Annotated in this window: 49 protein-coding genes and 1 pseudogene (2 of these 50 cut by a window edge); 37 read left to right on the top strand and 13 right to left on the bottom strand. The window is 74.7% G+C overall.

Going from position 1 to position 57056, the window contains the following annotated elements:
* Together HCN08_RS34895 and HCN08_RS29515 are read left to right on the top strand one after the other, a co-directional pair.
* On the top strand, nucleotides 1-981 hold the 3' portion of the coding sequence (locus HCN08_RS34895; RefSeq protein ID WP_206319385.1) for a hypothetical protein. The gene continues 324 nt to the left of window position 1, outside the view; only the last 981 of its 1305 coding nucleotides appear in the window; the start codon falls outside the window, past its left edge; it ends in the stop codon at nucleotides 979-981.
* Complete coding sequence (locus tag HCN08_RS29515; RefSeq protein ID WP_322974765.1) at nucleotides 966-1919, top strand: hypothetical protein; 954 nt, start codon at nucleotides 966-968, stop codon at nucleotides 1917-1919. Before HCN08_RS34895 ends, HCN08_RS29515 begins: the two co-directional genes overlap by 16 nt.
* Before the next feature lie 78 nt (nucleotides 1920-1997).
* On the opposite strand, the gene HCN08_RS29510 is transcribed toward HCN08_RS29515, so the two are convergent.
* Nucleotides 1998-3311, bottom strand: a complete 1314-nt coding sequence (locus tag HCN08_RS29510; RefSeq protein ID WP_167986344.1) for a DUF1015 domain-containing protein — start codon at nucleotides 3309-3311, stop codon at nucleotides 1998-2000.
* Between the two features lie 189 nt (nucleotides 3312-3500).
* Between HCN08_RS29510 and HCN08_RS29505 the strand changes: the two genes are divergently transcribed.
* Entirely contained in the window at nucleotides 3501-4541 is a 1041-nt protein-coding gene (locus HCN08_RS29505; RefSeq protein WP_167986343.1) for an HAD-IIA family hydrolase, read from the top strand.
* A gap of 129 nt (nucleotides 4542-4670) precedes the next feature.
* Here HCN08_RS29505 and HCN08_RS29500 read toward each other — a convergent pair whose 3' ends face one another.
* Together HCN08_RS29500 and HCN08_RS29495 are read right to left on the bottom strand one after the other, a co-directional pair.
* On the bottom strand, nucleotides 4671-5495 hold the full coding sequence (locus HCN08_RS29500; RefSeq protein ID WP_322974759.1) for a siderophore-interacting protein: 825 nt from the start codon (nucleotides 5493-5495) through the stop codon (nucleotides 4671-4673).
* Between the two features lie 4 nt (nucleotides 5496-5499).
* A complete protein-coding gene (locus tag HCN08_RS29495; protein WP_167986342.1) occupies nucleotides 5500-6585 on the bottom strand; it encodes an ABC transporter substrate-binding protein in 1086 nt (361 codons plus the stop codon).
* Nucleotides 6586-6654: 69 nt separating this feature from the next.
* Between HCN08_RS29495 and HCN08_RS29490 the strand changes: the two genes are divergently transcribed.
* The 3 genes from HCN08_RS29490 (at nucleotide 6655) to HCN08_RS29480 (ending at nucleotide 9771) form a co-directional block, all read left to right on the top strand.
* Nucleotides 6655-7710: a FecCD family ABC transporter permease gene (locus HCN08_RS29490; RefSeq protein WP_167986341.1), complete on the top strand. Its 1056-nt coding sequence runs from the start codon at nucleotides 6655-6657 to the stop codon at nucleotides 7708-7710.
* A complete protein-coding gene (locus HCN08_RS29485; RefSeq protein WP_322974758.1) occupies nucleotides 7707-8765 on the top strand; it encodes a FecCD family ABC transporter permease in 1059 nt (352 codons plus the stop codon). Before HCN08_RS29490 ends, HCN08_RS29485 begins: the two co-directional genes overlap by 4 nt.
* 115 nt (nucleotides 8766-8880) lie before the next feature.
* Complete coding sequence (locus HCN08_RS29480; protein WP_167986340.1) at nucleotides 8881-9771, top strand: ABC transporter ATP-binding protein; 891 nt, start codon at nucleotides 8881-8883, stop codon at nucleotides 9769-9771.
* Here the strand turns inward: HCN08_RS29480 and HCN08_RS29475 are convergent.
* The gene (locus HCN08_RS29475) at nucleotides 9719-10066 is read right to left on the bottom strand and encodes an alkyl sulfatase C-terminal domain-containing protein (RefSeq protein WP_167986339.1); all 348 of its coding nucleotides are present in this window, start codon (nucleotides 10064-10066) and stop codon (nucleotides 9719-9721) included. The two genes, HCN08_RS29480 and HCN08_RS29475, sit on opposite strands and share 53 nt — an antisense overlap.
* Nucleotides 10067-10315: 249 nt before the next feature.
* Between HCN08_RS29475 and HCN08_RS29470 the strand changes: the two genes are divergently transcribed.
* The 5 genes from HCN08_RS29470 to HCN08_RS29445 all read left to right on the top strand — a co-directional run bounded on the left by HCN08_RS29470 (nucleotide 10316) and on the right by HCN08_RS29445 (nucleotide 17621).
* Nucleotides 10316-11446 carry a histone gene (locus HCN08_RS29470; RefSeq protein WP_167986338.1) on the top strand — a complete coding sequence of 377 codons (1131 nt, stop codon included), beginning with the start codon at nucleotides 10316-10318 and terminating at the stop codon, nucleotides 11444-11446.
* Between the two features lie 623 nt (nucleotides 11447-12069).
* On the top strand, nucleotides 12070-12879 hold the full coding sequence (locus HCN08_RS29460) for a TlyA family RNA methyltransferase (protein WP_322974763.1): 810 nt from the start codon (nucleotides 12070-12072) through the stop codon (nucleotides 12877-12879).
* Entirely contained in the window at nucleotides 12876-13790 is a 915-nt protein-coding gene (locus HCN08_RS29455) for an NAD kinase (RefSeq protein ID WP_167986336.1), read from the top strand. The genes HCN08_RS29460 and HCN08_RS29455 overlap by 4 nt, the downstream gene beginning before the upstream one ends.
* Nucleotides 13791-13857: 67 nt before the next feature.
* The gene (recN, locus tag HCN08_RS29450; protein WP_167986335.1) at nucleotides 13858-15609 is read left to right on the top strand and encodes a DNA repair protein RecN; all 1752 of its coding nucleotides are present in this window, start codon (nucleotides 13858-13860) and stop codon (nucleotides 15607-15609) included.
* Between the two features lie 875 nt (nucleotides 15610-16484).
* On the top strand, nucleotides 16485-17621 hold the full coding sequence (locus HCN08_RS29445) for a glycosyltransferase family 4 protein (RefSeq protein ID WP_167986334.1): 1137 nt from the start codon (nucleotides 16485-16487) through the stop codon (nucleotides 17619-17621).
* Nucleotides 17622-17648: 27 nt separating this feature from the next.
* Here HCN08_RS29445 and HCN08_RS29440 read toward each other — a convergent pair whose 3' ends face one another.
* Nucleotides 17649-19460 (bottom strand): glycoside hydrolase family 15 protein, encoded by a 1812-nt coding sequence (locus HCN08_RS29440; protein ID WP_322974757.1) that lies wholly within the window; start codon nucleotides 19458-19460, stop codon nucleotides 17649-17651.
* A gap of 508 nt (nucleotides 19461-19968) precedes the next feature.
* Between HCN08_RS29440 and HCN08_RS29435 the strand changes: the two genes are divergently transcribed.
* The 9 genes and pseudogenes from HCN08_RS29435 (at nucleotide 19969) to HCN08_RS29395 (ending at nucleotide 31681) form a co-directional block, all read left to right on the top strand.
* On the top strand, nucleotides 19969-21618 hold the full coding sequence (locus HCN08_RS29435) for a CTP synthase (protein ID WP_322974756.1): 1650 nt from the start codon (nucleotides 19969-19971) through the stop codon (nucleotides 21616-21618).
* Nucleotides 21619-21695: 77 nt separating this feature from the next.
* A complete protein-coding gene (locus HCN08_RS29430; RefSeq protein ID WP_167986333.1) occupies nucleotides 21696-22313 on the top strand; it encodes an NUDIX domain-containing protein in 618 nt (205 codons plus the stop codon).
* 831 nt (nucleotides 22314-23144) lie between these two features.
* Entirely contained in the window at nucleotides 23145-25256 is a 2112-nt protein-coding gene (locus tag HCN08_RS36775) for a tetratricopeptide repeat protein (protein ID WP_167986332.1), read from the top strand.
* 271 nt (nucleotides 25257-25527) lie between these two features.
* Nucleotides 25528-26643: an alanine dehydrogenase gene (gene ald / locus HCN08_RS29420; RefSeq protein ID WP_167986357.1), complete on the top strand. Its 1116-nt coding sequence runs from the start codon at nucleotides 25528-25530 to the stop codon at nucleotides 26641-26643.
* Nucleotides 26644-27078: 435 nt separating this feature from the next.
* Nucleotides 27079-28008, top strand: a pseudogene (locus HCN08_RS29415) (ParA family protein); the annotation flags it as partial.
* Nucleotides 27993-28679 carry a hypothetical protein gene (locus HCN08_RS29410; protein ID WP_167986331.1) on the top strand — a complete coding sequence of 229 codons (687 nt, stop codon included), beginning with the start codon at nucleotides 27993-27995 and terminating at the stop codon, nucleotides 28677-28679. The pseudogene HCN08_RS29415 and the gene HCN08_RS29410, both read left to right, overlap by 16 nt.
* A gap of 64 nt (nucleotides 28680-28743) precedes the next feature.
* A complete protein-coding gene (locus tag HCN08_RS29405) occupies nucleotides 28744-29850 on the top strand; it encodes a segregation and condensation protein A (protein ID WP_167986330.1) in 1107 nt (368 codons plus the stop codon).
* Nucleotides 29847-30539 (top strand): SMC-Scp complex subunit ScpB, encoded by a 693-nt coding sequence (gene scpB, locus HCN08_RS29400; protein WP_167986329.1) that lies wholly within the window; start codon nucleotides 29847-29849, stop codon nucleotides 30537-30539. Before HCN08_RS29405 ends, scpB begins: the two co-directional genes overlap by 4 nt.
* Entirely contained in the window at nucleotides 30539-31681 is a 1143-nt protein-coding gene (locus tag HCN08_RS29395) for a pseudouridine synthase (RefSeq protein WP_167986328.1), read from the top strand. The genes scpB and HCN08_RS29395 overlap by 1 nt, the downstream gene beginning before the upstream one ends.
* A gap of 7 nt (nucleotides 31682-31688) precedes the next feature.
* Here the strand turns inward: HCN08_RS29395 and HCN08_RS29390 are convergent, their stop codons facing one another.
* Nucleotides 31689-32399 carry a nucleotidyltransferase domain-containing protein gene (locus HCN08_RS29390; protein ID WP_167986327.1) on the bottom strand — a complete coding sequence of 237 codons (711 nt, stop codon included), beginning with the start codon at nucleotides 32397-32399 and terminating at the stop codon, nucleotides 31689-31691.
* A gap of 211 nt (nucleotides 32400-32610) precedes the next feature.
* Here HCN08_RS29390 and HCN08_RS29385 point away from each other — a divergent pair, with 211 nt between their 5' ends.
* The 4 genes from HCN08_RS29385 (at nucleotide 32611) to der (ending at nucleotide 36684) form a co-directional block, all read left to right on the top strand.
* Nucleotides 32611-33696: a prephenate dehydrogenase gene (locus HCN08_RS29385; protein WP_167986326.1), complete on the top strand. Its 1086-nt coding sequence runs from the start codon at nucleotides 32611-32613 to the stop codon at nucleotides 33694-33696.
* A 124-nt stretch (nucleotides 33697-33820) separates the two neighbouring features.
* Nucleotides 33821-34501 carry a (d)CMP kinase gene (gene cmk, locus HCN08_RS29380; protein WP_322974755.1) on the top strand — a complete coding sequence of 227 codons (681 nt, stop codon included), beginning with the start codon at nucleotides 33821-33823 and terminating at the stop codon, nucleotides 34499-34501.
* A 62-nt stretch (nucleotides 34502-34563) separates the two neighbouring features.
* A complete protein-coding gene (locus HCN08_RS29375; protein ID WP_206319393.1) occupies nucleotides 34564-35151 on the top strand; it encodes a lysophospholipid acyltransferase family protein in 588 nt (195 codons plus the stop codon).
* 75 nt (nucleotides 35152-35226) lie between these two features.
* Nucleotides 35227-36684: a ribosome biogenesis GTPase Der gene (gene der / locus HCN08_RS29370; RefSeq protein WP_167986324.1), complete on the top strand. Its 1458-nt coding sequence runs from the start codon at nucleotides 35227-35229 to the stop codon at nucleotides 36682-36684.
* A gap of 31 nt (nucleotides 36685-36715) precedes the next feature.
* On the opposite strand, the gene HCN08_RS29365 is transcribed toward der, so the two are convergent.
* Both HCN08_RS29365 and HCN08_RS29360 read right to left on the bottom strand, forming a co-directional pair.
* On the bottom strand, nucleotides 36716-37036 hold the full coding sequence (locus HCN08_RS29365) for a hypothetical protein (protein WP_206319382.1): 321 nt from the start codon (nucleotides 37034-37036) through the stop codon (nucleotides 36716-36718).
* An 82-nt stretch (nucleotides 37037-37118) separates the two neighbouring features.
* Nucleotides 37119-38093, bottom strand: a complete 975-nt coding sequence (locus HCN08_RS29360; RefSeq protein WP_167986323.1) for a hypothetical protein — start codon at nucleotides 38091-38093, stop codon at nucleotides 37119-37121.
* 221 nt (nucleotides 38094-38314) lie between these two features.
* Between HCN08_RS29360 and HCN08_RS29355 the strand changes: the two genes are divergently transcribed.
* Nucleotides 38315-38938 carry a LysM peptidoglycan-binding domain-containing protein gene (locus HCN08_RS29355; RefSeq protein WP_240970542.1) on the top strand — a complete coding sequence of 208 codons (624 nt, stop codon included), beginning with the start codon at nucleotides 38315-38317 and terminating at the stop codon, nucleotides 38936-38938.
* A 316-nt stretch (nucleotides 38939-39254) separates the two neighbouring features.
* On the top strand, nucleotides 39255-39524 hold the full coding sequence (locus HCN08_RS36770) for an I78 family peptidase inhibitor (protein WP_322974754.1): 270 nt from the start codon (nucleotides 39255-39257) through the stop codon (nucleotides 39522-39524).
* Nucleotides 39525-39545: 21 nt separating this feature from the next.
* On the opposite strand, the gene HCN08_RS29345 is transcribed toward HCN08_RS36770, so the two are convergent.
* Nucleotides 39546-40592, bottom strand: a complete 1047-nt coding sequence (locus tag HCN08_RS29345; protein ID WP_322974753.1) for a phosphatase PAP2 family protein — start codon at nucleotides 40590-40592, stop codon at nucleotides 39546-39548.
* Nucleotides 40593-40958: 366 nt separating this feature from the next.
* Between HCN08_RS29345 and HCN08_RS29340 the strand changes: the two genes are divergently transcribed.
* Nucleotides 40959-42149, top strand: a complete 1191-nt coding sequence (locus HCN08_RS29340) for an acyl-CoA dehydrogenase family protein (protein ID WP_167986320.1) — start codon at nucleotides 40959-40961, stop codon at nucleotides 42147-42149.
* Nucleotides 42150-42205: 56 nt separating this feature from the next.
* Here HCN08_RS29340 and HCN08_RS29335 read toward each other — a convergent pair whose 3' ends face one another.
* Nucleotides 42206-42649: a cell division protein SepF gene (locus tag HCN08_RS29335; RefSeq protein ID WP_167986319.1), complete on the bottom strand. Its 444-nt coding sequence runs from the start codon at nucleotides 42647-42649 to the stop codon at nucleotides 42206-42208.
* Nucleotides 42650-43027: 378 nt separating this feature from the next.
* Here HCN08_RS29335 and HCN08_RS29330 point away from each other — a divergent pair, with 378 nt between their 5' ends.
* The 4 genes from HCN08_RS29330 to HCN08_RS29315 all read left to right on the top strand — a co-directional run bounded on the left by HCN08_RS29330 (nucleotide 43028) and on the right by HCN08_RS29315 (nucleotide 48201).
* Nucleotides 43028-44287 (top strand): DUF5685 family protein, encoded by a 1260-nt coding sequence (locus HCN08_RS29330; protein WP_167986318.1) that lies wholly within the window; start codon nucleotides 43028-43030, stop codon nucleotides 44285-44287.
* A gap of 435 nt (nucleotides 44288-44722) precedes the next feature.
* On the top strand, nucleotides 44723-45772 hold the full coding sequence (locus HCN08_RS29325) for an LLM class flavin-dependent oxidoreductase (RefSeq protein ID WP_167986317.1): 1050 nt from the start codon (nucleotides 44723-44725) through the stop codon (nucleotides 45770-45772).
* 272 nt (nucleotides 45773-46044) lie between these two features.
* A complete protein-coding gene (locus tag HCN08_RS29320; RefSeq protein WP_167986352.1) occupies nucleotides 46045-47037 on the top strand; it encodes a S1 family peptidase in 993 nt (330 codons plus the stop codon).
* Between the two features lie 201 nt (nucleotides 47038-47238).
* Nucleotides 47239-48201: a helix-turn-helix transcriptional regulator gene (locus HCN08_RS29315; RefSeq protein ID WP_167986316.1), complete on the top strand. Its 963-nt coding sequence runs from the start codon at nucleotides 47239-47241 to the stop codon at nucleotides 48199-48201.
* A 38-nt stretch (nucleotides 48202-48239) separates the two neighbouring features.
* On the opposite strand, the gene HCN08_RS29310 is transcribed toward HCN08_RS29315, so the two are convergent.
* Nucleotides 48240-48704, bottom strand: coding sequence for a PPOX class F420-dependent oxidoreductase (locus HCN08_RS29310; protein ID WP_167986315.1), 465 nt, complete (start codon nucleotides 48702-48704; stop codon nucleotides 48240-48242).
* Nucleotides 48701-49324, bottom strand: a complete 624-nt coding sequence (locus tag HCN08_RS29305; protein WP_167986314.1) for an ArsR/SmtB family transcription factor — start codon at nucleotides 49322-49324, stop codon at nucleotides 48701-48703. The genes HCN08_RS29310 and HCN08_RS29305 overlap by 4 nt, the downstream gene beginning before the upstream one ends.
* A 73-nt stretch (nucleotides 49325-49397) precedes the next feature.
* Here HCN08_RS29305 and HCN08_RS29300 point away from each other — a divergent pair, with 73 nt between their 5' ends.
* From HCN08_RS29300 to HCN08_RS29290, 3 genes are all read left to right on the top strand, one after another.
* Entirely contained in the window at nucleotides 49398-50657 is a 1260-nt protein-coding gene (locus HCN08_RS29300; RefSeq protein WP_167986313.1) for an MFS transporter, read from the top strand.
* 184 nt (nucleotides 50658-50841) lie between these two features.
* Complete coding sequence (locus tag HCN08_RS29295) at nucleotides 50842-54330, top strand: DNA polymerase III subunit alpha (RefSeq protein ID WP_167986312.1); 3489 nt, start codon at nucleotides 50842-50844, stop codon at nucleotides 54328-54330.
* Nucleotides 54327-55337, top strand: a complete 1011-nt coding sequence (locus HCN08_RS29290; protein WP_167986311.1) for a DNA polymerase Y family protein — start codon at nucleotides 54327-54329, stop codon at nucleotides 55335-55337. Before HCN08_RS29295 ends, HCN08_RS29290 begins: the two co-directional genes overlap by 4 nt.
* A gap of 19 nt (nucleotides 55338-55356) precedes the next feature.
* On the opposite strand, the gene HCN08_RS29285 is transcribed toward HCN08_RS29290, so the two are convergent.
* Nucleotides 55357-55731, bottom strand: a complete 375-nt coding sequence (locus tag HCN08_RS29285; protein ID WP_167986310.1) for a cupin domain-containing protein — start codon at nucleotides 55729-55731, stop codon at nucleotides 55357-55359.
* Between the two features lie 151 nt (nucleotides 55732-55882).
* On the opposite strand from HCN08_RS29285, the gene HCN08_RS29280 reads away from it, so the two are divergent.
* The 3 genes from HCN08_RS29280 to HCN08_RS29270 all read left to right on the top strand — a co-directional run.
* On the top strand, nucleotides 55883-56329 hold the full coding sequence (locus HCN08_RS29280) for a MarR family winged helix-turn-helix transcriptional regulator (RefSeq protein WP_167986309.1): 447 nt from the start codon (nucleotides 55883-55885) through the stop codon (nucleotides 56327-56329).
* 25 nt (nucleotides 56330-56354) lie between these two features.
* A complete protein-coding gene (locus tag HCN08_RS29275) occupies nucleotides 56355-56726 on the top strand; it encodes a GntR family transcriptional regulator (RefSeq protein ID WP_167986308.1) in 372 nt (123 codons plus the stop codon).
* 238 nt (nucleotides 56727-56964) lie between these two features.
* Nucleotides 56965-57056 carry the start of a glycoside hydrolase family 27 protein gene (locus tag HCN08_RS29270; RefSeq protein WP_167986307.1) on the top strand. It continues 1564 nt past the right edge of the window, so the window shows 92 of its 1656 coding nt (coding positions 1-92); it begins with the start codon at nucleotides 56965-56967; its stop codon lies off the right edge, out of view.

Genomic DNA, 57056 nt, shown 5'->3' with positions numbered 1-57056 from the left:
ACCGTTCCGGTGGCGGTGGCGGTGGATACCGTCGCGATGACCGGCCGTCCGGTGGTGGTGGGTTCCGGCGGGATGACCGGCGTGACGATCGGCCGCGTTATGACCGTCCTCGTGACGACCGTCCGCGCTTCGACGACCGCCGTGACGACCGTCCGCGTGGTCCGCGCCGGGACGGCGACCGTCCCACCGGTGGTGGCGGCTACCGGCGTGACGACCGGCCGGGTGGCGGTGGCGGTGGCGGTGGTTTCCGTCGCGATGACCGGCCTGGTGGTGGCGGTGGTGGGTATCGCCGTGATGATCGGCCGTCCGGTGGTGGTGGGTTCCGGCGGGATGACCGGCGTGACGATCGGCCGCGTTATGACCGTCCTCGTGACGACCGTCCGCGCTTCGACGACCGCCGCGATGACCGTCCGCGTGGTCCGCGCCGGGACGGCGACCGTCCCACCGGCGGTGGCGGCGGCTTCCGCCGTGACGACCGGCGTGACGACCGTCCGCGCTACGACCGGCCCCGTGACGACCGCGGTGGTTTTGACCGCCCGCGCGACGACCGGCCCAGGTACGACCGCCCGCGGGACGACCGGCCCCGCGAGGACCGCCCCCGCTTCGAGCGGCGTGACGACCGGCCGCGCTACGACGACCGGCGCGACGACCGGCCCCGTGGGCCGCGGCGGGAGGACGACCGCGGTGGCTTCCGGCGTGACGACCGGCGGGACGACCGTCCCAGGTACGACCGGCCGCGCGAGGACCGGCCGCGTGACGACCGGCGCGACGAGCGGCCCCGTGACGACCGTCCGCGCGGGCCGCGGCGGGATGACGACCGAGGCTACGGGCGCAGGCCCGTGGTCGAGCGGCGCGGCAGGTTCGAGAACCGCGGCGGTGGCCGGGACGATCGGCGTGACGAGCGCGAGCCGGTGCGCCGGCTGCCGATCCCGGACGAGGTCACCGGGCAGGAGATCGACCCGAGCGTGCGGCAGGAGCTGATGAGCCTGCCCAAGACGCTCGCCGACGACGTCGCCCGCAACCTCGTCATGGTGGCGCAGCTGCTCGACGAGGACCCCGAGCGGGCCTACGCCTACTCGCGGGTCGCGCTGCGGCTGGCCGCGCGTGTCGCCGCGGTACGGGAGGCGGCCGGCTTCGCGTCGTACGCGAGCGAGCGGTACGCCGAGGCGCTGGCCGAGTTCCGCGCCACCCGGCGGATGACCGGCACGGTCGACCTGTGGCCGGTGATGGCCGACTGCGAGCGTGGTCTGGGCCGTCCGGAGCGGGCGCTGGAGATGGCGGGTGCGCCGGAGGTGCACAAGCTCGACAAGGCGGGGCAGGTCGAGATGCGGCTGGTGGCCGCGGGCGCCCGGCAGGACATGGGGCAGGCCGAGGCCGCCGTCGTGACCCTGCAGAGCCCCGAGCTCGCCTCGCACGCGATCCACCCGTGGACCGCGCGGCTGCGGTACGCGTACGCCGAGGCGCTGCTGGCCGTGGGCCGGGAGTCCGAGGCACGCGAGTGGTTCGCCAAGGCGGTGGAGGCCGACCACAACGGCACCACGGACGCCTCCGACCGCCTCGCGCAGCTCGACGGCGTGGAGTTCGTCGACGCCTTCGACGACACGGAGGACGCCGAGGACGCCGTTGACACCGCCGAGCGCGACGCCGACGATGCCGACGACGACGATGCCGAGGACGGCTTCGAGGACGACGAGGACGCCGACGTCGAGGACGAGGACGAGGACGAAGAAGACGACGCGGACGACGAGGAGAACGACGACACGGACGACGGCGACAGCGTCGGCGACCGCGCCGCCGACCGTGCCGAGGCCGCCTCGGCCCCCGCTCCCGCCGACGACGACCTCACCGACGAGGCCGACCCCTCGTCGTTCCTGGACTCGCCCTTCCGCGCCCCCGCGCCCGGCGACCGGGACGCGTAACGGCAGGCGGGACACCGCATAGCGCATCCGGCGGCGGGGAGGCGGGCTTCGGCCGGCCTCCCCGCCGCCGGCGTCGTGTCAGGCCAGGTCGAGGGCGCGCATGACCAGGCCGCTCGCCGGCTTTGGCCCGAAGGACGTGGACTTGCGCGGCATCATCACGCCCCGCCGCGCCAGGTCCAGCACCACCGACTCGCGCACCGGGTGCATCAGCACCGCCGTGCCGGAGTGCCGCTCGGCCTGCTCCACCGCGGCGTCGGCGGCGTGCAGGTAGCCGATGTGCTCGGGCGTGTCGGGGACGTCCCAGACGTGGTCCAGCAGCACGGAGTGCAGCACGCTCGCGTCCAGCCGCCGCCACGGCTCCGGCCGGCCGGCGGGCACCCAGCGGGCGAGCGGCGCCGGGTCGGGCCGGTCCAGCAGGTGGTAGCCGCCGCTCCCGGCGAGTACGAAGGCGTTGCCGCCGGCCGCGGCGGCTGCGAGGGCGGCGAGCGCGGTGTCGAGGGTGTGGCCGGGCAGGTCGCGGACCCGGAAGTACGGGCGGGCCGCGGCGAGGGCCCGGTCGAGGGGGAGGCGGTGCAGCACCCGGTGGATCGCCCGGACCCGCAAGGGGTGGCGGGCGGTGTCGACCAGCAGGACCAGGCCGTAGTCCCAGGGCGTGCCCGGCGGATGGTCGGCCTGGAGGCGGCGGTAGGTGGCCCAGCGGTGGTGGCCGTCGGCGATGAGGGCCTGCCGCTGCGCGAGGTCGGCCTGGACGGCGGCGATCTCGGCCGGGTCGGTGAGCGCCCACAGGCGGTGCCGTACGCCGTCCTCCGTCGTCGTGGCCAGCAGCGGCTCACGGGCCGCGGCGGTGTGCTCGACGGTGGCGGCGGTGGCGTCGCCGTCGCGGTAGGCGAGCAGCAGCGGTTCGAGGTTGGCGCGGGTCGCGCGCATCAGGGCGGCGCGGTCGGCGACCGGGCCGGGCATGACGTCCTCGTGCGGCAGTACGACCCCGGCCTCGGGCGGGGTGAGCCGCAGGGCGCCGATGACGCCGCGTTGCAGGTGCCCGGCGTCGCGCTGCTCGTAGACGTAGAGCGCGGGCCGCGGGTCGGCGGCGAGCACGCCGGCCGCGCGCCACGCGGCGAGGGTGCGGGCGGCCTTGCGGTGCCGCTCGGCCTCGGTCGGGGCGTCGGGGAGGATGAGCCGGACGACGTTGTACGGGTCGGCCGTCTCCAGGTGGCGCTGCCCGTCGGGGCGCACGACGACGTCGTACGGCGGCGAGGTGACCGCCGCGAGGCTGCCGACGCGCGCGGCGACGTACCGCAGGCCGCGGAAGGGGGCCAGGCGCAGCCCCTGCTCGGGGTCGGGACCGGGGTGGGGTCCGTGGGCGGGTCCGGGGTGGGGACCGGGGATGCTCATCCGCGCATGCTACGTCCGCGGTGGGCATGAGGGATGATCGTTGACGACACCGGACGGCGCAGTTGACCACCCCGGGAGAACGGTGGGCCGCGGCCCGGCCGCCATAGGACGGGCGTGCGGGGTCAGACGGCACACAGACGGCGCCGGACCCCACCGGACGCCGCCGGACGACGAGGAGCGAGCCCGCCCATGACCGACGACCGGACCGACCGGACCGAGGACCGGACCGAGGACCGGACCAGCCCGAGCGGCAGCGACCGGCCGCTGGACCGCGCGTACGACACGGCGCTGCTGGACCTCGACGGTGTCGTGTACGCCGGCGGTGACGCCATCGCGCACGCCGTGGAGTCGCTGACGCGGGCCGCCGCGCACGGGATGCGGCTGGCGTACGTCACCAACAACGCCGCCCGCACCCCGGAGACGGTCGCCGAGCACCTGACGCGGCTCGGTGTGCCGGCGGACGCGCAGGACGTCATCACCTCGGCGCAGGCGGTCGCGCGGCTCATCGCCGACGAGGTGCCGGCGGGCGCGAAGGTGCTCGCGGTCGGCGGGGAAGGGCTGGTCGAGGCGCTGCGCGAGCGCGGGCTCGTGCCGGTGGAGTCGGCGCAGGACGGGCCGGTCGCGGCGGTGCAGGGCTACGGGCCCGAGCTGCGCTGGTCGCAGCTGGCGGAGATGGCGTACGCGGTCAACGCCGGCGTGCCGTGGTTCGCCTCGAACACCGACCTGACGATCCCGAGCGCCCGCGGCATCGCGCCGGGGAACGGCGCGGCGGTGGAGGTGGTGCGGATCGCGACCGGCGGGTCGCCGCGGGTCGCGGGCAAGCCGCTGCCGCCGATGCACCGCGAGACGGTGATCAGGACCGGGGCGAAGCGGCCGTTGGTGGTGGGGGACCGGCTCGACACCGACATCGAGGGCGCGTACGCGGGCGGCGTGGACTCGCTGCTGGTGCTGACCGGCGTCACCGACCCGGCGGCGCTGCTCGGCGCCGGGCCGAAGCACCGGCCGACGTATGTGGCCCGCGACCTGCGCGGCCTGCTCACCGCGCACCCCGAGGTCACCGGCGACGGCGACCGGGCGGAGTGCGGGGGCTGGACGGCTGCCGTCGCCGGCCAGGCGCTCACCCTCAGCGGCGACGGTGACCCGGTGGACGGCCTGCGGGCGCTGTGCCGGGCGGCGTGGTCGCACCCGGAGGCCGACCCGGCGAAGGCGCTGGCCGGCCTGGACCTCTGAACCGGCCGGCCCGGACCTCCGAGCGTCACGGCGGGCGCGGAGAGCCGGCCCGCGCACGACCCCCGGCCCCGGACCCTCGGCCCCCGACTCCGGGCCCCGGCCCGCGCTTGCCCCCGCCGCCCTCCGGCGTCAGTCCTCCTGGACCGCCGCCACCGCCTCCTCCAGCAGCGTGTCCTCCGTGGCCCCCCGCCGCCAGTAGCCGGTGAAGGTCACCGCCCGGCGGTCGAAGCCGCGCTCCCCGACCAGGTGCCGGCGCACGTCGCGGACGGCGGCGGCCTCGCCGGCGAGCCAGGCGTACGGGCTGCCGGCGGGCGGCAGTTCGGCCTCGGCGACGGCGGCGGCGAGGGAGGCGGGCCGGATCAGCCAGCGGATGTCCGCCGCGCACGCGGTCTCCAGCGCGATCCGGTCGGCCGGGCCCGCGACGGAAATCCACGCCGTGACGGGTGTGCCGGCCGGCAGCCACTCCAGGATGCCGGCCACCGCGGGCAGCGCCGTCTCGTCCGCGCACAGCAGCACCCGGTCGGTGCCCTCGGGCGGCCGGAAGTCGACGCCGCCGTTGTCGTGGCAGTTCGGCGCGAGCAGGGTGAGCCGGTCGCCGGGCGCCGCGGCGGCGGCCCAGCGGGAGGCGGGGCCGAGGTCGCCGTGCAGGGCGAAGTCGATGTCCACCTCGGCGGGTTCGCGGCGCACATTGCGGACGGTGTAGGTGCGCATGATGCCCCGCACGCCCGGGTCGAGGGCGCGCCAGCGCGGGTACCAGTCGATGTCGAGGACGTCGGGCAGCACGGGCGCGTCCTGGCCGTCCTGGGGCAGGAAGAGCTTGAGCCGCTGGTCCCGGCCGCCGCTGACGACGGCGTCCAGGCCGGGGCCGCCGAGCACCACCCGCTGCATGGTGGGGGAGAGCCGGTGGGTGCGCAGCACCGTCACGTCGAAGAAGCCGTAGGTGGGAGTGGGCACGGCGTCAGCTCACCTTCTTCGCTGCGGAGATGGCCTTGGTGAGCGCCTCGATCTGGTCGGCGCACTTGGCGTAGGAGAAGATCGGCTCGCTCGGCCAGGGGTGGATCTGGCCGGCCTTGACGGCGGGCATCTGCTGCCAGGTGGGGCGGCCGATGAGGTCCTTGGGCTGGAGGGTGGCGGTGCGGTCGTCGAGCATGAGGACGTCCGCCTTGTACTTGTCGGCGTTCTCCCAGCTGAGCGTCTCGAAGAAGCCGCCCTCGACCTTGTTCGGCACGACGAAGTCCACCCCGAGGCTCTTGTAGTACGTCAGGTCGGCGGCCGAGGACGGCGTGGAGACGTAGAAGGAGTCGGCGCTGGCGGAGCAGGCCAGCACGGTGATGCCGCCGGCTGCCTTGGCGGCGGCGCGCAGGTTCGCCGAGGCGGTCTCGAAGCGGGTCTTGGCGGCGGCGTTGGCGCCCGAGGCGAGATCGGCGCCGAGCGCGGCGGCGAGGTCGGCGTAGCGCTGGAGCGGGGTGGTGAGGGGGACGCCGGTGACGTTGACGGCGATGCTCGGGGCGAGGGCGAGGATCTTCGCGGCGCTCTGCTCGGGCACATACCACAGCGCCTTGCCGTCGTAGGTGTGGCTGACGATCAGGCCGGGGCTGAGGGCGGCGTACTTCTCGATGTTGAACTCGCCCCAGACGTTGCCGATCACCGTGACCTTCGCGACGTCCAGGTCGCCGGCCTGCGCGTCGGGCGAGCCGTCCTTGAGGGTCGTCGGGCCGAAGACGCCGGCGCACTCGATGCCGTAGTCGTGCAGCGCGGCGGCCGTACCGACGTAGGCGACCAGGTTCTTCGGGGTGCTGCCGAGCGTGACGGTCTTCTTGCGGTCGTCGGTGTACGTGAACGGGCCGGCCGCCTTCTTCCCGTTCCCGCCGGTGGCGCCGGACCCCGCGGAGGACTTGCCGGAGCCGGAGCCGGAACCGGAGCCGGAGTCAGCGTCCGAGCCGCCGCACGCGGCCAGCAGGGCGCCTGCGCCCAAGGCGCCGCCGGCCGCGAGGACCCCGCGGCGGGATATTCCGGACAAGCTGGGGAAACGGGAAGTGCTCATGGTTCGCGTGCCGCTCTGCTCGGAGGTGGAACGTAAGAGGTCAAGCGAGGTTAGGCTAACCTAAGGCCCGTGTTGGTCGACCAGGACTCCCCGCCGAGGGCCGCCGCCGCGCCCCGCGCCGAAACCGCCGCCCGCTCGAACGCCGCGCGCGGCGCCGGGCTGCTGGTGGCGCTCGCCGTGCTGCTCGCGGTCGCCGCGGCCAGCATCGCGATCGGCGCCAAGGACATCCCGCCGCACGAGGTCTGGCACGGGCTGTTCCACTACGCCGGCAGCGACGACGACGTGGTCGTCCGCAAACTGCGGCTGCCCCGCACCCTGCTCGGCCTGCTCGTCGGCGCCGCCCTCGGTGTCGCGGGCGCGGCCATGCAGGCGCTGACCCGCAACCCGCTCGCCGACCCCGGGCTCCTCGGCGTCAACGCCGGCGCCGCGGCGGCCGTCGTCACCGCCATCAGCTTCCTCGGCGTTACCTCGCCCACCGCCTACGTGTGGTGCGCGCTCGCCGGCGCCGCCGCCGTCTCCGTCCTGGTCTACGCGATCGGCGGCAGCAGGTCCGCGACCCCGGTCCGGCTCGCGCTCGCCGGCACCGCCGTCACCGCGCTGCTCCAGGGCTGGAGCAGCGCGGTGCAGCTCACCGACAGCGTCGCCCTGGACCGTATGCGCTTCTGGCAGGTCGGCTCGCTCGCCTCCGCCGACATGGCGACCGTCCGCAGGATCGCGCCCTTCCTGCTGGTCGGCGCGGTCCTGGCGTTCGCCGCCGCCCGGCCGCTCAACGCGATCGCGCTCGGCGACGACACCGCGCGCGGCCTCGGCGCCCGGCTCACCTCGACCCGGGTGACGGTCATGGCCGCGATCACCCTGCTGTGCGGGGCGGCCACCGCCGCCTGCGGGCCGATCGTCTTCGTCGGCCTGATGGTCCCGCACGTCGTGCGCGGCATCACCGGCCCCGACATGCGCTGGATCCTCCCGTACGCGGCCGTGCTCTCGCCCGTGCTGCTGCTCGGCTCCGACGTGCTGGGCCGGCTGCTCACCCGCCCCGCAGAACTCCAGGTCGGCATCGTCACCGCGGTCCTCGGCGGCCCGGTCTTCATCGCGCTCGTGCGCCGCAGGAAGACGGCGGAGCTGTGAGCGCCGGGAGCCGGGAGGCGAAGCTCACCACCGTGCGCACCGCGCGCGGCGGCCTGTCGCTGCGGCTCGACGCCCGGGCCGCGCTCGTCGGGGCGGCCCTGCTGCTCGTCGCGCTCGCCGCCGGCGTCGTCCTGGTCGGCACCGGCGACTACGCCATCGCGCCCGGTGACGTGCTGCGTACGCTGCTCGGACACGGCAACCCCGGCCAGGACTTCATCATCCGTCAGCTGCGGCTGCCCCGGGTGCTGGTGGCGCTGCTGGTCGGCGCCGCGCTCGGGATGGCCGGCGCCGCCTTCCAGACCGTCGCCCGCAACCCGCTGGGCAGCCCCGACGTCATCGGCTTTGGCCAGGGCTCGGCGGCCGGCGCGCTCTTCGTCATCGTCGTCCTGCACGGCTCGTCGCTCGCGGTCTCCGCCGGCGCCGTCACCGGCGGCCTGCTCACCGGGCTCGCCGTCTACCTGCTGGCCTGGCAGCGCGGCGTCCAGGGCTACCGGCTGGTGCTCGTCGGCATCGGCGGCTCCGCGATTCTCGCCGCCGTCAACAGCTACCTCCTGGTCAAGGCGAACTTCGTCGACGTAGCCAGGGCCGTCATCTGGATCAGCGGCTCGCTCGACGGCCGCGACTGGGCCCAGGTGTGGCCGCTGCTGGGCGTCTGCGCCGTCCTCATGCCGCTGCTGCTCGCGCAGGGCCGGGACCTGCGGATCACCGAAATGGGTGATGACGCGGCCCGCGCGCTGGGCGTCCGGGTCGAACGCGTCCGGTTCACCGCCGTGCTGTGCGCGGTGCTGCTCACCGCCGCCGCGACCGCCGCGGCCGGGCCCATCGCCTTCGTCGCCCTCACCGCCCCGCAGCTCGCCCGCCGGCTCACCCGCAGCCCCGGCGTCGGCCTGCTGCCGTCCGCGCTGATGGGCGCCGCGCTGCTGGTGCTCGCCGACCTCGCCGCGCAGCGCGCCTTCGGCGCCGGGCAGGTGCCGGTGGGCGTCGCGACCGGCGTCCTCGGCGGCGGCTACCTGCTGTGGCTGCTGGTCCAGGAGCGCCGGGCGGGCCGGATATGACACCGCGGCCGGCACCGGTACGCCCGGGGGCCCGTACCGCACCCGCCGCAAGGCGGCATGTCGACCCGTCGACCGGGCGGCACCGGAACCGAACCACCCGCACGGGAGCCGACGTATGACCACCCGCCCTGCCGACACATCGACTCCCGGACCCCGGCTGCGGGCCGAGAAGGTGACCCTCGGATACGACCAGCGGGTCATCACCGAGGGGCTGAGTGTCGACATACCCGACCACTCGTTCACCGTCGTGGTCGGACCCAACGCGTGCGGCAAGTCGACATTGCTGCGTGCGCTGGCCCGGCTGCTCAAGCCCGCGCAGGGCCGGGTGCTGCTCGACGGGCGCGCCATCGGGACCCGGCCGGCCAAGGAGGTCGCCCGGACCCTCGGGCTGCTGCCGCAGTCGTCCGTGGCGCCCGACGGCATCACCGTCTCCGCGCTCGTCGCTCGCGGGCGCTACCCGCACCAGGGGCTGCTGCGGCAGTGGTCGGCCGAGGACGAGCGGATCGTCGAGGAGTCCATGGCCGCGACCGGCGTCGCGCCGCTCGCCGGCCGCCGGGTCGACGAACTGTCCGGCGGGCAGCGGCAGCGGGTCTGGATCGCGATGGCGCTCGCCCAGCAGACGCCGCTGCTGCTGCTCGACGAGCCCACCACGTACCTCGACATCCAGCACCAGCTCGACGTCCTCGACCTGTGCGCGCACCTGCACGAGGAGGGCGGGCGCACGCTCGTCGCCGTCCTGCACGACCTCAACCAGGCCGCGCGCTACGCCACGCACCTCGTCGCGATGCGCGACGGCCGCATAGAGGCGCAGGGGCCGCCGCGCGAGGTCATCACCGCGGAGCTGGTGGAGCGGGTCTTCGGGGTGCGGTGCCGGATCATCGAGGACCCGGAGAGCGGTACGCCGCTCGTCGTCCCCGCGGACCGCCGGCGGCGCGGTGCGGGCGCCGGTGGCCTCACAGGAGGGAGCGCAGCCGCAGCACGTCCCGCAGCGACGCCTGCACCTTGACGCGTCCGCTGCCCCACGCTTTGGCGAAGCTCAACTCGCCGCCGACCATGGCGACCAGGTCGTCGCCGGTCATCGTGAGCCGGATCTGCGCCTTGTCGGCCGGCACGCCCGGCACGGCGACCACGCCGGTGATGGCGCCGCCGGCGAGCCGGCCCACGAACGTGGTGTCCAGATCGGTGATCCGGCAGCTCAGCGAGCGGTCCAGGGCGGCGGCAGCGGCCACGTCCCCGTCCGCCTTCGCCATGTTCCGCGACAGCTGGTCGAGTGCGGTGCGGCACTCTTCGAGGGTGGCCATCGGCGCGGTGTCCTCCGGTCGGCGGTACGTCCGCCACGACGGTACCGCAGGGCACCGTCACGGGTCCGGGCGGCCGAAGGCGGTAGCGTCATGACCACGGGAGTCCGTACGGCGCGGTGCGCGCCGGCCGGACGGACCGGACCGGTGGGACGACGAACCGGTGAACGACGGACCGACGAACGCGGAACCGCCGACGTGCTGGGGCGTTGAGGTGGTGACGTGCCAAAGGCGAGGCGAGGAGTGAGAGCGATGCGGGACGCGCTGCGTACCTGTCTGCAGATCGCGGGCGGTCTGACCGAAGCCACCCGCCGCCGAACGGTCGACGCGGCCAAGGATCTGATCGACCAGAGCGGTATCGACGTCGACGCCGTGCAGCGCAGGATCGGCGCGGCGATCCCGGCGGAGGTGCAGACCCTCGCCGATGAACTGATGGCCACCGGACGGGCCAACCGCGACCTGCTGGTCGGGCTGATCCGCGAGGAGGTCGACAAGGGGATGCACCGGGTCGCCCGGCTCGCCGACGAGGTGACGAAGGTCGGCGTCGTCCTGGAGACGCTGGAGCGGCGGATCCGCAACCTGGAGTCGGTCGGCGAGGAGCCGGCGCCCGGCGGCACCGCTGCCGCACCGGCGCGGCCCGCGCCGCCCGCGCGGCCTGCGCCGACCGTGGAGCATGTGCCGGTGGACACGGAGGCGCCCGCGCCGCCGGCGAAGAAGGCTCCGCCGGCGAAGAAGGCGACGGCGGCACGTAAGAGCGCGGCGGCGAAGAAGGCCACGACGACGAAGGCCGCCGCCAGCCACCAGGCCGCTGCCGCGAAGAAGGCCACGGCCAAGAAGACCGCGGCGAAGTCCTCGGCAGGGGCGGCGAAGAAGGTCGCCACGACCCCCCGGACGACGGCGAACCCGCGCCGTACGACCGCGTCCGGCGCGAGGCCGACGACCGCCGCCGCGAAAACGGCCCAGAGCGGCACGAGCGCGACTCCGGGCGTGACCAGGTCCGCCGCGGGCGCCACGCCGGCCCGCAAGACGGCGGAGCCGCCGGCGGGCGCCGCGAAGAAGACGACGGCGAAGAAGACAGCCCCGAGCAAGACGGCCGCGTCGGGCGGTGCGGCCAAGAAGACGGCCCCGAGCAAAACCGCCGCGTCGGGCGGTGCGGCCAAGAAGACGGCGGGCAAGAAAGCGGCGGCGAGCAAGTCGGCTGCCGCCGGGACCGCGGCGAAGAAGACGGCGGCTGACAAGTCCGCGGCGAAGAAGACGGCCGCGAAGAAGACCGCGGCCAAGAAGACGCCCGGCGCGGACAAGGCGCCGGCCGGCAACTGGACGGCGGCCCGCTCGACCGCCGCGAAGAAGGCCGCCCCGCCCGCCGGAGGCACCGATGAGTGAGCCCACCGCACAGTCGGCCCGCCCGGTCCCGGGCCAGGCCGCGTCGCCGATGCCCCGGCCCATACCGGGGCCGGGCGGGCAGGGGGCGCCGCGCCCGGCGCCCGGGCCCGCTGGCCAGGCGCGGCCAGGTCCGGTACCGGCATCGCAGTCCGTCCAGCACCCGGCGTCGCACGACGGGCCGCGGCCCGCGGCGCAGTCCCTGCCGCACCCGGCGGCGGACGGGCCGCGTCCCGCGGCGCCGTCCTTGCCGCAGCCGACGCCGCGTCAGGAGGCGCCGGACGGGGCGCGCCCCATGGCGCCGCCCGCCGCGCGGGCCGTACCGCATCCGGCGGAGCCGGACGGGGCGCGGCCCCCCGCGGTGTCCGTGCCCCGGCCGGCGGCGGGGTCCGAAACGTACCCCGCGCCGCAAGCCCCGCAAGGGGGCGAGGGTGGGTCGGCGGCGCCGTTGGGGGTCGTGGTCGGAGGGACGGGGAATGGGGTGGTGGATGCCGCGCTCGCGCGGTTGGGGGACGCTGACCGCATGCCGACGCAGGCGCACATCGAGGTGTACGAGGATGTACACCGCGGGCTGCGGGACGCGCTCGCCGCGTTGGACGACGACAGGAGCTGATAGCCCCGTGGCAGTGGCACGACGCCGACTCGACGCCGAGCTGGTGCGTCGCAAGCTCGCCCGCTCGCGCGAGCACGCGAGCCAGCTCATCGCGGCGGGGCGGGTGACGGTGGGCGGGACCACCGCGACCAAACCCGCCACGCAGGTGGAGACGGCCGCCGCCGTCGTGGTCGCCGAGGGCGGCGACGAGCCCGACTACGTCTCGCGCGGCGGCCACAAACTCGCCGGCGCGCTCGCCGCCTTCCAGCCGCTCGGCCTGACCGTCGCCGGCCGCCGGGCGCTGGACGCCGGCGCGTCCACCGGCGGCTTCACCGACGTGCTGCTGCGGGCCGGCGCCGCCCAGGTGGTCGCCGTCGACGTCGGCTACGGCCAGCTCGCCTGGTCGCTGCGGAGCGACCCCCGTGTCGTGGTCAAGGACCGCACCAACGTACGGGAGCTGACGCTGGAGCACATCGACGGCGAGCCCGTCGGCCTGGTCGTCGGCGACCTGTCCTTCATCCCGCTCGGCCTCGTCCTGCCCGCCCTGGTGCGGTGCGCCACGCCCGACGCCGACCTCGTGCTGATGGTCAAGCCGCAGTTCGAGGTCGGCCGGGAGCGGCTGGGCAGCGGCGGAGTGGTGCGCAGCCCGCAGTTGCGCGCCGAGACCGTACGGGCCGTCGCCGGGCAGGCGGCCGAACTCGGCCTCGGCGTGCTGGGCGTCACAGCGAGCCCCCTGCCCGGGCCGTCGGGGAACGTGGAATATTTCTTGTGGCTGCGCGCCGGTGCGCCCGCGCTGGACCCGGCCGATGTCGACCGTGCCGTGGCGGAGGGGCCGAACCGGTGACCATCAAGAGCGAGGCGCAGAACCGTACCGTCTTCCTGCTGACGCACACCGGCAGGGCCGCGGCCATCCGCAGCGCCGAGCGCGTGGTGCAGGGCCTGCTGCGCTGCGGCATCGGCGTGCGGCTGCTCGCCGACGAGGCGGCGGACCTGCCGCTGCCCGACGTCGTGGAGCAGGTCGAGACCGCCGGGCCCGAGGCCGTCGAGGGCTGCGAGCTGATCATCGTGCTGGGCGGCGACGGCACGCTGCTGCGCGGCGCGGAGTTCGCCCGCGCCTCGGGCGTACCGCTGCTGGGCGTCAACCTCGGGCGGGTCGGCTTCCTCGCCGAGGCCGAGCGCGACGACCTCGACAAGGTCGTGGACCGGGTCGTCACCAAGGAGTACGAGGTCGAGGAGCGGATGACCCTCGACGTCCTGGTGCGCAACGACGGCAGCGTCGTCCACATCGACTGGGCGCTGAACGAGGCGTCGGTGGAGAAGGCGTCCCGGGAGCGGCTGCTGGAGGTCGTCACCGAGGTCGACGGCCGGCCGGTGTCGCGCTTCGGCGGCGACGGCGTCGTCTGCGCCACCCCCACCGGCTCCACCGCGTACGCCTTCTCCGCCGGCGGGCCCGTGGTGTGGCCCGAGGTCGAGGCGCTGCTCATGGTGCCGATCAGCGCGCACGCGCTGTTCGCCAAGCCGCTGGTGACCTCGCCGCGGTCGGTGCTGGCCGTCGAGGTGCAGCCCGAGACGCCCAACGGGGTGCTGTGGTGCGACGGGCGGCGCACCGTCGAACTGCCCGCGGGCGCGCGGGTGGAGGTACGGCGCGGCGCGGTGCCGGTACGGCTGGCCCGGCTGCACCACGCGTCCTTCACCGACCGGCTGGTGGCGAAGTTCGCGCTGCCCGTCGCCGGGTGGCGCGGCGCGCCCTCCTGAGGCCCGCGCCGCCCTCCCGGGTGTGACGGGCGGCGGCGGGCGTCGCGCGGGGGACGGGAAACCTCGTATGGTCGTATCCGTGTTGGAGGAAATGCGGATCCGGTCGCTGGGAGTCATCGAGGACGCCGTGGTGGAGCTGTCACCCGGCTTCACCGCGGTGACCGGCGAGACCGGCGCGGGCAAGACCATGGTCGTGACCAGCCTCGGCCTGCTGCTCGGCGGGCGGGCCGACCCCGCCCTGGTGCGGATCGGCGCGGCCTCCGCGGTGGTCGAGGGCCGGATAACGATGGCCCCCGGCGACCGCGCGGCGGTCCGCGCCCAGGAGGCGGGCGCCGAACTCGACGACGGCGCGCTGCTCATCAGCCGTACGGTGTCGGCCGAGGGCCGCTCCCGGGCGCATGTCGGCGGGCGTACGGTGCCGGTCGGGCTGCTCGGCGAGCTCGCCGACGACCTCGTGGCCGTGCACGGCCAGACCGACCAGCAGGGCCTGCTGCGGCCCGCCCGGCAGCGCGAGGCGCTCGACCGGTACGCGGGGGCCGCGCTCGGGGCGGCGCTGGAGAAGTACGGGGCCGCCTACCGGCGGCTGCGGGACGTCGCGGCGGAGCTGGCCGAGCTGACGACCAGGGCGAAGGAGCGGGCGCAGGAGGCGGATCTGCTGCGCTTCGGGGTCGAGGAGATCTCCGCGGCCGAGCCGCAGCCCGGCGAGGACGCGGAGCTGGCCGCGGAGGCGGAACGGCTCGGGCACGCCGAGGCGCTCGCCTCCGCCGCGACGCTCGCGCATGCCGCACTGGCCGGCAACCCCGAGGACCCGGAGAGCGTCGAGGCGGGCAGCCTGGTGGCCGGGGCGCAGCGCGCGCTGGACTCCGTCGCCGCGCACGACCCGGCGCTGGCCGGGCTCGCCGGGCGGCTCGGCGAGGTCGGCATCCTGCTCGCCGACGTCGCCGGCGAACTCGCCGGGTACGCGGACAACCTGGACGCCGATCCGCTGCGGCTCGCCGCGGTGGAGGAGCGGCGGGCGGTGCTCGGGCACTTGGTGCGCAAGTACGGTACGGACATCGACGACGTCCTGGCGTGGGCCGGGCAGAGCGCGGCGCGGCTCGCCGAACTCGACGGCGACGACGACCGGATCGGTGAGCTCACCGCCGAGCGGGACAGCCTGCGGGCCGAGCTGAGCGGGCTCGCGCAGCACCTCACCGATCTGCGGACGGAGGCGGCCGAGCGGTTCGCGACCGCGGTCACCGCGGAGCTCGCGGAGCTGGCGATGCCGCATGCGCGGGTGAGCGTGGCGATCCGGCAGAGCGAGGTCGCCGACGCGGAGTCCGGGGTCGAGGTCGGCGGGCGGGCCGTCGCGTACGGTCCCTCCGGCGCGGACGAGGTCGAGCTGCTGCTCGCCCCGCACCCCGGGAGCCCCGCGCGGCCCATCGCCAAGGGTGCATCCGGCGGTGAGCTCTCGCGCGTCATGCTCGCCGTCGAGGTCGTCTTCGCCGGGTCCGACCCGGTGCCGACGTATCTCTTCGACGAGGTCGACGCGGGTGTCGGCGGCAAGGCGGCGGTCGAGGTGGGCCGCCGCCTGGCGCGCCTGGCGCGCAGCGCGCAGGTCATCGTCGTGACCCACCTCCCCCAGGTCGCCGCGTTCGCCGACTGCCAACTCCTGGTCGAGAAAACCCACGACGGCTCCGTCACCCGCTCCGGCGTCACCGCCCTCACCGGCGAGGCCCGCATCCGCGAGCTGTCCCGCATGCTCGCGGGCCAATCCGACTCCGAATCGGCCCGGGCCCACGCGGAAGAACTCCTCTCCACCGCCAAATCCTCCCTCTAACCGCCGGGTGCCCACGGCTCCGCCGCAGGGCGGCCCCCGGGCCGCGGCTGCGCTGCGGGGTGCTTTTCAGGGGTGCGGGGCTGTGTTTGTTGTGCGGCTGGCGCCGCGCGGGCGCGATCCGCGCCGCGGGGTGCTTTTCAGGGGCGCGGGGAACTGCGCGGCCAGCCAGTGACCGGCGTGCAGGTCGTCACCGTCCCAAAGGGGCTGTTCGGTCCGATCCGGACCACCGGCCGGTGGCCGGTTGCTCGCGCAGTTCCCCGCGCCCCTGGTGGTTGGCGTCCTGCGCCAAGTGAGCTCACCCCGGCCGACCTGCGGTTTGCGCCGCGCGGCAGCAAACCAGGGGCGCGGGGAACTGCGCGACCAGCCAGGAACCGGCGTGCACGTCGTCACCGTCCGAAAGGGGCTGTTCGGTTCTCCCCCAGAGCTTCGCCTGGGAGGTACCCCCAGGACCACCGGCCGGTGGTGGGTTGCTCGCGCAGTTCCCCGCGCCCCTGGTGGTTGGCGTCCTGCGCCAAGTGAGCTCACCCCGGCGGGGCTGCGGTTTGCGCCGCGCGGCAGCAAACCAGGGGCGCGGGGAACTGCGCGACCAGCCAGGAACCGGCGTGCACGTCGTCACCGTCCGAAAGGGGCTGTTCGGGGCGATCCGGACCACCGGCCGGTGGTGGGCTGAGCGCGCAGTTCCCCGCGCCCCTGAAAAAGCACCCCGCGGCGCGGATCGCGCCCATGTGGCGCAGGTGGGGGGGGGCACTCGTAGGGGTGGATGGAGAGGGGAGGGTGGGGAGGGAAAAGGGGGCTCGGGGGGCGGGGGGTGGGGAGGGCTGGCATGCTGGGGGGCACAAAAATTTCGGGTCGGGGAGACGGGAGCAGGGCAGCGCGTGAGCAGTAACGCCCTCTTTGCCGGTCAGCTGCACGCAGTGCATGTGCTGGGGGCGACCGCCGGCGCGCATGTGAGCTCGCTGGTCGGGGGGCTCGTGGCGCGCGGGGTGGAGGTCACGGTGTGCGGGCCGGCCGCCGCGGAGGGGGATTACGCGTTCGGCGCGACCGGCGCGCGGTTCGTCGCGGTGGACCTGGGGCGGCGCAGGGCGCGGGCGGACGCGCCCGTCGTGGGGGCGCTGCGCGCGGCCTTCCACGGCGCCGGCGTCGTGCACGCGCACGGCCTGTGGGCCGGCTTCCTGTCCGCCGTCGCGCTGGGCCGCGGCGGCGAGAAGGGCGTACCGCTCGTCGTCACCTGGCACGGCGGCGCCCCGGCCACCGGCAGCCGCGGTGTGCTGCTGCGCTGGCTGGAGCGGCGGGCGGTGCGCGCCGCGACCGTCGTGCTCGGGGTGTCCTCAGACCTGGTGGACCGCGCCCGCGCGCTCGGCGCCCGGGACGTACGCCTCGCGCCGGCCGCGGTGCCGCGCCCGCAGGGCCGCCCGCCCCGGCCGCCGGACGAGGGCGAGCGGCTGCGGCAGAAGACCCGCGCCGACCACGGCGCCGTGGACCGCCCGCTGCTGCTCGCCGTCGGCCGGCTGGAGCCGCGGCAGGGCTACGACCTGCTGCTGGACGCCGCCGCGCACTGGGCTCGGGCGGAGGTGCCGCCCCTGGTGGCCATCGCCGGCGAGGGCGGCCGGCGCGCCGCCCTGGAGCGCCGGATCACCGCCGAGGCCCTGCCCGTACTGCTGCTGGGCTGCCGCGACGACATCCCCGACCTGCTGGCGGCAGCCGACCTCGTGGTGCTGCCCAGCCGCTGGGAGGCCCGCGCCCTCATCGCCCAGGAGGCGCTGCACGCGGGCGTGCCGCTGGTCGCCACCGATGTCGGCGGCATGCGCGAACTGGTCGGCGAGGCCGCCGTACTGGTCCCGTACGGCGACCCGGCCGCCTTCGCCCGTGCGGTCACCGACCTGCTCGCCGACGCCAAGCGCCGTACCGCCCTGTCCATCGCGGGCCGTGCCCAGGCCGCGACCTGGCCCACCGAGGACGACACGGTGGCCCAGGTGCTCAGCGTCTACGACGAGCTGACGCAGCGCGAATAGCGCGACGCCCGCCGCGGGGAGGCGGGGTCAGCCCCGGAACGCCCCCACCGCGGTGAGCCGCAGCGCGGTGTCGATCATCGGGACATGGCTGAAGGCCTGCGGGAAGTTGCCGACCTGGCGCTGGCGGCGCGGGTCCCACTCCTCCGCGAGCAGCCCCAGGTCGTTGCGCAGCGCCAGCAGCTTCTCGAACAGCCGCCGCGCCTCCTCCACCCGGCCGATCATCGCCAGGTCGTCGGCGAGCCAGAACGAGCACGCCAGGAACGCGCCCTCGTCGCCGGGCAGCCCGTCGAGGTTGTCGTCGCCGCTGGTGTCGGAGCCGGACGTCGGATAGCGCAGCACGAAGCCGTCGGAGGTCGACAGCTCCCGCTGGATCGCCTCGATCGTGCCGATGACCCGCTTGTCGTCCGGCGGCAGGAAGCCCATCTGCGGGATGAGCAGCAGCGACGCGTCCAGCTCCCGCGAGCCGTAGGACTGCGTGAAGGTGTTGCGCTCCTTGTCGTACCCCTTCTCGCACACGTCGTAGTGGATCTCGTCGCGCAGGTCCTTCAGCCGCTCCAGCGGCCCGTCGACCTCACCGGACTCGATGAGCTTGACCGTGCGGTCCACCGCGACCCACGCCATGACCTTGGAGTGCACGAAGTGCCGGCGCGGCCCCCGCACCTCCCAGATGCCCTCGTCCGGCTCGTTCCAGTGCTTCTCCAGGTACCGGATGAGCTTGAGCTGCAGGATGCTGGCGTAGTCGTTGCGCGCCAGGCCCGTCATATGGCCCAGGTGCAGCGCCTCGGTGACCTCGCCGTACACGTCGAGCTGGAGCTGGTGCGCCGCGCCGTTGCCGATCCGCACCGGCGTGGAGCCCTCGTAGCCGGGCAGCCAGTGCAGCTCGTTCTCGCCGAGCTCGCGCTCACCGGCGATGCCGTACATGATCTGCAGGTTCTCCGGGTCGCCGGCGACCGCCCGCAGCAGCCACTCGCGCCACGCCTGCGCCTCCTCGCGGTAGCCGGTGCGCAGCAGCGACGACAGCGTGATCGCCGCGTCCCGCAGCCACGTGAAGCGGTAGTCCCAGTTGCGCACGCCCCCGATGTCCTCCGGCAGCGAGGTCGTCGGCGCGGCGACGATGCCGCCGGTGGGGCCGTAGGTCAGCGCCTTGAGCGTGATCAGCGACCGGACCACCGCCTCGCGGTAGGGCCCGGTGTACGTACACTGCGCGACCCAGTCCCGCCAGAAGTCCTCGGTCGCGACCAGCGAGCCCTCGGGGTCGGGCAGCGACGGCTGCGGCTTGTGCGACGGCTCCCAGCTGACGGTGAAGGCGACCCGGTCGCCGGGGCCGACGGTGAACTCGGAGTACGTCGTCAGGTCCTTGCCGTACGTGTCGACCTCGGTGTCGTACCAGACCGAGTCCGGCCCGGCGACGGCCACCGTACGGTCGCCGACCTTGTGCACCCACGGCACGACCTGCCCGTAGGCGAACCGCATCCGCAGCGAGGACTGCATCGGCACCCGGCCGCTGACGCCCTCCACGATCCGGATCAGCTGCGGCGCGCCGTCCCGCGGCGGCATGAAGTCGATGACGCGGACCGTGCCCCGCCCGGTGTCCCACTCGGACTCCAGTACGAGCGAGTCGCCGCGGTAACGGCGGCGTGTCGCGTCCGGCGGCGGCGTGCCGTGATGGGCAGGGCCGAGCCGCCAGAAACCGTGCTGCTCGGTGCCCAGCAGCCCGGCGAAGACCGCGGGCGAGTCGAAGCGGGGCAGGCACAGCCAGTCGACTGTGCCGTCCCGGCAGACCAGTGCCGCGGTCTGCATGTCTCCGATGAGTGCGTAGTCCTCGATACGCCCGGCCACGTGCCACTCCAGTCGAAACGACGGCGCCGCCCCACCTTGCGGGGACGGTCTTGCGGTCTGGGGATATTCGACGAGCTCTTGAACCGGGTGCGGGCGGGAGTGTGCCGTGCCGGGGGGCTCGCACAATTGCGTCCGTGCAGAATACGTCGTCGCGGGGCGCCGGTGTGCGTCTCCGGCGATCTTCGGTGGGCCGCGGCAGGGCAGCGCGGCGGCACCTGCGGATATGCCCTTTCGGCCGCTGGAAAATGACACCGACATAGCGTCCCGGGGACCGCCCGGTATACGAGACGGCGTCCCACGGACGGCCGCCGGGCACCCCGCGCGGCCCCCCGGAACCTCCCGCACACACGTCCCGTACGAGGCCACGCGGTGCCGCGGACCGACGACGCCCGGCACCGCTGATACCCTGGTAGCCCGTGGGCCGGTGGGCTGAACCACTGAACCGCCCGGCGGCGCTCCCGCAAGCGAGCACCGCCCCGACCTCACCTCGCGACCACGGGAGCCCCCTTTGGCTATTGCGCCGAAATCCACGCTGACCAAGCACATCTTCGTCACCGGCGGTGTGGCCTCCTCGCTCGGCAAGGGGCTCACCGCCTCCAGTCTCGGCGCGCTGCTCAAGGCCCGGGGGCTGCGGGTCACGATGCAGAAGCTCGACCCGTACCTGAACGTCGACCCGGGCACGATGAACCCGTTCCAGCACGGTGAGGTCTTCGTCACCGACGACGGCGCCGAGACCGATCTCGACATCGGCCACTACGAGCGCTTCCTGGACGTCAACCTCGCCGGCTCGGCGAACGTCACCACCGGGCAGGTGTACTCCACCGTCATCGCCAAGGAGCGGCGCGGCGAGTACCTGGGCGACACCGTGCAGGTCATCCCGCACATCACCAACGAGATCAAGTCCCGGATCCGCCGGATGGCCACCGACGACGTGGACGTGGTGATCACCGAGGTCGGCGGCACCGTCGGCGACATCGAGTCGCTGCCGTTCCTGGAGTCGGTGCGCCAGGTCCGCCACGAGGTCGGCCGGGACAACGTCTTCGTCGTGCACATCTCGCTGCTGCCCTACATCGGCCCCTCCGGTGAGCTGAAGACCAAGCCCACCCAGCACTCGGTCGCCGCGCTGCGCAACATCGGCATCCAGCCCGACGCGATCGTGCTGCGCGCCGACCGCGAGGTGCCCACCGCCATCAAGCGCAAGGTGTCGCTGATGTGCGACGTCGACGAGGACGCGGTCGTCGCCGCGATCGACGCGCCGTCCATCTACGACATCCCCAAGGTGCTGCACACCGAGGGCCTGGACGCGTATGTCGTGCGCCGCCTCGACCTGCCCTTCCGGGACGTGGACTGGACGCAGTGGGACGACCTGCTGCGCCGCGTCCACGAGCCCGCGCACGAGGTCACCGTCGCGCTGGTCGGCAAGTACATCGACCTGCCCGACGCCTATCTGTCGGTGACCGAGGCGCTGCGGGCCGGCGGCTTCGCCAATAACGCGAAGGTCCACATCAAGTGGGTGCTGTCCGACACGTGCAAGAGCCCGGCGGGCGCCGCCGAGCAACTGGCCGACGTCGACGCGATCTGCGTGCCCGGCGGCTTCGGCGAGCGCGGGGTCGAGGGCAAGGTCGCCGCGATCACCTACGCCAGGGAGAACCGGGTCCCGCTGCTCGGGCTGTGCCTGGGCCTGCAGTGCGTCGTCATCGAGGCCGCCCGCAACCTCGTCGGCATCACCGAGGCCAACTCCACCGAGTTCGACCCGGCGACCGCGCATCCGGTGATCTCCACGATGGCCGAGCAGCTCGACATCGTCGGCGGCAAGGGGGATCTGGGCGGCACGATGCGGCTGGGCACGTACCCGGCGAAGCTCGCCGAGGGCTCCATCGTGCGCGAGGTCTACGGCGACCAGCCGTACGTCGAGGAGCGGCACCGGCACCGCTACGAGGTCAACAACGCGTACCGGGCCGACCTGGAGAAGGCGGGTATCTCCTTCTCCGGCACGTCGCCGGACAACAAGCTCGTGGAGTACGTCGAATACCCGCGCGACGTCCACCCGTACCTGGTGGCGACCCAGGCCCACCCGGAGCTGAAGTCCCGGCCGACCCGGCCGCACCCGCTGTTCGCCGGGCTCGTCAAGGCGGCGGTGGCACGCAGGACCGCGTGACGGGCCCGGCCCGCCGTCCGCTTTGATGTCCTGTGACGTCCGGTGAAGGCCGGTCCCGTTCTCGGAAGGCGCGCAGCATGCTCAAGGACACCCCGGAGGAGTGGCGGACCACCGCGACCGCCACGCCCTTCACCGGCAAGAAGACCAGCGTCCGCAGCGACCAGGTCGTCATGCCCGACGGCGGCACGGCCACCCGCGACTACCAGGTCCACCCCGGGTCGGTGGCCGTCCTCGCCCTCGACGAGGACGGCCGGGTGCTGGTGCTGCGCCAGTACCGCCACCCGGTGCGCCACAAGCTGTGGGAGATCCCGGCGGGGCTGCTCGACGTCCCCGGGGAGAATCCGCTGCACGCGGCGCAGCGTGAGCTGTACGAGGAGGCGCACGTCAAGGCGGAGGAGTGGCACGTACTGGTCGACGTGTACACGTCGCCGGGCGGCTCGGACGAGGCGGTCCGCATCTTCCTGGCCCGGGAGATCTCCGAGGCGGAGGGCGAGCGGTTCGCCGTCTCCGAGGAAGAGTCCGACATGGAGCTCGCCCGCGTCCCCCTCCCCGACCTCCTCACCGCCGCCCTGACGGGCGCCCTCCACAACACCTGCCTCATCACCGGCACGCTCGCCGCCCACGCCGCCTTGACGATGGCCACCCCCCTCCGCCCGGCCAACGCCCCTTGGCCGGCCCGGCCCTTCCCCGCGTAGCGGCTCCGCCGCGGGTGCTTTTCCGGGGGCTGCGTCTGCGCCGGACGCCAACCCCCGGGGGCGCGGGGCTGTGTTTGCTGTGCGGCTGCCGCCGCGTGGGCGCGGTCTGGCGTTGCGTTTGCGCCGGACGTCAACCGCCAGGGGCGCGGGGAACTGCGCGCGCAACCGGCCACCGGTCGGTGGTCCGGATCGGTCCGGACAGCCCCTTTGGGTCGGTGGCGACGTGCACGCCGGTTCCTGGTTTGTCGCGCAGTTCCCCGCGCCCCTGAAGAACAGGCCCGGCGCCATGTCGACGCCCACCACGCTGACGCTGCGGCTGCGCCGCGGGGCAACAAACCAGGGGCGCGGGGAACTGCGCGCGCAACCGGCCACCGGTCGGTGGTCCGGTTCGGACCGAAGAGCCCCTTTGGGTCGGTGGCGACGTGTACGCCGGTTCCTGGCTTGTCGCGCAGTTCCTCGCGCCCCTGAAAAGCAACGCCCGGCGCAGCCGTAACCCCCCCCACTGGCTGGGCGACCTTGACGTCGGACGTCAACCGCCAGGGGCGCGGGGAACTGCGCGCGCAACCGGCCACCGGTCGGTGGTCCGGTTCGGACCGAAGAGCCCCTTTGGGTCGGTGGCGACATGCACGCCGGTCACTGGCTTGGCGCGCGGTTCCCCGCGCCCCTGGTGTGCTGGCCCATGGCGCAGCCGTGCTCTCCGGCTGGTCGCGCCCGTGCGCGGGAGCCGCGGGGTTGTTCGGGGAGGCCACGCAGGGGAGGGCGCGGGGGTGGGGGGAGTGAATTACGCTCGGGGCCACAGTGGGCCGCCCGTAGGGCGAGGAGTGTGGGGTCGTGGCGGAGAAGGTCGCAGCGCCGGCGGGGTGGGGCACGCCGCTTCCGAGGCCGCCGGAGGCGTTCGTGGGGCGGGAGCGGGAGCTCGCGGAGCTCGTGGGGGAGATCGACCGGCCGGGCCTCGGCGCGGGGAAGCCGCGGAGCGCAAGGGTGCTGCTCGTGGCGGGGCGGGCCGGCACGGGCCGCACTGCGCTCGCGCTGAAGCTCGCCTCGCAGGTCGCGCCGCGCTACCCCGACGGAGCCTTCTTCCTCGCGATGGCCGACGCCGACGGCGCCCCCGTACCGCCCGGCGCGGCAGCGCAAGCGCTGGGGCCGGCGCTCGGGCCGGACAAGCGCGTACTGCTCGTCCTGGACGACGTCACGCAGGCCGCGCAGCTCACCGCGCTGCTGCCCGCCTCGCCCGGCAGCCTGGTCGTGGCGACCTCGGGCGGCCCGCTGCCGGGCGTGACGGACATACGCCCATGCACCCTCGGCGGCCTCGACACCCCCGCCGGAGTCGAACTGCTCGCCCGGATCGTCGGCCCCGTCCGGGTCAGCGTCGACCCGCGCGGCGCGGAGACCCTCGTGCACGAGCTGGCCGGCCACCCCACCGCCCTGCGGCTCGTCGCCGCCTGGCTCGCGAGCCGCCCCGACCTGCCCGTCGCCGCCGCGACCCCGCGCCTGCGGGACCTGCCGGACACGCCCTCCGCGGCGCCCGCCGAGCTCGTCCGGGCCTTCCGGCTCGGCTACGAGGCGCTGCCCGGCGCCGCGGCGCGCATGCTGCGGCTGCTGGTGCTCGTACCCGCCGGCGACGTCGACGCGCACGCGGCGTCCGCGCTGGCCGGCTGCCCGCTGGAGGTCGCGCAGACCACGCTGGAGGACTTCGCCCGCGGCGGCCTGCTCGCGGGCGCGGCCCCGCAGTACCGCGTACCGCCGTGCCTGAAGCCGCTGCTCACCGCGCTGGTCGCGCAGACCGACCGCCCGGCGGACGTACGCCTCGCGCGGGCGCGGATGCTGGAGCGTACGGTGCGGCTGCTGCTGGCCTGCCGCGCGGCACTCGCCGCGGAGCCGGTCGACGAGGCGCAGCCCCAGGCGCTGCGTTTCGGCTCGGCCCCGGCGGCAGCCGACTGGCTGCGGTCACGGCTGCCCGCGCTGATGGCCGCCGCCCGCTCCGCGGTGGCCGACGGCGAGCTGGACACCCTGGCCCGCCGCCTGGTCGCCGCGCTGGTACGGGCGCTCGCCGCCTTCCCCGGCGGCGACGCCATGGCCGCCGAGCGCTATGAGCTGCACTCCCTCGTGCTGGGCGTCGCCGAGCGGCGCGGGCTGCGCCGCGAGCAGGCCGCCGCGCTGATCAACCTCGGCGACCTGGACGCGCTGGCCGGCCGTACCGACCGCGCGCTGGACCGCTACCGGGTCGCCCTGGACGCCGCCCGCGCCGCCGACGACCGGCAGGCCGAGGGCCGGGTCCTGGAGGGGCTGGGCGGCACGTACCTGGAGCGCCGGGACCCGGGCCGCGCCCTGGACTGGTACGGCCGCGCGCTGGCGCTGCGCCAGTCCACCGGCGAGGTCGCCGACCAGGCCCGGCTACGGGGCAGGATCGGCACGCTGCTGGCCCGCGGCGGGCGCTTCGGGCCCGCGCTGAAGGAGTGGCGCAAGGCGGCGGGGCTGTACAAACGGCTGGGCGACCTCCCGGCGCAGGCCCGCGCGCTCGCCGAGGCCGCCAGGGTCCAGGAGGCCGCGGGCCGCCCCGAGGACGCGATGCGCAGCTGCCGCGACGCCCTCTACTGGGCCCGGCAGGCGGGGGACCGCCACCTGGAGGCGGCCCTGCTGCTGCGCCTGGCCGACCTCCTCGACCTCCTCGGCGACCCCGAGGGCGCCCGACTCCAGCGCGAGGGCGTCCACAAAACCGCCGCCCGCCTCGCCGAACGCCTCGCCGCCCGCCGCCCGCCCGGCACCCCGGCCGGCGACGCGCCGGAACCCCCGCCGGGACGTGCCGGCGTCAGCCCGGGCGCCGGCGCAGGTGCCGCCCCCGCGGCAGCGGAGGCCGTGGGCCCGGCAGCAAGCCCGGCGGGGGAGCCCGCCGCAGATCCGGCCGAAGGCCCGGCGCGGGGTTCTGCTCCGCGCACGCGGTGAATTCGTCCCGGCGTGACATCGCCGCAACGTCCGGTTGATCACCCCATGGTGTGCTCCTGCCCAGGCACAACGCGTCACCAGCCTACGAAAATGCCAATGCCGCCCGGCAAACCAGCCACTTTGTAAGGCTGGACAGCGGCTGCTCCTTCACTAGACTGGCCACAGCCGCACACAACGCGGTCAGGTCCGACGTGTCGTGCCATCCTGCACCATGTCAGGACGAACTCTCCCCGCAACCTGGGCAACCCTGAGCGCAAGGACCGTGATCGACGTGAAGGTGGGCATCCCCCGCGAGGTCAAGAACAACGAGTTCCGCGTGGCCATCACCCCGGCCGGCGTGCACGAACTCGTCCGAGGCGGACACACCGTCGTCGTCGAGGAGGGCGCGGGCGCCGGCTCCTCGATCCCCGACGCCGAGTACGTGGCGGCCGGCGCCGGCATCCTCGGCAGCGCCGACGACGTGTGGGCGCAGGCCGATCTGCTGCTCAAGGTCAAGGAGCCGGTCGCCGAGGAGTACCACCGGCTGCGCAAGGGCCAGACGCTCTTCACCTATCTGCACCTCGCCGCCTCCCGCGCCTGCACCGACGCGCTGCTGGAGTCCGGCACGACCGCGATCGCGTACGAGACGGTCGAGACCGCCGACCGCCGGCTGCCGCTGCTGGCCCCGATGTCCGAGGTGGCCGGCCGGCTCGCCCCGCAGGTCGGCGCGTACCACCTGATGCGCTCGGCCGGCGGCCGGGGCGTGCTGCCCGGCGGCGTGCCCGGCGTGCAGTCCGGCCGCGCCGTCGTCATCGGCGCCGGCGTCTCCGGCTGGCACGCCACCACCATCGCGCTGGGCCTCGGCTTCCACGTCACCCTGCTCGACAAGGACGTGAACAAGCTGCGCGAGGCCGACAAGGTCTTCGGCAACCGCGTGCAGACCGTCGCCTCCAACGCGCTCGCGCTGGAGCAGGCCGTGCGGGAGGCCGACCTGGTGATCGGCGCGGTCCTCATCCCCGGCGCCAAGGCGCCCAAGCTGGTCACCAACGAGCTGGTCTCGCGCATGAAGCAGGGCTCGGTGCTGGTCGACATCGCCATCGACCAGGGCGGCTGCTTCGAGGACTCCCGCCCCACCACGCACGCCGAACCCACCTTCCCTGTCCACGACTCGGTGTTCTACTGCGTCGCCAACATGCCCGGCGCGGTCCCCAACACCTCCACCTACGCGCTCACCAATGCCACGCTGCCGTACGTGCTCGAACTCGCCGGCCGCGGCTGGCGGGAGGCGCTGCGCCGCGACCCGGCGCTCGCGCTCGGCCTCAACACCCATGAGGGACAGGTCGTTTACGGACCGGTGGCCGACGCTCACGGACTGGATTCGGTCGAACTCCACAATCTCCTGGGCTGAGTTGGGGCACCAGGTGTCACGGCCGGTCCGCCCGCCGCCGACCCCTGGAAGTGCCAACAGTGCACCTGCGGCCGGGACTTGCCATGTGCAAGTCCCGGCCGTTCAACTGCTTACGCCCTTGACAGCGGGGTGTTCGGTTGCCGACACATCGTGCCGTGTCCGGCGGATTGTGTTGCTGCGAACCCTCGACACGCCATAGAGTCGCGAAACGTCGGCTGTAGTCACGCTGACCTGTTGAGAAGTTTCCTGGTCACCAAGGAGGTAAGACGACTTGTGAATGAGTCGACATTTGCTCCCGGGGGTGGTCAACCAGGAATGACCGTCGGTTCCGTCGCGGTCCACACCTTCGAGTCGCGCAGAACCGAGACCGCCGGGGAAGCCCCACCCGTCTACGCCATGGGCGCCTACGGCGACGACAACGACGATTTGCAGGACGGTCAGTTCTACGACCCCGACGCGGAGTACGAGCCCGACCCCGAGTACGCCGCGACGCTCGCCCCCGACGCCGCCCGGCAGCGCCGCGAGCGCGTCGGACCCACCGGCCGCCCCCTGCCGTACTTCCCGATCCCCAACCCGCTCACCGACCACGGGCCGGCGAAGATCGTCGCGATGTGCAACCAGAAGGGCGGGGTCGGCAAGACCACCTCGACCATCAACCTGGGCGCCGCGCTCGCCGAGTACGGCCGCCGGGTGCTGCTGGTGGACTTCGACCCGCAGGGCGCGCTGTCCGTCGGCCTCGGCGTCAACCCGATGGAACTGGACATCACGGTCTACAATCTGCTGATGGAACGCGGACTCGCCGCCGACGAGGTGCTGCTGAAGACCGCCGTGCCCGGCATGGACCTGCTGCCCAGCAACATCGACCTGTCCGCCGCCGAGGTGCAGCTGGTCAGCGAGGTGGCCCGGGAGTCGGCGCTCGCGCGGGCCCTGAAGCCGCTGCTGCCCGACTACGACTACATCGTGATCGACTGCCAGCCCTCGCTCGGCCTGCTCACCGTCAACGCGCTCACCGCCGCGCACTCGGTCATCGTGCCGCTGGAGTGCGAGTTCTTCGCGCTGCGCGGGGTCGCGCTGCTCACCGAGACCATCGAGAAGGTCCGCGAGCGGCTCAACCCCGAGCTGGAGCTCGACGGCATCCTCGCCACCATGTACGACTCCAGGACCGTGCACAGCCGCGAGGTCCTCGCGCGCGTCGTCGAGGCGTTCGACGAGCACGTCTTCCACACCGTCATCGGCCGTACCGTGCGTTTCCCGGAGACCACCGTCGCCGGTGAGCCGATCACCACCTACGCCTCCAACTCCGTCGGCGCCGCCGCCTACCGCCAACTCGCCAGGGAGGTGCTCGCCCGGTGCCACGCCGAGTGACCCTGCCGGGCGCGGACGAGCTGTTCCGGACGACCGGGGGTGCGGCGCTCCAGGCACCGCAGCCCCGGCAGCAGCCGCAGCAGCACAGCGGCGGCGAGCCACAGGGCGACACCCGGCCCCGGCCGGCCCAGGAGGGCGACGCGGCCGGTGGGCAGGAGGCGGCCGAGGAGGGCCGGGAGCGCGCGGGCGGCGACCGGGCCCCCGCGGAACACGCCGGACGGGACATCCCGGCCGGCCGCAGACCGCTCGGCGGCGCCGCAACCCCCGCGGCGGCCCCCGGCGCGGCCACGGGCACCGTCAACGGCAGCGCGCCGGCGGCCCCGCAACCGCAGGTGCCCGCCCAGCAGGCGCCCGTACCGGCGCAGCACCCCGTGCCGCCGCCGATCACCGCGCAGCCCGGCCCCGCACAGCCCGCGGCCGGCGCCCGCCGCAAGGCGCCGCGGCAGAACCGCAGGCCCAGCGGTCGCGAGCGGCACGACGAGAAGATCACCGTCTACGTGTCGGCCGAGGAGCTGATGGACCTGGAGCACGCCCGCCTGGTCCTGCGCGGCGAGCACGGCCTGGCCATCGACCGCGGCCGGATCGTCCGGGAGGCCGTTGCCGTGGTGCTGGCCGACCTGGAGTCGCGCGGCGACGCCAGCATCCTCGTACGCCGGCTGCGCGGGCGCTGAGCCCCGCGGCGGCGCTCCGGGGGGAGGTAACCTGCCATTTCCGCCCCCCGCACACTGGACCCCCATGCCGACCACCACCGACTCCGCCGACCGCCCCCGCCGCCGCCTCGGCCGCGGGGTCCCGACATGGCAGGAGCCGCCCGCGCCCGCACCGGCGGCGGAGCCCGTGGCGGAACCGGAGCCGGCGGCCGAGGACGGGACCGAAGACGTATCCGCGGCCGGCGACGTACCCGAGCACGTGACGGACGACGTACCCGAAGGACCGGAGCCCGCGCCCGGCGAGGAGCAGGGCGAGGAGGCCGACGACGGGCGGTTCACCGTACGGCTGCACAATTTCGAGGGGCCCTTCGACCTGCTGCTCCAGCTGATCTCCAAGCACAAGCTGGATGTCACCGAGGTCGCGCTGTCCAAGGTCACCAACGAGTTCATGGCGTACCTCAACGCCATGGGGCCGGACTGGGACCTCGACCAGACCACCGAGTTCCTGGTCGTCGCCGCGACGCTGCTGGACCTCAAGGCCGCCCGGCTGCTGCCCGCCGCCGAGGTCGAGGACGAGGCGGACCTCGCGCTGCTCGAAGCCCGTGACCTGCTCTTCGCCCGGCTGCTGCAATACCGCGCCTACAAGCAGATCGCCGCGATCTTCGCCGAGCGCCTGGAGGCCGAGGCGCTGCGCCGGCCGCGTACCGTGGGCCTGGAGCCGCAGCACGCCGAGCTGCTGCCCGAGGTCGTGCTCAGCATCGGCCCCGAGGGCTTCGCGCGGCTCGCGGTCAAGGCCATGCAGCCGCGGCCCAAGCCCCAGGTGTACGTCGACCACATCCACGCCCCGCTGGTCAGCGTGCGCGAGCAGGCCGAGCGGGTGATCGCCCTGCTGCGCGAGCGCGGCCAGGCGAGCTTCGCCGAGCTGACCGCGGACGCGCCCGACACGCTCACCGTCGTCGCCCGCTTCCTGGCGCTGCTGGAGCTCTACCGCGAGAAGGCGGTCGGCCTCGACCAGCCCGAGGCGCTGGGCGACCTGCAGATCCGCTGGACCGGCGGCGAGCAGCCGCCCGACGCGCCGCTGGTGACCGACGAGTTCGACCAGGAAGCCAAGCCGGCCGGAAGCAACAAGAACGACAAGAACGACAAGAACGTCAAGAGCGCCGGGAACGCCGGGAACGGAGAACAGCGATGACCGAGGTGACGGATCTCACCGCCGGCCTCGACCTGCCCGAGCAGCAGGCCGAACCGGCCGGGCTGCTCAGCGACGCCATCGCCGGGCTGGAGCTCAAGCCCGCCCTGGAGGCGGTGCTGATGGTGGTCGACGAACCCGCCACCGAGGAGCAGCTGGCGAAGGTGCTGGACCGCCCGCGGCGGGCGGTCGGCAAGGCGCTGCGCGAGCTGTCCGACGACTACACCCGTGAGGGCCGCGGCTTTGACCTGCGGCTGGTCGCCGGCGGCTGGCGCTTCTACACCCGCCCGGACTTCGCGCCCGCGGTGGAGAAGTTCGTGCTGGACGGCCAGCACGCCCGGCTCACCCAGGCCGCCCTGGAGACGCTCGCGGTCGTCGCCTACCGGCAACCGGTCAGCCGCTCACGGGTCTCGGCGGTGCGCGGCGTCAACTGCGACGGCGTCATGCGCACACTCCTCCAGCGCGGGCTGGTCGTCGAAGGTGGGACGGAACCCGAGACAGGTGCGATCCTGTACAGGACGACGAACTACTTCCTGGAACGCATGGGCCTGCGCAGCCTCGACGAGCTGCCCGAGCTCGCCCCGTTCCTGCCGGACGCGGAAGCGGTCGAGGCGGAGTCCCAGGAAGGGATCCCGTCCTTCGATCCGGACGCCCCGGACGAACCCTCCACCCTTGCGAAGACGGACGATTGATGCCAAGCAGCGACAGGAACAGCGGCGACCGGAACCCCAGGGGCGGCTCCGACCGCGGCGGCGGCGCCTCCCGCGGCACCTCCCGTGGCGGCGGCACGCCCCGCCGCGGTGACGCCCCCCGCCGGGGTGACGCCCCGCGCCGCGGCGACGCGCCCCGCCGCGCGGACGGCGCCCCGCAGCGCCCGCGCAAGCCCCGCCCCGAGGAGCGCCGCTACGACGTCGGCGGCACCGGCCAGTCCGGCGCCAACAAGCCCGGCGGCATGCCCCGCACCAAGCCCGGCGGCGCCGGCCCCGCGGGCAACCGCGGGCGCACCGCCCCGGCCCGCCCCCGCGAGCTGGACGCGCAGATCGAGGAGCGCAACCGCGAGCGGCACAGCAAGCCCAAGCTCGACCTGCCCAAGACCTTCCCCGGCGCCGAGCAGGAGGGCGAGCGGCTGCAGAAGGTGCTGGCGAGGGCCGGCATGGGCTCGCGGCGGGCGTGCGAGGAGCTGATCGAGCAGCACCGCGTCGAGGTCAACGGCAAGATCGTCACCGAGCAGGGCCTGCGGGTCGACACCGACCGCGACGAGGTCAAGGTCGACGGCCTGACGGTCGCCACCCAGTCCTTCCTGTTCTTCGCGCTCAACAAGCCCGCCGGTGTCGTCTCGACGATGGAGGACCCCGACGGGCGGCAGTGCCTCGGCGACTACGTCACCAACCGGGAGACCCGGCTCTTCCACGTCGGCCGGCTGGACACCGAGACCGAGGGCCTGATCCTGCTCACCAACCACGGCGAGCTGGCCCACCGGCTGACCCACCCCCGCTACGGCGTGCGCAAGACGTATCTGGCCGCGATCCAGGGCCCGCTGCCGCGCGACCTCGGCAAGCAGCTCAAGAACGGCATCGAGCTGGAGGACGGCTGGGCCCGCGCCGACCACTTCCGCATCGTGCAGAACACCGGCAAGAACTACCTGGTCGAGGTCACCCTGCACGAGGGCCGCAAGCACATCGTGCGGCGGATGCTCGCCGAGGCCGGCTTCCCCGTCGACAAGCTGGTCCGCACCGGCTTTGGCCCGATCCCGCTGGGCGACCAGAAGTCCGGCTGGCTGCGCCGGCTGACCAACACCGAGGTCGGCATGCTGATGCGCGAGGTGGACCTGTAGGGCGGCGTCAGGCCGCCGGCGCCTGCGCGGACGCCCGCCGGACCCGTACCAGGAAGTCCTCCACCCGGGCCCGGTCGGGCTCCGCGGGCAGCGGGCTGCGGGCGGCTGCGGCGTCGACCTCGTCGAACAGCGTCCGCGCCCGGCCGCGTACGTCCTCCCAGCCCAGCTCGCCGCGCCGCACCGCGAGCAGCGCCTCGCGCCGCTCGCCCACCTCGACGGTCAGGGTGCCGGTACGCAGCAGGTCGCGGCAGCTGGTCAGCAGCCGCAGCAGATGCATCGCGTGCTTCCAGCGCGGTACGCCCCGGGCCCGGATCTCCGCCTCCAGCCTGCCGAGCTGCTGCTGGGCGTAGCCGCGGAAGGTCGCCTGCACCAGGCGGGACAAGAACGCCTCCCGCAGCCCCAGCAGCTCGCGGCCCGTGCTGTCGGCCCGCTCGACCAGCGGTGAGTGCAGGCACTCCAGGATGTTGGGGTTGCCGCGCAGCGCGAGCGAGCAGAAGCGCTCGATCTCCCAGGAGAACTCCTCCTCGCGCGGGCCCGTCACATGCGTCGGCGGCTTGTCCAGCCGCCAGAACAGCGGCGTCGGCGCCACGTACACCCCGCGCCGGTCGATGTCGCTGCCGTCGGTGGCCAGCCCGAACGCCCGCGAGCCCATCACACACGCGTAGACCGTGTGCTCCCGGACGAGCTCGTGCCCCAGCGACCCCAGCGATTCGCGCATGGGGGCGATTATCGCCAGGAGGCAGCCGCCCGCGCCGGGAATTGCCTGCTTCGGGCGATGCCCAGCGGGACACGGGAGGCGCCAGGGGCGCCCGGGAGGCACGGGGGAGCGCCGGGCAGGGCCCGGGCAGGGGCCGGCAGGGCCGCGACCGGTGCGTCTCGCGGTACGGTCCGGCGTCTCACGGCGGGCCCGCGCTGGCTACGCTGGGCCCGTGAGAACCGCACTCGTCATCGGCGCAGGACTCGTCGGCACGTCCGCCGCGCTGGCGCTGACCGCCCGCGGTGTCGACGTCCGGCTCAGCGACCGCGACGAGTCCGCCGCCAGGACCGCCGCTGCCCTCGGCGCCGGCAGCGCAACGGCGCCGGACGGGACCGTGGACCTGGTGATCGTCGCCGTACCGCCGGCGCATGTCGCCTCCTGCCTCGCCGACGCCATGGCCCGGGGCCTCGGCCGCGGCTACCTCGACGTCGCGAGCGTCAAGGGCGGCCCGCGCCGCGACCTGGAGGCCCTCGGCGGCGACCTCACCCGCTACATCGGCACCCACCCGATGGCCGGCCGCGAGCGCTCCGGCCCGCTCGCCGCGACCGCCGACCTCTTCGAGGGCCGCCCCTGGGTGCTCACCCCCACGCAGGCCACCGACACCGAGGTGCTCAACCTCGCGCTGGAGCTGGTCGCGCTGTGCGGCGGGGTCCCGGTCGTCATGGAGGCCGACGCCCACGACCGGGCCGTCGCGCTGGTCTCGCACACCCCGCAGCTGGTCTCCAGCATGGTCGCCGCCCGGCTCCAGCACGCCGAGGACAGCACCGTGCGGCTGTGCGGCCAGGGCATCCTCGACGTGACGCGGATCGCCGGCTCCGAGCCCGCGATGTGGATGGACATCCTCGCCGCCAACCCCGGCCCCGTCGCCGACGTCCTCGCCGACCTCGCCGCCGACCTCGGCAGCGCGGTGGAGTCGCTGCGCGCCCTGCAGAGCGCCGACGAGGGCAAGCGGCACGGCGGCGCCGCCGGCATCGAGGACCTGCTGCGCCGCGGCAACGCCGGCCGCGCCAAGGTCCCCGGCAAGCACGGCACGGCCCCGACCGCGTACGAGGTCGTCGGCGTCCTCATCGGCGACCAGCCCGGCGAGCTGGCCCGGCTCTTCGCCGACGCCGGAGCCGCCGGCGTCAACATCGAGGACGTGCGCATCGAGCACAGCACCGCCCAGCAGGCCGGCCTGGTCCAGCTCTTCGTCGAGCCCCGCTCGGCCCCGGTGCTGGCCGCCGCCCTGCGCGAGCGGGCCTGGTCGCTGCGTCCCTGAGGCCCGAGCGGTCCTGGCCGCTGCGCCGCCGGAGCGCGGGCGGGGACGGAGCGGGGCCGCGCGGCCGGTAATCTTGGGGGAATGGCCCGGCAGCCCGGCCGGTCGCACGAGGAAAGGCCCCAGCGTGGACAACCCGGTGATCGTCGCCATCGACGGCCCCTCCGGCACAGGCAAGTCCAGCACCTCCAAGGCGGTCGCCGCCAGGCTCGGGCTCAGCTACCTGGACACCGGAGCGCAGTACCGGGCCATGACCTGGTGGATGCTGGCCAACGGCGTGGACGTGCAGGACCCGGCCGCCGTCGCCGACGCCAGCGGCAAGCCCGTGGTCACCTCCGGCACCGACCCGCTGCACCCGCAGATCAGCGTGGACGGCACCGACGTCTCCGGGCCGATCCGCTCGCAGGAGGTCACCGCGGCCGTCAGCGCGGTCAGCGCCGTACCCGAGGTGCGGGCCCGGATGGTCGACTTCCAGCGCCGCACCGCCGCCGCCGCACCTGCCGGCATAGTGGTCGAGGGCCGGGACATCGGCACCACCGTGCTGCCCGCCGCGACCGTCAAGATCTTCCTGACCGCCTCCGCCGAGGTCCGCGCCGCCCGCCGCAGCGGCGAGCTGAACGGCGCGGTGAGCGTCGCCGCGACCCGCGAGGCGCTGATCCGCCGGGACGCCGCCGATTCCGGCCGGACGACCTCCCCGCTGGCCAAGGCCGACGACGCCGTGGAGGTGGACACCTCCGAGCTGACGCTGGACGAGGTCGTGGACCGTATCGTCGCGCTGGTCGAGCAGCGGCGGGCGGCCGTCAGGTGAGCGAAGTGAGCCGGCCGAGCCCGCGCGGCGCCGCGGTCGCCCGCGGCATCGGCATCGGCCTGATGTACGGCCTGTGGCGCCCGCGGGTGCTCGGCGCTTGGCGGGTCCCGGCGCAGGGCCCGGTCATCCTGGCCGGCAACCACGCGCACAACGTCGACGGCCCGATGCTCATCGGCACCTGCCCGCGCCCGCTGCACTTCCTGGTGAAGAAGGAGGCGTTCGTCGGGCCGCTCGACCCGTTCCTGCGCGGCATCGGCCAGATCGAGATCGACCGCAGCAGCGCCGACCGCACCGCCATCGCCACCGCGCTCGGGGTGCTGGAGCGCGGCGGCGTCCTCGGCATCTTCCCCGAGGGCACCCGCGGCGCCGGCGGCGACTTCGCCCAGCTGCGCGCCGGGCTCGCCTACTTCGCCGTACGCTCGGGAGCACCGATCGTGCCGGTCGCGGTGCTCGGCAGCGCCCGCAAGGGCCGCCTGGTGTCCGCGCTGCCGCCGCTGCGCAGCCGCATCGACGTCGTCTACGGCGAGCCGTTCGAGGCCGGCGACGGCTCGGGGCTGCGCACGCGCAAGGCGCTGGACGCCGCCACCGCGGTCATCCAGAAGCGGCTGACCGCGCACATGACCGAGGCCCGGCAGGCCACCGGCCACTGAACCACCGCCGCCGCACGCCACCGCCCCCGGGCCGTACGTGCCGCGCGCACCACTGCCCAACCGACGGAGAGACCGATGGACCAGCACGACCCGCACGGCGAGACCGGCGCGCTCGGCGACGCCGAATACGCCGAGTTCATGGAACTCGCCGCCGAAGAGGGCTTTGACCCGGAGGACGTCGCCGACGACCTCGCGGCGGCCGGGCACGGCCCGCTGCCGGTGCTCGCCGTCGTGGGCCGCCCCAATGTCGGCAAGTCGACCCTGGTCAACCGGATCATCGGCCGCCGCGAGGCCGTCGTCGAGGACCGTCCGGGCGTCACCCGCGACCGGGTGACGTACGAGGCGCACTGGAACGGCCGCCGCTTCAAGATCGTCGACACCGGCGGCTGGGAGCAGGACGTGCTCGGCATCGACGCCTCGGTCGCCGCGCAGGCGGAGTTCGCCATCGAGGCCGCCGACGCGGTCGTCTTCGTCGTGGACGCCACCGTCGGCGCCACCGACACCGACGAGGCCGTCGTCAAGCTGCTGCGCCGGGCCGGCAAGCCCGTGGTGCTCGCCGCCAACAAGGTCGACGGCCCCTCCGGCGAGGCCGACGCCGCCGCGCTGTGGAACCTGGGCCTCGGCGAGCCCTTCCCCGTCTCCTCACTGCACGGCCGCGGCACCGGCGACCTGCTGGACGCCATCCTTGAGGCGCTGCCCGAGGCGCCGGAGATGACGTACGAGCAGGTCACCGGCGGGCCGCGGCGTATCGCGCTGATCGGGCGGCCCAACGTCGGCAAGTCGTCCATGCTCAACAAGATCGCCGGCGAGGACCGGGTCGTCGTCAACGAGATGGCCGGCACCACCCGCGACCCGGTCGACGAGCTCATCGAACTCGGCGGCAGGACATGGAAGTTCATCGACACCGCGGGCATCCGGCGGCGCGTCCACCTCACCGAGGGCGCCGACTACTACGCCAGCCTGCGCACCGCCGCCGCCCTGGAGAAGGCCGAGGTCGCGGTCATCCTGATCGACGTCGCCGAGACGCTCGCCGAGCAGGACATGCGCATCATCACCATGGCCGTCGAGGCCGGCCGCGCGGTCGTCATCGCCTACAACAAGTGGGACCTGCTGGACGAGGAGCGCCGCTACTACCTGGAGCGCGAGATCGAGCGCGACCTCGTGCAGGTGCAGTGGGCGCCGCGGGTGAACGTCTCGGCGCGCACCGGGCGGCACATGGAAAAGCTCGTCCCGGCGATCGAGACCGCGCTCGCCGGCTGGGAGACCCGGGTGCCGACCGGCAGGCTCAACGCCTTCCTCGGCGAACTCGTCGCCGCCCACCCGCACCCGATCCGCGGCGGCAAGCAGCCGCGCATCCTGTTCGGCACCCAGGCCGGCACCAAGCCGCCGCGCTTCGTGCTCTTCGCCTCCGGCTTCCTGGAGGCGGGCTACCGGCGCTTCATCGAGCGCCGGCTGCGCGAGGAGTTCGGCTTCGAGGGCACCCCCATCCAGGTGTCGGTGCGGGTGCGCGAGAAGCGCGGACGCAAGAAGTAGCGGGGCGCCGCGCGGGGGGCCGGCCCCGGCCTCAGCGGTCGTGCAGCCGGTTGTCGCCGCGGCCCGGCGGCAGCGCGGCCGGGCCGTTGCCCCGGTGCCGGCCGGACGTCGGCGGGTAGTCGGGGTGCCATGCGTCGAACCCGTTGAACTGCAGCGCCTCCTCGCCGGTCCGGTCACCGGGCAGCGTGCGGAACAGCCGACGGTACTCGCTGTAGAGCGCGTCGTAGATCGGCGTGGCGGTGCCACCGCCTCCGGCGGGATCCTGCGCACTGCGCATGGGGGGGATGTAGCGCTGGAAAGGGGACCGGGAGGAGGCGTCGAAGGTCTGCACGTCCTGCCAACGACCCCGCATTCCCGCAGGATGCGGGCCGCCCGGCTGAACTTTGCGCCGCGCCGCCCGGTCGCGCCGGCGCACCGCGGCGCACGCCGGGGGCTCAGGTCCCCGACAGCGGCATGGTCGCCGCGACGAGCTGGCCGCGGGCGCAGGCCCGCTCCAGCGCCTCGCGCATCAGGTCCTCGCGGGGCTGGCGGCCGATCGCGCCGGACGGGCCGGCGTACACATACACCGCCTTGCTGCGCTGCACCGCCGCCCGCCAGCCGTCGCTGACGTGCAGCGGCTGGTGCGCCTGCCACCACGCCGTCGCGGGCGCGCCGCCCGCCGAGGGCTGCAGGATCGCGTGCAGCTTGCCCATCGCGAGCAGCACCGACCAGCCGGCCAGCGGCGAGGGGGCCGCCGACAGGTCGAGCTGCGGCATGAAGCCCTGCTCGATGAGCAGCGGCAGGAAGTCGTCACCGCCGCCGGTGGCGCCGACCCGGGCGACCGGCCCGGTCGGCTCGATCACCAGCGCGGGGCGCAGCGCGTCCTCCACGATGATCAGCCCGCACGTGATGCCGAGCACCGCCTGCCGCGGCGCCTGCTCCCCGCCGGGCACCGGTGCCGGTACGGGGGCGGGGGCGGTCGGGGCGGACGGCGCCGGCGGAGGGGAACCGGCGGACGGGACGGACAGCGGGGCGGGCGGCGCCTGGGAGGGGAACGGCACCGGCGCGGACCCCGCCGACCCCGCGCGCCCCCCGCTTCCCCCGCTTCCCCCGCTTCCAGCGCTCCCCGGGCCCCCGGCGCTCCCGGCCGGCTCCTCGCCGGCGATGCTGCGCACGGCACCCTGCAACTGCGCCTCCGAGACCGGCACGACCTGCGACGGGATGCAGGCGGCGTGCGCGAAGGCCAGCACCGCGGTCTCGTCGCCGACGAAGAGCACCGTGCTGGTCCGCTCCTGCGTGCTGTCCCCGGGAGTCCGGCAGGACGTGCAGTCGTACGCGCCGGGGGCGTTGTCGCCCGCGAGGAGACGCTGCGTCTCCTCCTCCCCGATCTCGGCTCGTACCTCGTCGCTCACGTCGAGCAGGGGCGCCACGGGAGTCTCCTTGGTCCGTTTGGCCGGGCCTGCCCCGGCGCACTGTGACAACGGACGGTCTGCGCCGGGAGTCACGGTTTGCCGTACCGCGGCTTGGCGCCCCGCGCGGCGAGCTGGGCCGAACGGGTGGGGCGGCGCGCCGGCGGGGGCGCGCCGCCCGCGGATCCGGGGGAGAGCGTGCTTAGCGTGGCCCGATGAGCGAGAAATCGTCTTATCGTCATATGTCGAGGCGTCAGCGTGCCGCCGCCCTCGCCGGACTCGGCGCCGCGGCCCTGCTGCCGCTGTGCGCCCAGCCCGCCCGCGCGGCGGCCCCGGCCGCTCCCGCGGGACCACCGGCCACGCTGCCCGCCCTCGCCGCACTCGGCGTCCCGGCGGACGCACCCACCAGGGCGCCGGCCCGCGCCCACTCCGTCTGGGACGACCTCGCGATGTGCGAGAGCAGCGGGGACTGGCACATCAACAGCGGCAACGGCTTCTACGGCGGGCTCCAGTTCTGGCAGCCGACCTGGAAGCAGTTCGGCGGCCAGAAGTACGCCAGGCGCGCGGACCTCGCCACGCCCGCGCAGCAGATCGCGGTCGCGGAGGCGGTGCTGCGCGTCCAGGGCTGGAAGGCCTGGCCGGTGTGCTCCAAGCGGCTCGGCCTGACCGGCCACAAGAAGCAGCAGGCCCACCCCGCACACCCCGCCGCCACCGCGCACACCGTCCGCCCCGGCGAGACCCTCGCGGGCATCGCCCGCGCCCAGCACGTCTCCGGCGGCTGGTCGACGCTCTACAGCCGCAACAAGTCGGCGGTCGGTCCCGACCCCGACCTCCTCCGCCCCGGCACCGTCCTCACCCTCGGCTGAACCCCGCCGCCCGCCGCGCCCGGCCTGCGGCTCCCACCGCCGGCGGGCCGGGCGCGGCGCACGTACCGGACTTACCGGCCGAAGCCCCGCCGCGGGCCGGCGGAGCAGTTGCCGAGGGCCACGGATTCACAATCCGTCCCATATAGCGGGCGCCGGCAGGACGGTGGGCATTGCAGAGAGTTGTGCGGAAATCGTGTGCACAGCAAATTCACCGGCAACCGGTATTCACCTCTTTGCCATGTCCCGGATGCACGATCCGTGACGCGTACCCGGCAGCCGGAGGCGCCGCCCGGCCCGGCGGCCTACGGTGGCAGGCATGGCGCCCTCATCCCCCTCGGAAGACCCGCACCCGCACCTGCCGCGCACCGGCGGCCCCGGCAAGCCCTTTCCCGGCGACGTCCCGCGCGACGACCTGGACTCCTATGTCGGCCTGCCCCGCGAGGAGGCCGAACGGCAAGCCCGCGCACGCGGCTGGGACCCCGTGCGCAGCCTGCCGCGCGACGCCGTCGTGACGATGGAGTATCTGGCCGGCCGGCTCAACTTCACCGTCGACGGCGACCGCGTCGTCCGCTGCTGGATGGGCTGAGCCCGGCCCCCGGGCGGCTGCTCACGCCGAGCGGGCCGGGTGGTTGGCCGGCGGCCGGGGCCGCTCGGCCGGTGGCCGGCGGCTGCCGGCCGGAGTGGTCGTGGTGCGCTCGTGGCGGCCGGGGGCCTGCCGCCCGGCCGGCGGGCGGGCGGACGTGCCCGCGTGCGGCCCGCCCGGCGCGGCTGCCGTCCCGGCGCCCGCGGTACCTCCCGCGGTACCTCCCGCGGCGCCGCCCGAGGTGACCGTACGGCGCCCGGCGGCGGCGGTGCCGTCCGCCTCGCCCTCCTGCCGGGCCAGCGCGCCGGCCGGCACCGCGGCGGCGTGCAGCGTCGCACCGCCGCGGCGGTGCACCAGCCGGGACCAGCCGGCCGCCAGATACGTCTCGGCCAGCGCCATCATCGGCTCGAACCACGGCAGCGCCAGCAGGATGAGCAGGCCCGCCGCCCAGCCGAGCAGGACGTCGCTGACCCAGTGCGTGCCGAGGTAGACCGTCGTCGCGCCGACGCCCAGCGCGAGCAGGGCGCTGGCGATCGAGCCCCAGCGCCTGGCGCGCGGGGTGGTCGCCAGATACGCCAGAACCCCCCAGGTCACGACCGCGTTGGCGGTGTGGCCCGAGGGAAATATGTCGCCGCCGGCGAACATCTCGGCCGATCCGACGGTCGTCGCGTAATGCGGTCCGAGCCGTCCGAGGCCGTACTTGACGGCCCCCACGGTGATGTTCAGCAGCAGCAGGGAAGTACCCAGCACGAGCAGGGGGTACAGGGTGCGGTGGCGCCACCCCCGCCAGCCCAGCCAGGCGAGCACCATCACGGCCGTGGGACCGCGCTGGCCGAGAACCACGAAGTAGTCCAGGAACGCGTGGATCTGCGGCCACTGCTTGTAGGGACGCCAGAGCATGACCTGCCAGTCGAGCGTCACCAGCTTGGAAGTGGTGAGGACGCCCACGACGATGGCCACGTAGACCGCCAGCGTCGCACCGAACAGCCATACGCGTGTTCGACTCATCCTGCCCCAGAGGGGACGAGCCGGGCGCTCCGCGGCGCGGTGGAGCCTGTCATCGGTACGCACCCAATTGACGTTACAGCGTGTGACGGCATAGGTCGTCCGAACGAGCTGCTTTGTAATGACGATGTGATGTGGACTGCGTCTCACCACCCCTTTGGCGCACCGGGTTTCAGGGGAATGCGCGGTGGCCGGAAGGGAAAGCCGGGGTGCTGATACTCACATCGCTGTCTTCTTATTTATCGCTTATTTCCCTGGCCTTTCTCCCTCGTTTCCCGTCCGCTGAGCGGACGCCGGCGCCCGCGCGGACGCGCTGGTGGGAGCCGGGGCCCCGGTCGCGGCGGGTCCGGGCTGGACGCGCGGGGGAGGGGTCCGTAACGTCGGTCCGGCCGTCGTTACCGCTGCTAGTTTTCGGCCCGGAGGTCCCCTCGCATGTCACCGTCCGTGCTGCCGCCGTTCGACCCGTACGACCCGCTGGGCCTGGACGACCTGCTGACCGCCGAGGACCGGGCGGTCCGCGACACCGTACGGGCCTGGGCGGCCGAACGGGTGAGTCCGCATATCGCGGACTGGTACGAGCGGGGCGAGCTGCCCGTCATCCGGGAACTCGCGCGTGAGCTCGGCTCGATCGGCGCGCTCGGGATGCAGCTGACCGGCTACGGCTGCGCGGGCGCGAGCGCGGTGCAGTACGGGCTGGCGTGCCTGGAGCTGGAGGCGGCCGACTCCGGGATCCGCTCACTGGTCTCCGTGCAGGGCTCGCTCGCGATGTACGCCCTGCACCGCTTCGGCTCGCCCGAGCAGAAGGAGGAGTGGCTGCCGCGGATGGCCGCCGGCGAGGTCATCGGCTGCTTCGGCCTCACCGAGCCCGACATCGGCTCCGACCCGGCCGCGATGCGCACCCGGGCCCGCCGGGACGGCTCGGACTGGGTGCTGGACGGCCGCAAAATGTGGATCACCAACGGATCGGTCGCCGGCGTCGCGGTGGTGTGGGCGCAGACCGACGAGGGCATCCGCGGCTTCGCCGTCCCGGCCGGCACACCCGGCTTCCACGCGCCGGAGATCCGGCACAAGTGGAGCCTGCGCGCCTCGGTCACCAGCGAACTCGTCCTGGACGGCGTCCGGCTGCCCGCCGACGCGGTGCTGCCCGGCGTGACCGGGCTGCGCGGCCCGCTCGGCTGCCTCAGCCACGCCCGCTACGGCATCGTGTGGGGCGCGATGGGCGCGGCCCGCGCCTGCTTCGAGGCGGCGCTGGACTACGCGCGCGTGCGCGAGCAGTTCGGCCGGCCGATCGGCGGCTTCCAGCTCACCCAGGCCAAGCTCGCCGACATGGCCGTCGAACTGCACAAGGGCGTCCTGCTCGCCCACCACCTCGGCCGCCGGATGGACGCCGGGCGGCTGCGCCCGGAGCAGATCAGCTTCGGCAAGCTCAACAACGTCCGCGAGGCCATCGGCATCTGCCGTACCGCCCGCACCGTCCTCGGCGCCAACGGCATCTCGCTCGAATACCCCGTCATGCGGCACGCGACCAACCTGGAGTCGGTGCTCACCTACGAGGGCACCGTCGAGATGCACCAGCTGGTGCTGGGCAAGGCCCTCACCGGCCTCGACGCCTTCCGCGGCTGACGAAGCGGTGAGAGTCCGGCTCAGCTCCGGTTCCAGCTCCGGTTTCGGCTCTGGTGTCAGCTCTGGTTGAAGAAGCCGTCGCCGCCGCGGCGGGCCTCGCCGTTGAGCACCGAGTAGTCGTTGGGGGTGAGCAGGAAGACCCGGGTGGCGACCCGCTCGATGGAGCCGCGCAGCCCGAAGGTCAGGCCCGCGGCGAAGTCGACGACGCGCTTGGCGTCGGCGGACTCCATCCCCGTGAGGTTGACGATGACCGGGACGCCGTCCCGGAACAGCTCGCCGATGCCGCGGGCGTCGCGGAAGCCGTCCGGGGTCACCGTGGCGATCCGCCGGCCCTGCTCGTGCGCGGCCTCGGTGGCGACCCGCACCCGCGGATCGGTCACCCACGTGTCGGCACGCTCGGAGCCCTCGCCGTAGTCGGCGTACTCCTCGTCGTAGTAACCCTCGCCGCCGTTGTCGTCGACGAGGCCCAGCCAGGCACTCGCCCTTCGAACCGATCCCATGGACGCCTCCTTCCCTCGCTCGCGGTCAGTACCGTCCGTCCGCACGTCCTATCGTCGTTCATGATGTGGATAGTGCGCCAAGCGGATAGCCGCCACTCGGGCGAGTTGTGACGGTACTGGCACACACGATAGTGGCGTACCGTCAGGCCGCCCGAGGTGTAGGGAAGGTGACGATCCGATGGGAACGCATTTCACGTCCGGGTGACGGGCAGGGCCGGACGGCCCTGCACAGGCCCGGTGCCCGGCCGTACGGGTCCCCCCATGATGCATTCCCGGGCGATGATCCGACAGGCGATAACATGACCGGCACGTGGATCGAGGGAGTTTCGGTGTGACCCGCGGGAAATACGGGGCACACGGGGTCATCGGGGGGAATGCATGTTCGGCATCATCAGGCCGTGCCGCCATCGAATGTCCGAGGGAATGGCCGCTTCCTGGGTCGCCCATCTGTGCGGCCTGTGCCTGGCGTTGCGCGACGGCCACGGGCAGGTCGCCAGGATCGCCACCAACTACGACGGCCTGATCATCTCGGTGCTGGTCGAGGCGCAGACCCCGGCCGGCGCCGGGCACCGCAGGACCGCCGGTCCCTGCCCGCTGCGCGGCATGCGGTCCGCGCCCGTCGCCACCGGCGAGGGCGCCCGGCTCGCCGCGGCCGTCTCCCTGGTGCTGGCGTCGGCCAAGATGCGCGACCACGTCGAGGACCGGGACGGCGCCTACGCCCGGCGCCCGGTCGCCGCCGCCGCGCGCGGGGTCGCCCGCCGCTGGGACCGGGCCGGCGCCCGTACCGGCGAGGACCTGGGCTTCGACACCGCGGTGCTGGTCGACGCGGTCGGCCGGCAGGGCGCGATCGAGGCCGCGGCAGGCCCCGGAACACCGCTGCTGACCGTCACCGAGCCCACCGAGACCGCGACCGTCGCGGCCTTCGCGCACACCGCGGTGCTCGCCGGGCGGCCGGCCAACAAGGCGCCGCTGGAGGAGGCGGGCCGGCTCTTCGGACGCCTGGCCCACCTGCTGGACGCGGTCGAGGACCTCGCCGAGGACACCCGCACCGGCGCCTGGAACCCGCTCACGGCCACCGGCACCGGCCTCGCCGAGGCCCGGCGGCTGTGCGACGACGCGCTGCACGGCATACGACTCGCGCTCGCCGACACCGACTTCGCCGGCTCCGCGTCCGGCCGGCTCACCCACCAGCTGCTCGTCCACGAGCTGTCCCGCTCCGTCGACCGCGCCTTCGGCGGAGGCGGCAGGACGTGCCCGCACCCCTCGCACGCGGCGCAGGCGTCCGGCAACCCGTTCGGCCCGAACCCGTACGCGCCCGGGCCGCCGCCCGCGCCCGGCACCCAGGGCGATCCGGGCGGCAGCCCGTACGCGCCGGGCGGCCCCGGCTTCCCCGGCGGCTTCCCGCCGCCGCCGGAACCGCCGCGGCGGCGCGGGCTCATGGCGGGCTGCCTGGTCTTCGCCGGGCTCTTCTGCACCTGCCAGGTGTGCTGCACCGAGCACGAGAACGCCTGGAGCCGCGAGCGCAAGGACGCGTGGTGCGACGACCCGTGCGACGGCTGCGACGGGTGCTGCGACTGCTGTAACTGCTGCAATTGCTGTGACGGTTGCGATGGCTGCGACTGCGGGTGCGACTGCTGAACCCGCGCCGCCCGCACGGGCCGGGAGTGCCGGCCGGGCGGACGGGGGATTACCGGTGGTGGTCGCGTCCCGCGGGGCCCCGAGGGAGGGGCCGGGGGAAGGGCGAAGCTGTGTGAAGGCCGGGTGATCCGACGATGAGGCGGGTCAGCGACCGCAACACGACGCCGACCACACCCGACACAAGTCGATGTGGCCGCGAGTGACGAGCCGACAGCTGCGCATGGGCACAGTGCAGCAGCCGCCGTCGCGATCCGTCAACCGCGGCCCGGCGATTTTGAGACGCCTCGTCCACGGGCTGGACATGCGTTGACAGTGGGCGACCGCGGCGGCATAGCCTTCGACGAAGCCCCTGGTGGGCCCAGCCGCGTTGAGGGACGCGGCGGCTTGTGTGAAGGCACCGCCCGTGCCTCTTCCGCGTGTCGACGGAGCCTTCGCATGCCTGCCCACCCGACTGTCCCCTCGCCCGTTCCCTCGCCTGCCCCCCCGCCCTCGGCCTTCCCCTTTGCGGCCCTGCCCGCCGCCGCCCCCTTCCGGCCCGGCCGCACCCTGCACCTGGCCGCCGCGATCGGCGGCGGACGGCTGCCCCAGGACGACACCGACCACCGGGAGCTGGCCGCCCTCGCCGAGCGCGGCGGCCTGGACTTCGTCACCCTCGAACTGCCCGAGCCGGGCCCCGGCGAGCGCGCCGGGCTGCTCGACGCGGTCGGCCGGCTGGCCCGGGTCGCCGCGGCGACCGGCAGGATCGGCCTGGTCCCCGCGGTCTTCGCGGCGGGCGCTGCGCCCTTCGACGTCGCCGAGGCGGTGGCCGACCTGGAGTGGGCCAGCCGCGGCCGGGCCGGCTGGATGCTCGCCGTCCCCGCGGCACCCCGCCGCGGCCCCCGGGCCCGCGCGGGGCTGCGGCCCGAGCGCGCCGAGGCGCTGTGGCGGGCCGCCGCCGACACCGCCGCCGCCGTACGCCGGGCGTGCGGCGCCCCGGCCGGGCCCCGGCCGCCGCAGGCCGCGCCCGTCACCGTGCTGGACGCCACCGAGCCCGCCGCCCACGCCGTCGCCGCCCGGCACGCCGACCTGGCCTTCGTCCGCGCCGTCCGGCCGGAGGATGCCGGGCGGATACGGGCGCAGGTACAGCGGCTCGCCGAGGAGGCCGGCCGCGACCCGCGCCGGCTGCTGGTGCTCGCCGACCTCGCCGTCGACCTCGGCGGCGCGGAGATCGGCCCGGAGCCGGGCGCCGAGATCGCGCTCACCTCCGACCCGGCCGGCCGGGTCCGCTTCCGCGGCGGGCCGGTGGACCTGGCGGAGCTGATCGCCGACTGGCAGCGGCAGGGCGCGGTCGACGGCTTCCACGTCCGCCCCGTGGAACCGCTGCGCGACCTGGAGCGCTTCGTCAACGGCACCGCCGCGCTGCTCCAGCACCGTGGGCTCTTCCGGTCCTTCCACCCCGGGGCGACGCTGCGCGAGCACCTGGGGCTGCACCGCCCGGTGGGCTGAACCGCGGGGTCACTTCCGGCCGGTGCGGCCTGAACCGGTGTGTGCGGTGGGGCGTGTGGGACTGGCGCGTTACCAAGAGGTTTCTGGAGCGGGGGCCCTCTTGTGTGTTGCCTGTGAGGGCTGAATACTCCCTTCCGTACCCACCAGACTGACGCCGCGTCCGTTTTTCGGTGTTGATCTGACAGTACACCGACAAGTTGCCACCTCCGTCCCCACAGGAGGACCGAGTGAAGTCCACCCGACGCATCCAACTCCTCGCCGTCACCACCGGCATGCTCGCCGCGACCGCCTTCGCCCTTCCGTCCGCCGGCGCCACCACCCCCGCCGCCGGCAGCGCGAAGGCGACCCCCGAGGCGGTCGCCTCCGTCACCGCCGCACTCGGCGCGGACAGCACCGCGGGGTCGTACTACGACAGCGCCACCAAGACCACCGTCGTCAACGTCACCAGCCAGGCCGCCGCCGACACGGTCCGGGCCGCCGGCGCCACCCCGCGGCTGGTCGCCCACAGCTCGGCCCAGCTCGCCAAGGCCGGCGACGCGACGAAGGCCACCGACATCGCCGGCACCGCCTGGTCGGTCGACCCGCGCACCGACACCCTGGAGGTCAGCGTCGACAGCCGGGTGACGGACGCCCAGCTGGCCGCGCTCACCAAGGCCACCGCGAGCTACGGCGACGCCGTCCACATCTCCCGGGTCGCCGGCACCTTCAGCCTGCGGCTGTCCGGCGGCGACCCGATCCTCACCACCCAGTGGCGCTGCTCGGTGGGCTTCAACGTCCGCAGCGGCAGCACGTACTACTTCCTGACCGCCGGCCACTGCACCCAGGGCTACCCGAACTACTACACCAGCTCCGGCACGTACATCGGCCCGACCGTGGGGACCAGCTTCCCGGGCAACGACTACGGCATCGTCCGCTACGACAGCTCCGTCGCGCACGACGGCACCGTCGGCAGCCAGGACATCACCAGCGCCGCCAACGCCTACGTCGGCGAGTCCGTCAAGCGCCGCGGCTCCACCACCGGCATCCACAGCGGCACCGTCCAGGCGCTCAACGCCACCGTCAACTACGGCGCCGACGGCATCGTCTCCGGCCTGATCAAGACCAACGTCTGCGCCGAGCCGGGCGACAGCGGCGGCTCCCTCTACGACGGCACCAAGGCCATCGGCCTGACGTCGGGCGGCAGCGGCAACTGCTCCTCGGGCGGCACGACGTACTTCCAGCCGGTCACCGAGGCGCTCAGCGCGTACGGGGTCAGCGTCTTCTGACGCCCCGCCGGCCGCCGGGCTCCTGACCCGCCGGCGCTTCGATCGGCCGGCGCCCTGAACGGCCGGTGCTCCGAGCCGCCGCGCCCCCGCCGTGTCCGCACGGCGGGGGCGTACCGCTGCCGTACGGCCCCGGGCCCCGGGCCCCCGGGGCCCGGGCGGGAGCGGCGGGGGATTGTCGGTGGGCGCTGGCAGACTGGCGGCATGCTGGAAACCTCCGCCCGGCTGCTGCGCATGCTCTCGCTGCTCCAGTCCCGCCGCGACTGGGGCGGGCCCGAGCTGGCCCAGCGCCTGGACGTCACGGCGCGGACGGTGCGGCGGGACGTCGAGCGGCTGCGGGCGCTCGGCTATCCGGTGCACGCCACCTCCGGCACCGCCGGCGGCTACCGGCTGGGCGCCGGCGCCCGGTTGCCGCCGCTGCTGCTCGACGACGAGGAGGCCGTCGCGGTCGCGCTGTGCCTGCGCACCGGCGCGGGCGGCACCGTCGAGGGCATCGAGGAGACCTCGGTACGCGCCCTGGCCAAGCTGGAGCAGGTGCTGCCCTCCCGGCTGCGGCACCGCGTCCAGGCGATGCAGGCCGTCACCGTCCAGCCGCCCCGGCCCGGCGCCTCCGTCGTCGCCCAGCAGGTGCTCACCGCGCTCGGCGCCGCCTGCCGCGACCACGAGCGGCTGCGCTTCGACTACCGCGACCACGGCGGCACCACCACCCGCCGCACCGTCGAGCCGTACCGGCTGGTCCACCACGGGCGGCGCTGGTACCTGCTGGCCTACGACACCGAGCGGGACGACTGGCGCACCTTCCGGGTCGACCGGATCGCGCCCATGTCGCCCACCGGGCCCCGCTTCACCCCGCGCGAGCTGCCCGAGGACGCCGCCGCGTACGTCGCCAAGGGCGTCACCAGCCGCGCCTACCGCTACCAGGCGCGGCTGGTGCTGCACGCCCCCGCCGAGGTGGTCACGCGCTTCGCGTGGTCGGGCTTCGGCATGCTCACCGCGCTGGACGAGAACACATGCGAGCTGAGGACCGGCTTCGAGACGCTGGACTCACTCGCGATGTACGTCGGCATGGTGGGCGTGGAGTTCGAGGTCAGGGAGCCGCCGGAACTGGCCGCCCACCTGCGGGCGGTGGCCGCCCGGCTGACCCGGGCGGCCGACGCGGCGGGGTGAGGGCCGGTGAGGGCCGTGCCCGGCGGGGGGCCGGGGCGTCAGTCCAGCGGGCCGGCCGCCGGGCCCTGCGGACCCAGCCCGTACACCCGCCGCGCCCGGACGCTGATCACCAGCCGCCGGTCGGCGACCATCGCGGCGCGGTATTCGTCCCAGTCCGGGTGCTCGCCGGCGATGGCCCGGTAGACCTCGACCAGCTCCTCGACGGTCGCGTCGTGCGGGTCCGCGGCCACCGGGGTGATCTCGGCGTCGCCCTCGACGACCAGGTACGTGCGCAGGCCCGGGGTCGTGACGTAGAAGCTGGCGCGCGGGTCGCGGCGCAGGTTGCGGGTCTTGGCGCGGCCGTCGGTCGCCGAGATGCGGATGAGGCGGGTGGCGTCGTCGTAGGTGAAGGACACGTTCGACAACTGCGGGCGGCCGTCCCGCTTCAGGGTGGCGAGCACGCCGGTGCGCTGCTCGTGCAGCAGGGCGAGCAGTGCGTCGGTGACGGCGGGGTCCTGGCTCATGGTCGCTCCTCGGGGGCGGTGTCCTGGTCGGTGGGGCGGGTGGCGCCGGTGCTTCGTGCGGAGCCGGTTGCTGTGCCGGGGGCGGCACGCGTGCCCGTACCGGTGTCGGTGCCGGACGGCTCCGCGAGGGGGAACACCATCGCCGTCGCACCGATTCCGACCGTGCCCGGCGCGTGCGGCGCCTGCGCGGCGTCGTGCAACTCCGCGAAGAGCGCGGCCAGTCGGTGCCGGAAGTCCGTCCAGACCTCCGGCGCCACCCACAGCTCCGCGTCCGTGGTGACCCCGGGGGCGCCCGGGGCACGCCGGCCCGCCCGGTCGCGCAGGTTGTGCGCCATCGCCTCGGCGATCAGCCGGGCGCCCTCGTGCCGCTGGTCCGACAGCGGCGAGCCGTGCACCGCCCGGTAGCGCCGCTCCCGCCCGCCGCGCTTCTCGCGCACCTCGACCAGCTCCACCAGGCCGGCCGCGTCCAGCCGGCGCAGATGCTGGCTGGCCAGCGCGTGCGAGATGCCCAGCTCCCGGGAGAGCTCCGCGGCCGACAGCGGGACGTTCCAGACCAGGGACACGATGCGCAGCCGCACCGGATGGGCGAGGGCGCGCAGCAGGGGATCGGTGGCGGTCATACGCCCATTACACCGCTCCCCGGCCGTGGGGGAGGGTGCGGTTCGCCGACCCCCAAGCATTAGGTTGGGGGTCATGACGGTGGGGAAGGTGCTGCGCGACCGGCGGGCGGCGACATATCTGGGCGGGGTCCTGGTCTCCGGGTTCGGCGATTCGGCGATGATGCTGGTCGCCGGGGTGTGGGTGAAGACGCTCACCGGGTCCAGCAGCCTGGCCGCCGCGGTGAGCGCGTGCCTGTGGGCGCCGACGCTGGCCGGGCCGCTGCTGGGCACCGCCGCCGACCGCTTCCGCCGGCAGCGGCTGCTGGTCGCGGTGAACGCCGCGCTCGCGCTCCTGCTGCCGGCGCTGCTCGCGGTCCGCGCCGGGCGGGACGTGTGGCTGCTGCTCGCGGTGCTCACCGCGGTCGGCGCCGGGGCCGTGCTGTGCGACGCCGCCCAGGCGGGCCTGGTGGTCAGCGCGATCCCCGTCGAGCTGCGCGGGGATTTCAACGGCTTGCGGATGACCGTCAACGAGGGCATGAAGCTGCTCGCCCCGCTGGCCGGCGCGGGCCTGTTCGTCCGCTGGGGCGGCGGCGCGGTCGCCGTCCTGGACGCCGTCACCTTCGCGCTGGCCGCGCTGGCCTTCGCCGCGCTGCGGGTGCGCGAGCAGCCGCCCGTACCGGCCGGGGAGTCCTGGCGCGCGCAGACCGCCGCGGGCGTACGGGCGCTGCGCGGCGATCCGCTGCTGGTCCGGCTGGTGGGCGCGGGCGCGGCGGCCATGCTGCTGTCCGGGGTCAGCAGCGCCGCGACCTACGAGCTGGCCGACGCCGGGCTGCACCGCCCGCCGGCCTTCGTCGGCGTGCTCTACGCGGTGCAGGGCGCGGGCTCGGTGGTGTCGGGGATCGTCGCCGGCGCCGTCATGCGCCGGCTGCCCGAGCGCGCCTTCGCCGCCGCCGGGCTGCTGCTGTTCACCGCGGGCGCCGCCGTGCGCGCGGTGCCGGCGCTGCCGGTCGTGGTCGCCGGGATGCTGGCGATCGGCGTGGGGCTGCCGTGGGTGATCGTCGCGGTCTTCACCGCCGTGCAGCAGCGCGTCGAGCCCGCACTGGTCGGCCGGGTGGCCGCGGCGGCCGGCACGGTGGTCTTCGGCCCCACCGCGCTCGCGGCGGGGCTGGGCGCGGGGCTGGTGGCGCTGCTCGACTACCGGGTGCAGCTCGCCGGGGTCGGGGTGGCCGGCGCGGCGGCGGCCTGGCTCCTGCTGCTGCGCCGCCCGCGACGGCCCACCGGGCGTGACGAACGTCTCCCCGGACCGCGCGGCGGACCCGCGGACACCAAGTCCGCCGCCCCGCCGCGGAGATGACGCCCGCGCATGCGATCCGGCCACCGCCCCCGGTGGTCGGGTCGGCCGTCTTCCGGGCCCCTCGCGCGCGTACGACTCGCTGACCTGGGACGACCGCGCTAAGCTAATCGAACGAACGTACGACTACGCACGCGAGGCGTATCGGACAGCTGGCCGAAAAGGGGTGGGGTAGTGGAGGTGCGACATGGCGGGCTTCGCCCATCTGCATGTCGCATCCGGTTACTCCGAGCGGTACGGCGCCGCGCACCCCGAGCAGCTCGTCCAGCGGGCCGCCGAGCGCGGTATGACGGCACTCGCGCTCACCGACCGGGACACCGTCACCGGCGCGGTGCGCTTCGCGCAGGCGTGTGACGCGCACGGCGTCCGGCCGGTCTTCGGCATCGACCTCGCCGTGGCGGCCCTCGCCCCGCCGCCGCCGGCCGCCCGCCGCCCGCGCACTCCGGTACGCGGCGGCGCGCACGTGGTGGAGCCGCCGCTGCGGTTCACCCTGCTCGCCCAGGACCGGGAGGGCTGGGCCCGGCTGTGCCGGATCACCTCGGCGGCACACCTCGGGACGGCGGGCGGGGCGGCGCCGGTGACCGTGCCGTGGGAAGCCCTGCACGCCCACGGCGGCGCCGGCCTGACCGTACTGCTCGGGCCGCTGTCGGAGCCGGTACGGGCGCTCGCCGCCGGACGGGAGGACGTCGCCGTGAGGCTGCTGCGGCCCTGGTGGGAGATCTTCGGCGACGGCCTGCGCCTGGAGGCGGTCGTCCACGGCCGGCCCGGCACCGGGCCCGGCTCACTGCGGCTGGCCGCCCGCACCCTCGCGCTCGCCGACCGCACCCGTACACCCGCGGTGCTCACCAACGCCGTCCGCTACGCCGACCCCGGCCAGCACCGGCTCGCCGACGTCCTGGACGCCGCACGGCTGCTGCGGCCCATCGACCGGCGCCGGCTGGACGGCGGGGAGCGCTGGCTCAAGGACGAGCCGGACATGGCCAGGACCGCGCAGCAGATCGCCGAATGCGCCGGCAGCGGCCCGCGCCGGGCCGGCCGGCTGCTCGCCGACACCGCCGCGACCGCGGCCGGCTGCCGGCTGGACCCCAAGGCCGACCTGGGGCTCGGCACCCTGCACTTCCCCGAGGCCGAGGTCGTCGGCGCCACCCCCGGCGGGGCCGGGGAACTGCTGCGCCGGCGCTGCGCGGCCGGGCTGGAACGGCGCGGCCTGGACCGGGACCGCGCGGCCCGCGACCGGCTGGACGACGAGCTGAGGATCATCGGCGACCTGGGCTACGACTCGTACTTCCTCGCCGTCGGGCAGGCCGTGGCCGACATCCGCGAGCTGGGCATCCGGGTCGCCGCCCGCGGCTCGGGCGCCGGCTCGATGGTCTGCCACGCCCTCGGCATCGCCACCGCCAACCCGCTCGACCACCGGCTGCTGTTCGAGCGCTTCCTCAGCGAACGCCGCAGGAACCTGCCCGACATCGACATCGACGTGGAGTCGGCGCGGCGGCTGGAGGCGTACGACGCGATCTTCCGCCGCTTCGGCCACGAACGGGTCGCCGTCACCGCGATGCCCGAGACCTACCGGGCCCGCCGGGCGCTGCGCGACACCGGGCTCGCGCTCGGCATCCCGCCGCACGACGTGGACCGCATCGCCAAGAGCTTCCCGCACCTGCGGGCCTGCGACATCACCGGCGCGCTCGCCGAACTGCCCGAACTGCGCTCCCTGGCCGCCGAGGCCCCGGCCTACGGCCCGCTGTGGGAACTGGCCGAGGGCCTGGACTCCCTCGTCCACGGCATGGCCATGCACCCGTGCGGGGTGATCATCAGCGACGCCACGCTGCTGGACCGGCTGCCGGTCCAGCCCACCCCGCAGGGCGACTACCCGATGGCGATGGCGGCCAAGGAGGAGGTCGAGGCGCTGGGCAACATCAAACTCGACGTCCTCGCGGTGCGGATGCAGTCCGCGATGGCCCATGCCGTCACCGAGATCGAGCGCGCCACCGGCGACCGTATCGACCTGGACGACCCGCGCCAGGTCCCGCTGGACGACGTCTTCGCCTTCACGCTCATCCAGCAGAGCCAGACCATCGGGATGTTCCAGCTGGAGTCCCCCGGCCAGCAGGACCTGCTCTCCCGGCTGCAACCCCGCGACGTCCAGGACGTCATCGCCGACATCAGCCTCTTCCGCCCCGGCCCCGTCCAGGGCGGCATGCCCGAGCGCTACATCGCCGCCCGGCACGGCGGCGCCCCGCACTACGCCCACAAGGACCTGGAGCCGGTGCTCGCCGACACCTACGGCGTCACCATCTGGCACGAGCAGATCATCGACACCCTGCACGTCATGACCGGCTGCGACCGCGCCAAGGCCGATGTCGCCCGGCGCGCCCTGGGCGACAAGGAGCGGCTGCCCCGGGTCAAGGGCTGGTTCCACCACCTGGCCGCCGCCCGCGGCTACAGCGCCGAGGTCCGCGACGCTGTCTGGGCCACCGTCGAGTCCTTCGGCGCCTACGGCTTCTGCCGCGCGCACGCCGTCGCCTTCGCCGTACCCGCCCTGCAGTCCGCCTGGCTCAAGGCGCACTACCCCGCCTTCCTGCTGGCCGGCCTGCTGGAGCACGACCCCGGCATGTGGCCCAAGCGCGTCATCGTCGCCGACGCCCGCCGCAGCGGCGTGCCCGTCCTGCCCGTCGACGTCAACCGCTCCGGGGCCGAGCACACCGTGGAGCGCACCCACGACGACCGCTGGGGCGTACGGCTCGCCCTGTCCGGAGTGCGCGGCATCGGCGAGGAGGAGTGCGCCCGGATCGCCGCCGGCCGGCCCTACACCTCGCTCTCCGACTTCTGGCAGCGCGCCCGCCCCAGCCGCCCGGTCGCCGAACGCCTCGCCGAGATCGGCGCGCTGGCCCCGCTGCACGACGGCCGCCTCACCCGGCGCGACCTGCTGCTGCAGATCGCCGAACTCCACCGCCAGTCCCGCACCCGCACCGCAGGCAAGGGCCAACTGCCCCTCGACGCGGGCGCGATCGGCGGCTCCGAGCCCAGCGGCGTCCCGGAGATGACCGGCCGTGAAGCCCTCGGCGCCGAGCTGACCACCCTCGGCATCGACGTCTCCCGCCATCTGATGGAGCACCACCACCGGCTGCTGCGGGAGATCGGCGCCACCGACGCCGCCCACCTCGCCGCCCTCCCGGCCGGCCGGCAGGTCCTGGTCGCCGGGATACGTTCCGCGACCCAGACCCCGCCGATCGCCAGCGGCAAGCGCATCATCTTCGTCACCCTGGAGGACGGCTCGGGCCTGGTCGACCTCGCCTTCTTCGAGGACTCCCACGAAGCCTGCGCCCACACCGTCTTCCACTCCGGGCTGCTGCTGGTCCGCGGCACCGTCCAGGTCCGCGGCACCCGCCGGACGATCGTCGGCACCATGGCCTGGGACCTGGAGCAGATCGCCACCGCCCGCCGCAACGACGGCCCCGAGGCAGCCCTGGCCCTGCTCGGCGCGGACGCCCCGCACCCCACCCCGGCCCAGCCCGGCACCCCCGACACCGCGCACCCCGACGGCCCGCCGCACCGCACCCTCCCGCACGGCACCGCCGGCGCCCGCCTGCACCCCTACGCCGACCTCCAGCCCGCCGGCACCCGCTCCGCCGACCTGCACCGCCTCGGCCACCGCAGCCCCGGGAGCGCGGGATGACCCGGCACATCGCCCATCTGCGGCTGCACGGCACGCTCGACGACGAGCGCTACGACGGTGTGCTCGCCCTGCTCGCCGACATCACCCCGCACGTCCAGCCCTTCCCTCCTGACGCCGTCCAGCTCGACCTCACCTCCGCCCTGCGCTATTTCGGCACCGACCCCTACGACCTGCTCCAGATGGCCCGGATGCGCCTCATGGGCCTGTACGGCATCGCCAGCAGCGCCGGCCTGGCCGGCAACCGCATGCTCGCCGCGATGGCGGCAGCCGCGTCGGAGCCGCGCCGCACCACGCAGATCCCCCGCGACCAGGCCGCCACCGACAGCTGGCTGCGCCCCCGCCCGGTGACCGCGCTGCCCGGCATCGGCCAGGCCACCGCCACCGCCCTCGGCCGCTACGGCCTGCACACCATCGGCCAGGTGGCCGACCTCCCCCCGGCGACCCTGCAGCGCATCCTCGGCGCGGGACCCGCCCGCCTGCTGGCCGAGCGCGCCCATGGCCGCGACCCCCGGCCGGTCACCCCGCGGGCGCCCGCCGCCCATATGACCGCCGACCTGCGCCATGAACGGGACTGCCTGGACCCCGGGCACCACCATCGGGCCGTCCTCGGGCTGGCCGAGCAGCTGGGCCGGCGGCTGCGGACCGAGGGCCAGGTCACCGGCCGCCTCACCCTCACCGTCCGCTATGCCGACCGCAGCTCCACCACCCGGACCCGCACCCTGCCCGAGCCCACCGACCACTCGCCGGACCTCACCGCCGCGGCCCTGGGCGTCCTGGCCTCCCTGGGGCTGCAACGCGCCCGCGTACGGGCCTTCGTCCTGCGCGCCGACCACCTGGCACCGCGCACGGGCGCCTCCCACCAGCTCAGCCTGGACCCCGGCGACGACCGCGCCCGTGCGGTGGAGGCGGCAGCCGACCGCGCCCGCCGCCGCTTCGGCCCCACGGCCGTCCTCCCGGCCACGCTGGCGTCCGCCCTCGCCCCCGCGGCACCGCCCGCCGGCTCCTAGGGCATTACGCTCCCGCCGGTCAGCTCGCCCACGGCGGGGATATCCGCGAGCCGTCGGGCAGCGTCGCGGACAAGCCCACGCTCGTCGTCACCCACATCGCGGCGGGCTCCTGCGACGAGTTGGCCACCGCGAGGGTGGCGCCCGCCGGGGCGACGGCGGCATCCCCGGGGGAGAGCCGGCGTGTCGTGCCGTCGATCGTCAGGTCCAGCTCGCCGGACAGGACGAGGAAGACCTCCTCACGGCTGATCGTGTGGGCCGGCCCGCCACTGCCCGGCGGCAGCTCGCCGCGCCACGCGCACAGCTCCTCGCTGCCCCGCGCGGAGGCGGCGTACGACACGAAGCGGACCCCGTGCAGCTCATGGACGACGGCCTCGTCCGCGGTGATGAAAGGCATGGCGACCCCCTGGAAGACGGATCGGGGCGCACGGCGGACGCGCGTCGCGCACGGCAGTCCACCCCGATGGGCAAGTGACTTGCTCAAGAAGCTTGCGCAAGTTCCTTTCCTATATATTCAAGCAGCTTGCCCTCTGTGTCAAGCTGATCCGGTGAACAATTCCGACGTCATGAGCCTGACCGCCGGCCTGCTCGCCGCCACCGGCTCGCTCGTCCAGGACATCCACACCGGCGTCGTCGCCCACGGCTACTCCGACGTACGGCCCACCCACGGCTTCGTCTTCTCGCTGCTCGCCCCGGACGGCGCGACGGTCACCGAGATCGCCGCGCACCTCGGCTTCACCCGCCAGGCGGCCAGCCAGATCGTCGACGAGCTGGAGAAGAAGGGGTACGTCCGGCGCGGCCCGCACCCCGACGACGCCCGCGCCCGGCTGGTCGAGCTCACCGACCTCGGCCGGCGCTGCACCCGGGCGGCCGAGCAGGCCGCGATGGAGGCGGTCAGGCCCTGGGTGGAGCTGATCGGCGAGGAGCGGCTGCTCGCGCTGCGCGACGAACTCCTCCGGCTCGCCCCCGCCGGCCCCATCCGCCCCAGCTGGTGACGCCCGCTGTGCCAGGATCCCCGGTATGACGCTGGAGATCACCATCGACGCGCGCTCGGCCGTCCCCCCGTACGAGCAGTTGCGCGCACAGATCGCCGACGAGGCGCGCTCGGGCCGGCTGCCGGTCGGCTACAAGCTGCCCACCGTGCGGGGCCTGGCCGAGCGGTCCGGGCTCGCGGCCAACACGGTCGCCAAGGCCTACCGCGCCCTGGAGGCCGACGGGGTGATCGAGACCCGCGGCCGGCACGGCACCTACGTCGCCGCCGCGGACGCCCGCGCCCGCGAGGTCGCCGCCGCGGCGACGGCGTACGTCGACCGCGCCCGCCGCCTGGGCCTGGACCGCGACGCCTCCCGGGCCGCCGTCGAGGAGGCGCTGCGCGCCGCGTACGGCGAATGAGGCCGCCCGGCAGGTAAGAGCTCCACGGGCGAAGTTGATCGGATCGGTTCCTTCGTGCGGTGGAGATCACCCGAAGGATGTCCATCGGCGTTGGAACTTGTTTCTCTGCCGCGAGTCTTGACGCTCATTCGAACACGACCCCACACTGTCGCGCAGTCCTGCCGGAGGTATTCCGGTCGGCGCTCGTACCGGACGAGACGAAGCCGATCACCGGGCCCCGAAAAAGGAGCACACACCCATGCCGATCAGTGTCCGCCGCTTAGTCCGCACGTCCCGGCCGCCCCGCACCCGTGCGCGGTCCCGGCTGCTCGCCGCCGCGACGGCCCTCGG

Source organism: Actinacidiphila epipremni (genome assembly GCF_012034175.1).
GTDB classification, from domain to species: domain Bacteria; phylum Actinomycetota; class Actinomycetes; order Streptomycetales; family Streptomycetaceae; genus Actinacidiphila; species Actinacidiphila epipremni.
This window is presented reverse-complemented; position numbering and strand designations above follow the sequence as displayed.

Coding starts and splice junctions, on each gene's coding strand:
- HCN08_RS29505 (WP_167986343.1), top strand. CDS start 3,501: ATGACCGACGACCGGACCGACCGGACCGAGGACCGGACCGAGGACCGG.
- HCN08_RS29495 (WP_167986342.1), bottom strand. CDS start 6,585: ATGAGCACTTCCCGTTTCCCCAGCTTGTCCGGAATATCCCGCCGCGGG.
- HCN08_RS29290 (WP_167986311.1), top strand. CDS start 54,327: ATGACCCGGCACATCGCCCATCTGCGGCTGCACGGCACGCTCGACGAC.
- HCN08_RS29470 (WP_167986338.1), top strand. CDS start 10,316: ATGCGGGACGCGCTGCGTACCTGTCTGCAGATCGCGGGCGGTCTGACC.
- HCN08_RS29375 (WP_206319393.1), top strand. CDS start 34,564: ATGTACGGCCTGTGGCGCCCGCGGGTGCTCGGCGCTTGGCGGGTCCCG.
- scpB (WP_167986329.1), top strand. CDS start 29,847: ATGACCGAGGTGACGGATCTCACCGCCGGCCTCGACCTGCCCGAGCAG.
- HCN08_RS29285 (WP_167986310.1), bottom strand. CDS start 55,731: ATGCCTTTCATCACCGCGGACGAGGCCGTCGTCCATGAGCTGCACGGG.
- HCN08_RS29405 (WP_167986330.1), top strand. CDS start 28,744: ATGCCGACCACCACCGACTCCGCCGACCGCCCCCGCCGCCGCCTCGGC.
- HCN08_RS29395 (WP_167986328.1), top strand. CDS start 30,539: ATGCCAAGCAGCGACAGGAACAGCGGCGACCGGAACCCCAGGGGCGGC.
- HCN08_RS29480 (WP_167986340.1), top strand. CDS start 8,881: ATGACCACCCGCCCTGCCGACACATCGACTCCCGGACCCCGGCTGCGG.
- HCN08_RS29310 (WP_167986315.1), bottom strand. CDS start 48,704: ATGAGCCAGGACCCCGCCGTCACCGACGCACTGCTCGCCCTGCTGCAC.
- HCN08_RS29305 (WP_167986314.1), bottom strand. CDS start 49,324: ATGACCGCCACCGATCCCCTGCTGCGCGCCCTCGCCCATCCGGTGCGG.
- HCN08_RS29315 (WP_167986316.1), top strand. CDS start 47,239: ATGCTGGAAACCTCCGCCCGGCTGCTGCGCATGCTCTCGCTGCTCCAG.
- HCN08_RS29295 (WP_167986312.1), top strand. CDS start 50,842: ATGGCGGGCTTCGCCCATCTGCATGTCGCATCCGGTTACTCCGAGCGG.
- HCN08_RS36770 (WP_322974754.1), top strand. CDS start 39,255: ATGGCGCCCTCATCCCCCTCGGAAGACCCGCACCCGCACCTGCCGCGC.
- HCN08_RS29340 (WP_167986320.1), top strand. CDS start 40,959: ATGTCACCGTCCGTGCTGCCGCCGTTCGACCCGTACGACCCGCTGGGC.
- recN (WP_167986335.1), top strand. CDS start 13,858: ATGGTCGTATCCGTGTTGGAGGAAATGCGGATCCGGTCGCTGGGAGTC.
- HCN08_RS29510 (WP_167986344.1), bottom strand. CDS start 3,311: ATGAGCATCCCCGGTCCCCACCCCGGACCCGCCCACGGACCCCACCCC.
- HCN08_RS29300 (WP_167986313.1), top strand. CDS start 49,398: ATGACGGTGGGGAAGGTGCTGCGCGACCGGCGGGCGGCGACATATCTG.
- HCN08_RS29475 (WP_167986339.1), bottom strand. CDS start 10,066: ATGGCCACCCTCGAAGAGTGCCGCACCGCACTCGACCAGCTGTCGCGG.
- HCN08_RS29325 (WP_167986317.1), top strand. CDS start 44,723: ATGCCTGCCCACCCGACTGTCCCCTCGCCCGTTCCCTCGCCTGCCCCC.
- HCN08_RS29365 (WP_206319382.1), bottom strand. CDS start 37,036: ATGCGGGGTCGTTGGCAGGACGTGCAGACCTTCGACGCCTCCTCCCGG.
- der (WP_167986324.1), top strand. CDS start 35,227: ATGGACCAGCACGACCCGCACGGCGAGACCGGCGCGCTCGGCGACGCC.
- HCN08_RS29355 (WP_240970542.1), top strand. CDS start 38,315: ATGTCGAGGCGTCAGCGTGCCGCCGCCCTCGCCGGACTCGGCGCCGCG.
- HCN08_RS29330 (WP_167986318.1), top strand. CDS start 43,028: ATGTTCGGCATCATCAGGCCGTGCCGCCATCGAATGTCCGAGGGAATG.
- HCN08_RS29390 (WP_167986327.1), bottom strand. CDS start 32,399: ATGCGCGAATCGCTGGGGTCGCTGGGGCACGAGCTCGTCCGGGAGCAC.
- HCN08_RS29335 (WP_167986319.1), bottom strand. CDS start 42,649: ATGGGATCGGTTCGAAGGGCGAGTGCCTGGCTGGGCCTCGTCGACGAC.
- HCN08_RS29430 (WP_167986333.1), top strand. CDS start 21,696: ATGCTCAAGGACACCCCGGAGGAGTGGCGGACCACCGCGACCGCCACG.
- HCN08_RS29275 (WP_167986308.1), top strand. CDS start 56,355: ATGACGCTGGAGATCACCATCGACGCGCGCTCGGCCGTCCCCCCGTAC.
- HCN08_RS29320 (WP_167986352.1), top strand. CDS start 46,045: ATGCTCGCCGCGACCGCCTTCGCCCTTCCGTCCGCCGGCGCCACCACC.